Origin of the sequence: Streptomyces klenkii (genome assembly GCF_003626645.1) — a bacterium.
Taxonomy (GTDB): domain Bacteria; phylum Actinomycetota; class Actinomycetes; order Streptomycetales; family Streptomycetaceae; genus Streptomyces; species Streptomyces klenkii.
In genome coordinates, this window is record NZ_RBAM01000003.1 from 513622 (window position 1) to 569637 (window position 56016).

Annotated in this window: 54 protein-coding genes, 1 tRNA gene and 1 pseudogene (2 of these 56 cut by a window edge); 30 read left to right on the forward strand and 26 right to left on the reverse strand. The window is 72.6% G+C overall.

Annotated elements, in window-relative coordinates:
- The 5 genes in view from D7231_RS09020 to D7231_RS09040 are tightly spaced (at most 20 nt apart) and all read left to right on the forward strand, a layout consistent with a single transcriptional unit that may run on beyond the window.
- Nucleotides 1-40 carry the end of an SCO2321 family membrane protein gene (locus D7231_RS09020; RefSeq protein WP_120754412.1) on the forward strand. The gene continues 1235 nt to the left of window position 1, outside the view, so the window shows 40 of its 1275 coding nt (coding positions 1236-1275); the start codon falls outside the window, past its left edge; it ends in the stop codon at nucleotides 38-40.
- A 14-nt stretch (nucleotides 41-54) separates the two neighbouring features.
- Nucleotides 55-714: an SCO2322 family protein gene (locus tag D7231_RS09025; protein ID WP_120754413.1), complete on the forward strand. Its 660-nt coding sequence runs from the start codon at nucleotides 55-57 to the stop codon at nucleotides 712-714.
- Nucleotides 715-734: 20 nt separating this feature from the next.
- Entirely contained in the window at nucleotides 735-2174 is a 1440-nt protein-coding gene (locus D7231_RS09030) for a CbiQ family ECF transporter T component (RefSeq protein ID WP_422396686.1), read from the forward strand.
- Nucleotides 2171-3886: an ABC transporter ATP-binding protein gene (locus D7231_RS09035; RefSeq protein WP_120754414.1), complete on the forward strand. Its 1716-nt coding sequence runs from the start codon at nucleotides 2171-2173 to the stop codon at nucleotides 3884-3886. The genes D7231_RS09030 and D7231_RS09035 overlap by 4 nt, the downstream gene beginning before the upstream one ends.
- Nucleotides 3883-4701, forward strand: coding sequence for an ECF transporter S component (locus D7231_RS09040; RefSeq protein ID WP_120754415.1), 819 nt, complete (start codon nucleotides 3883-3885; stop codon nucleotides 4699-4701). The genes D7231_RS09035 and D7231_RS09040 overlap by 4 nt, the downstream gene beginning before the upstream one ends.
- On the opposite strand, the gene D7231_RS09045 is transcribed toward D7231_RS09040, so the two are convergent.
- The gene (locus D7231_RS09045; protein WP_338419829.1) at nucleotides 4698-5180 is read right to left on the reverse strand and encodes a GNAT family N-acetyltransferase; all 483 of its coding nucleotides are present in this window, start codon (nucleotides 5178-5180) and stop codon (nucleotides 4698-4700) included. The two genes, D7231_RS09040 and D7231_RS09045, sit on opposite strands and share 4 nt — an antisense overlap.
- Before the next feature lie 95 nt (nucleotides 5181-5275).
- Nucleotides 5276-5620: a hypothetical protein gene (locus D7231_RS09050; RefSeq protein WP_120754417.1), complete on the reverse strand. Its 345-nt coding sequence runs from the start codon at nucleotides 5618-5620 to the stop codon at nucleotides 5276-5278.
- A 134-nt stretch (nucleotides 5621-5754) separates the two neighbouring features.
- Between D7231_RS09050 and D7231_RS09055 the strand changes: the two genes are divergently transcribed.
- The 3 genes and pseudogenes from D7231_RS09055 (at nucleotide 5755) to D7231_RS09065 (ending at nucleotide 8037) form a co-directional block, all read left to right on the forward strand.
- On the forward strand, nucleotides 5755-7101 hold the full coding sequence (locus D7231_RS09055) for an NsdA family TPR-like regulatory protein (RefSeq protein WP_120754418.1): 1347 nt from the start codon (nucleotides 5755-5757) through the stop codon (nucleotides 7099-7101).
- Nucleotides 7083-7643 (forward strand): annotated as a pseudogene (locus D7231_RS09060) (GntR family transcriptional regulator); the annotation flags it as partial. The gene D7231_RS09055 and the pseudogene D7231_RS09060, both read left to right, overlap by 19 nt.
- Before the next feature lie 79 nt (nucleotides 7644-7722).
- Nucleotides 7723-8037: a putative quinol monooxygenase gene (locus D7231_RS09065; RefSeq protein ID WP_120754420.1), complete on the forward strand. Its 315-nt coding sequence runs from the start codon at nucleotides 7723-7725 to the stop codon at nucleotides 8035-8037.
- Between the two features lie 63 nt (nucleotides 8038-8100).
- Here D7231_RS09065 and D7231_RS09070 read toward each other — a convergent pair whose 3' ends face one another.
- Both D7231_RS09070 and D7231_RS09075 read right to left on the reverse strand, forming a co-directional pair.
- Nucleotides 8101-8541: a GNAT family N-acetyltransferase gene (locus D7231_RS09070; RefSeq protein ID WP_241999622.1), complete on the reverse strand. Its 441-nt coding sequence runs from the start codon at nucleotides 8539-8541 to the stop codon at nucleotides 8101-8103.
- A gap of 85 nt (nucleotides 8542-8626) precedes the next feature.
- A complete protein-coding gene (locus tag D7231_RS09075; RefSeq protein ID WP_120754421.1) occupies nucleotides 8627-9796 on the reverse strand; it encodes a steroid 3-ketoacyl-CoA thiolase in 1170 nt (389 codons plus the stop codon).
- A gap of 302 nt (nucleotides 9797-10098) precedes the next feature.
- Between D7231_RS09075 and D7231_RS09080 the strand changes: the two genes are divergently transcribed.
- The 4 genes from D7231_RS09080 to D7231_RS09095 all read left to right on the forward strand — a co-directional run bounded on the left by D7231_RS09080 (nucleotide 10099) and on the right by D7231_RS09095 (nucleotide 13498).
- Nucleotides 10099-11355 (forward strand): cytochrome P450, encoded by a 1257-nt coding sequence (locus D7231_RS09080; RefSeq protein ID WP_120754422.1) that lies wholly within the window; start codon nucleotides 10099-10101, stop codon nucleotides 11353-11355.
- 235 nt (nucleotides 11356-11590) lie between these two features.
- The gene (locus D7231_RS09085) at nucleotides 11591-12211 is read left to right on the forward strand and encodes a DUF6230 family protein (RefSeq protein ID WP_120754423.1); all 621 of its coding nucleotides are present in this window, start codon (nucleotides 11591-11593) and stop codon (nucleotides 12209-12211) included.
- 172 nt (nucleotides 12212-12383) lie between these two features.
- Nucleotides 12384-12809: a DUF6114 domain-containing protein gene (locus tag D7231_RS37420; protein WP_241999623.1), complete on the forward strand. Its 426-nt coding sequence runs from the start codon at nucleotides 12384-12386 to the stop codon at nucleotides 12807-12809.
- Nucleotides 12806-13498, forward strand: coding sequence for a hypothetical protein (locus D7231_RS09095; protein WP_120754424.1), 693 nt, complete (start codon nucleotides 12806-12808; stop codon nucleotides 13496-13498). The genes D7231_RS37420 and D7231_RS09095 overlap by 4 nt, the downstream gene beginning before the upstream one ends.
- Before the next feature lie 32 nt (nucleotides 13499-13530).
- On the opposite strand, the gene D7231_RS09100 is transcribed toward D7231_RS09095, so the two are convergent.
- A complete protein-coding gene (locus D7231_RS09100) occupies nucleotides 13531-15588 on the reverse strand; it encodes a bifunctional glycosyltransferase 87/phosphatase PAP2 family protein (RefSeq protein WP_422396687.1) in 2058 nt (685 codons plus the stop codon).
- A gap of 237 nt (nucleotides 15589-15825) precedes the next feature.
- Nucleotides 15826-17922: an MDR family MFS transporter gene (locus D7231_RS09105; protein WP_120754426.1), complete on the reverse strand. Its 2097-nt coding sequence runs from the start codon at nucleotides 17920-17922 to the stop codon at nucleotides 15826-15828.
- 376 nt (nucleotides 17923-18298) lie between these two features.
- Here D7231_RS09105 and D7231_RS09110 point away from each other — a divergent pair, with 376 nt between their 5' ends.
- The gene (locus tag D7231_RS09110) at nucleotides 18299-18976 is read left to right on the forward strand and encodes an HAD-IA family hydrolase (RefSeq protein WP_120754427.1); all 678 of its coding nucleotides are present in this window, start codon (nucleotides 18299-18301) and stop codon (nucleotides 18974-18976) included.
- A 273-nt stretch (nucleotides 18977-19249) separates the two neighbouring features.
- On the opposite strand, the gene D7231_RS09115 is transcribed toward D7231_RS09110, so the two are convergent.
- Nucleotides 19250-19831, reverse strand: coding sequence for a TMEM165/GDT1 family protein (locus tag D7231_RS09115; RefSeq protein ID WP_120754428.1), 582 nt, complete (start codon nucleotides 19829-19831; stop codon nucleotides 19250-19252).
- A 239-nt stretch (nucleotides 19832-20070) separates the two neighbouring features.
- Nucleotides 20071-20901, reverse strand: a complete 831-nt coding sequence (locus tag D7231_RS09120) for an ABC transporter permease (protein WP_120754620.1) — start codon at nucleotides 20899-20901, stop codon at nucleotides 20071-20073.
- A gap of 245 nt (nucleotides 20902-21146) precedes the next feature.
- On the opposite strand from D7231_RS09120, the gene D7231_RS09125 reads away from it, so the two are divergent.
- From D7231_RS09125 to D7231_RS09135, 3 genes are all read left to right on the forward strand, one after another.
- A complete protein-coding gene (locus D7231_RS09125) occupies nucleotides 21147-21815 on the forward strand; it encodes an HNH endonuclease family protein (protein ID WP_120754429.1) in 669 nt (222 codons plus the stop codon).
- Between the two features lie 208 nt (nucleotides 21816-22023).
- A complete protein-coding gene (locus tag D7231_RS09130) occupies nucleotides 22024-22506 on the forward strand; it encodes a DoxX family protein (RefSeq protein WP_120754430.1) in 483 nt (160 codons plus the stop codon).
- A 261-nt stretch (nucleotides 22507-22767) separates the two neighbouring features.
- Nucleotides 22768-23391: a DedA family protein gene (locus tag D7231_RS09135; protein WP_120754431.1), complete on the forward strand. Its 624-nt coding sequence runs from the start codon at nucleotides 22768-22770 to the stop codon at nucleotides 23389-23391.
- A 187-nt stretch (nucleotides 23392-23578) separates the two neighbouring features.
- Here D7231_RS09135 and D7231_RS09140 read toward each other — a convergent pair whose 3' ends face one another.
- Both D7231_RS09140 and snpA read right to left on the reverse strand, forming a co-directional pair.
- Nucleotides 23579-24106 carry a DUF1990 family protein gene (locus D7231_RS09140; RefSeq protein WP_120754432.1) on the reverse strand — a complete coding sequence of 176 codons (528 nt, stop codon included), beginning with the start codon at nucleotides 24104-24106 and terminating at the stop codon, nucleotides 23579-23581.
- Nucleotides 24107-24239: 133 nt separating this feature from the next.
- Complete coding sequence (snpA, locus tag D7231_RS09145; RefSeq protein ID WP_120754433.1) at nucleotides 24240-24911, reverse strand: snapalysin; 672 nt, start codon at nucleotides 24909-24911, stop codon at nucleotides 24240-24242.
- Between the two features lie 208 nt (nucleotides 24912-25119).
- On the opposite strand from snpA, the gene D7231_RS09150 reads away from it, so the two are divergent.
- Nucleotides 25120-26079 (forward strand): LysR family transcriptional regulator, encoded by a 960-nt coding sequence (locus D7231_RS09150; protein WP_241999624.1) that lies wholly within the window; start codon nucleotides 25120-25122, stop codon nucleotides 26077-26079.
- Between the two features lie 78 nt (nucleotides 26080-26157).
- Here D7231_RS09150 and D7231_RS09155 read toward each other — a convergent pair.
- A tRNA-Val gene (locus D7231_RS09155) sits at nucleotides 26158-26232 on the reverse strand.
- Nucleotides 26233-26423: 191 nt separating this feature from the next.
- Here D7231_RS09155 and D7231_RS09160 point away from each other — a divergent pair.
- The 3 genes from D7231_RS09160 to D7231_RS09170 all read left to right on the forward strand — a co-directional run bounded on the left by D7231_RS09160 (nucleotide 26424) and on the right by D7231_RS09170 (nucleotide 29211).
- Nucleotides 26424-27194, forward strand: a complete 771-nt coding sequence (locus D7231_RS09160; RefSeq protein WP_120754435.1) for a DUF4097 family beta strand repeat-containing protein — start codon at nucleotides 26424-26426, stop codon at nucleotides 27192-27194.
- A gap of 108 nt (nucleotides 27195-27302) precedes the next feature.
- Nucleotides 27303-28703, forward strand: coding sequence for a coiled-coil domain-containing protein (locus tag D7231_RS09165; RefSeq protein WP_422396688.1), 1401 nt, complete (start codon nucleotides 27303-27305; stop codon nucleotides 28701-28703).
- 292 nt (nucleotides 28704-28995) lie between these two features.
- Nucleotides 28996-29211 (forward strand): FmdB family zinc ribbon protein, encoded by a 216-nt coding sequence (locus tag D7231_RS09170; protein WP_120754437.1) that lies wholly within the window; start codon nucleotides 28996-28998, stop codon nucleotides 29209-29211.
- On the opposite strand, the gene D7231_RS09175 is transcribed toward D7231_RS09170, so the two are convergent.
- Genes D7231_RS09175 through D7231_RS09190 form a run of 4 tightly spaced genes read right to left on the reverse strand, consistent with a single transcriptional unit; the run spans nucleotide 29208 to nucleotide 34537 of the window.
- Nucleotides 29208-29873: an O-methyltransferase gene (locus D7231_RS09175; RefSeq protein WP_120754438.1), complete on the reverse strand. Its 666-nt coding sequence runs from the start codon at nucleotides 29871-29873 to the stop codon at nucleotides 29208-29210. The two genes, D7231_RS09170 and D7231_RS09175, sit on opposite strands and share 4 nt — an antisense overlap.
- Before the next feature lie 40 nt (nucleotides 29874-29913).
- Nucleotides 29914-30717: an HAD family hydrolase gene (locus D7231_RS09180; RefSeq protein WP_120754439.1), complete on the reverse strand. Its 804-nt coding sequence runs from the start codon at nucleotides 30715-30717 to the stop codon at nucleotides 29914-29916.
- Nucleotides 30714-33374 carry a phosphoribosyltransferase gene (locus tag D7231_RS09185; RefSeq protein WP_120754440.1) on the reverse strand — a complete coding sequence of 887 codons (2661 nt, stop codon included), beginning with the start codon at nucleotides 33372-33374 and terminating at the stop codon, nucleotides 30714-30716. The genes D7231_RS09180 and D7231_RS09185 overlap by 4 nt, the downstream gene beginning before the upstream one ends.
- Nucleotides 33371-34537, reverse strand: coding sequence for an HpcH/HpaI aldolase/citrate lyase family protein (locus D7231_RS09190; protein ID WP_120754441.1), 1167 nt, complete (start codon nucleotides 34535-34537; stop codon nucleotides 33371-33373). The genes D7231_RS09185 and D7231_RS09190 overlap by 4 nt, the downstream gene beginning before the upstream one ends.
- 241 nt (nucleotides 34538-34778) lie before the next feature.
- On the opposite strand from D7231_RS09190, the gene D7231_RS09195 reads away from it, so the two are divergent.
- A complete protein-coding gene (locus D7231_RS09195) occupies nucleotides 34779-35663 on the forward strand; it encodes a TerD family protein (RefSeq protein WP_120754442.1) in 885 nt (294 codons plus the stop codon).
- Between the two features lie 110 nt (nucleotides 35664-35773).
- On the opposite strand, the gene D7231_RS09200 is transcribed toward D7231_RS09195, so the two are convergent.
- From D7231_RS09200 to D7231_RS09225, 6 genes are all read right to left on the reverse strand, one after another.
- Entirely contained in the window at nucleotides 35774-36517 is a 744-nt protein-coding gene (locus tag D7231_RS09200; RefSeq protein WP_120754443.1) for a TerD family protein, read from the reverse strand.
- Between the two features lie 128 nt (nucleotides 36518-36645).
- The gene (locus tag D7231_RS09205) at nucleotides 36646-37797 is read right to left on the reverse strand and encodes a DUF475 domain-containing protein (RefSeq protein ID WP_120754444.1); all 1152 of its coding nucleotides are present in this window, start codon (nucleotides 37795-37797) and stop codon (nucleotides 36646-36648) included.
- A 49-nt stretch (nucleotides 37798-37846) separates the two neighbouring features.
- Entirely contained in the window at nucleotides 37847-38422 is a 576-nt protein-coding gene (locus D7231_RS09210; protein ID WP_120754445.1) for a TerD family protein, read from the reverse strand.
- 121 nt (nucleotides 38423-38543) lie between these two features.
- Nucleotides 38544-39119: a TerD family protein gene (locus D7231_RS09215; protein ID WP_030369882.1), complete on the reverse strand. Its 576-nt coding sequence runs from the start codon at nucleotides 39117-39119 to the stop codon at nucleotides 38544-38546.
- Between the two features lie 136 nt (nucleotides 39120-39255).
- On the reverse strand, nucleotides 39256-39714 hold the full coding sequence (locus D7231_RS09220; RefSeq protein ID WP_120754446.1) for a peroxiredoxin: 459 nt from the start codon (nucleotides 39712-39714) through the stop codon (nucleotides 39256-39258).
- 168 nt (nucleotides 39715-39882) lie between these two features.
- Entirely contained in the window at nucleotides 39883-40305 is a 423-nt protein-coding gene (locus tag D7231_RS09225) for a DUF3052 domain-containing protein (RefSeq protein WP_116211480.1), read from the reverse strand.
- Between the two features lie 480 nt (nucleotides 40306-40785).
- On the opposite strand from D7231_RS09225, the gene aceE reads away from it, so the two are divergent.
- A complete protein-coding gene (gene aceE / locus D7231_RS09230) occupies nucleotides 40786-43518 on the forward strand; it encodes a pyruvate dehydrogenase (acetyl-transferring), homodimeric type (protein WP_120754447.1) in 2733 nt (910 codons plus the stop codon).
- 76 nt (nucleotides 43519-43594) lie between these two features.
- On the opposite strand, the gene D7231_RS09235 is transcribed toward aceE, so the two are convergent.
- Nucleotides 43595-43978 carry a peptidase inhibitor family I36 protein gene (locus D7231_RS09235; RefSeq protein ID WP_422396689.1) on the reverse strand — a complete coding sequence of 128 codons (384 nt, stop codon included), beginning with the start codon at nucleotides 43976-43978 and terminating at the stop codon, nucleotides 43595-43597.
- Between the two features lie 114 nt (nucleotides 43979-44092).
- The gene (locus tag D7231_RS09240) at nucleotides 44093-45685 is read right to left on the reverse strand and encodes an MFS transporter (protein ID WP_120754448.1); all 1593 of its coding nucleotides are present in this window, start codon (nucleotides 45683-45685) and stop codon (nucleotides 44093-44095) included.
- A gap of 113 nt (nucleotides 45686-45798) precedes the next feature.
- Between D7231_RS09240 and D7231_RS09245 the strand changes: the two genes are divergently transcribed.
- The 5 genes from D7231_RS09245 to D7231_RS09265 all read left to right on the forward strand — a co-directional run bounded on the left by D7231_RS09245 (nucleotide 45799) and on the right by D7231_RS09265 (nucleotide 50955).
- Nucleotides 45799-46461 carry a TetR/AcrR family transcriptional regulator gene (locus D7231_RS09245; RefSeq protein WP_120754449.1) on the forward strand — a complete coding sequence of 221 codons (663 nt, stop codon included), beginning with the start codon at nucleotides 45799-45801 and terminating at the stop codon, nucleotides 46459-46461.
- Nucleotides 46462-46559: 98 nt separating this feature from the next.
- Nucleotides 46560-47780, forward strand: a complete 1221-nt coding sequence (locus D7231_RS09250) for an alpha/beta hydrolase (protein WP_120754450.1) — start codon at nucleotides 46560-46562, stop codon at nucleotides 47778-47780.
- A gap of 115 nt (nucleotides 47781-47895) precedes the next feature.
- On the forward strand, nucleotides 47896-48756 hold the full coding sequence (locus D7231_RS09255; protein ID WP_120754451.1) for a DUF4429 domain-containing protein: 861 nt from the start codon (nucleotides 47896-47898) through the stop codon (nucleotides 48754-48756).
- Nucleotides 48757-48877: 121 nt separating this feature from the next.
- Nucleotides 48878-50278, forward strand: a complete 1401-nt coding sequence (locus D7231_RS09260) for a sensor histidine kinase (RefSeq protein ID WP_120754452.1) — start codon at nucleotides 48878-48880, stop codon at nucleotides 50276-50278.
- Nucleotides 50275-50955, forward strand: coding sequence for a response regulator (locus D7231_RS09265; protein WP_120754453.1), 681 nt, complete (start codon nucleotides 50275-50277; stop codon nucleotides 50953-50955). Before D7231_RS09260 ends, D7231_RS09265 begins: the two co-directional genes overlap by 4 nt.
- A gap of 50 nt (nucleotides 50956-51005) precedes the next feature.
- On the opposite strand, the gene D7231_RS09270 is transcribed toward D7231_RS09265, so the two are convergent.
- Both D7231_RS09270 and D7231_RS09275 read right to left on the reverse strand, forming a co-directional pair.
- Entirely contained in the window at nucleotides 51006-52031 is a 1026-nt protein-coding gene (locus D7231_RS09270; RefSeq protein ID WP_120754454.1) for an aldo/keto reductase, read from the reverse strand.
- 7 nt (nucleotides 52032-52038) lie between these two features.
- Entirely contained in the window at nucleotides 52039-52521 is a 483-nt protein-coding gene (locus D7231_RS09275) for a MerR family transcriptional regulator (protein ID WP_194961734.1), read from the reverse strand.
- A 149-nt stretch (nucleotides 52522-52670) separates the two neighbouring features.
- Between D7231_RS09275 and D7231_RS09280 the strand changes: the two genes are divergently transcribed.
- A complete protein-coding gene (locus tag D7231_RS09280) occupies nucleotides 52671-53483 on the forward strand; it encodes a serine hydrolase domain-containing protein (protein ID WP_120754456.1) in 813 nt (270 codons plus the stop codon).
- 97 nt (nucleotides 53484-53580) lie between these two features.
- Here D7231_RS09280 and D7231_RS09285 read toward each other — a convergent pair whose 3' ends face one another.
- Nucleotides 53581-54270: a pirin family protein gene (locus D7231_RS09285; protein WP_120754457.1), complete on the reverse strand. Its 690-nt coding sequence runs from the start codon at nucleotides 54268-54270 to the stop codon at nucleotides 53581-53583.
- 57 nt (nucleotides 54271-54327) lie between these two features.
- On the opposite strand from D7231_RS09285, the gene D7231_RS09290 reads away from it, so the two are divergent.
- Together D7231_RS09290 and D7231_RS09295 are read left to right on the forward strand one after the other, a co-directional pair.
- On the forward strand, nucleotides 54328-55512 hold the full coding sequence (locus tag D7231_RS09290) for a PucR family transcriptional regulator (protein ID WP_120754458.1): 1185 nt from the start codon (nucleotides 54328-54330) through the stop codon (nucleotides 55510-55512).
- A gap of 89 nt (nucleotides 55513-55601) precedes the next feature.
- On the forward strand, nucleotides 55602-56016 hold the start of the coding sequence (locus D7231_RS09295) for an ACP S-malonyltransferase (protein WP_120754459.1). Its footprint extends 539 nt past the window's final position; 415 of the gene's 954 nt are visible here — the first part of the coding sequence; it begins with the start codon at nucleotides 55602-55604; its stop codon lies beyond the right edge, outside the window.

Consider the following 56016-nt stretch of genomic DNA (forward strand, 5'->3'; position numbering starts at 1 on the left):
CTTCCTGATCAGCGGCCGCAAGAAGAAGCAGCAGCTGTGACCCGAGCCGCTGGGATGCGCGGCGGCGCGGTCGTCACCGCGCTCGCCGCCGTACTCGTCGCTCTCCTCAGCGCCGCCCCGGCGCAGGCCGCCGGCTACCGGTACTGGTCGTTCTGGCAGAGCTCCGGCGGCCAGTGGGCGTACGCGACGCAGGGGCCGGGCACGGCGCGGCCCGGCGACGGGGACGTGATCGGGTTCCGGTTCGCGGTCAGCGCGGACTCCGCCGACGCCGCGAAGCCGCGTGCCGCGGCCGGCTTCGGCGAGGTCTGCGACCGCACGGCCGCCAAGGACGGGGCGAAGCGCGTCGCCGTCGTCCTCGACTTCGGCACGCCCGCGGACGCCCCCGACGGCGAGACGCCGCCCGCGGCCCTCTCGGCCTGCGCCCAGGTGGGCGAGGACGCGACCGCGGGCGAGGCGCTGGCCGCCGTCGCGAAGCCGCTGCGCTACGACTCCTCCGCCCTGCTGTGCGCCATCGCCGGCTACCCGCGGACTGGCTGCGGCGAGCAGGTGAGCGGGGCGAAGAAGGACGACGGGGCGAGCGCGCGGCCGAGCGCCACGGATAAGAGTGACGGGGGCGGTGGCGGCGTTCCGTCGGCCGGCCTGATCGGCGGCGTCGCCGCCGTGGTCGTCCTCGGCGCCGCGGCCTTCTGGCAGGCCCGCCGACGCCGCGGATGAGCAAAGGGATCACGCCGCGGATGAGCGACAGGAGCACGCCGCGGCGGGCCGGGGGCGGGACCGGGGCCGGGGCCGGGGCCGGGGCCGCTGAGAGCGCGGCCGCGCCCCTCACCGCGCGCGCCTCCGCGCTGCACGCGGGCGCCTGGTGGGTGTGGGCGCTGGGCCTGGCCACGGCCGCCTCGCGCACCACGAACGTCCTGCTGCTCGGCCTGCTGGTCGCCGTCGCCGGCTACGTCGTGGCCGCGCGGCGCACGGACGCGCCGTGGGCCCGCTCGTACGGGGCGTTCCTCAAGCTCGGCCTGGCCGTGATCGCCATCCGGCTCGTCTTCGCGGTGGTGCTGGGCTCCCCCATCCCGGGCACGCACACCCTCCTCACCCTGCCGGAAGTCCCGCTTCCGGACTGGGCGAAGGGGGTGCGGCTCGGTGGGCGGGTGACGGCCGAGGGGCTGGTCTTCGCCCTGGCCGACGGCATGAAGCTGGCCACGCTGCTGGTGTGCGTGGGCGCGGCGAACGCGCTCGCCAACCCGGCGCGGCTGCTGAAGTCCCTGCCGGGCGCGCTGTACGAGGCGGGCGTCGCGGTCGTCGTCGCCATGACGTTCGCGCCGAACCTCGTCGCCGACGTCCAGCGGCTGCGCGCGGCCCGCCGCCTGCGCGGCCGCCCCGACCGCGGCCTCACGGCCCTGCTCCAGGTGGGACTGCCGGTGCTGGAGGGCGCCCTGGAGCGTTCCGTGGCGCTGGCGGCCTCGATGGACGCGCGCGGCTACGGCCGTACGGCCCGGGTGCCGCGCGCGGTGCGCCGCGCGACGAGCGTGCTGACGCTGAGCGGCCTCATGGGCGTCTGCGCCGGCACGTACGGGCTGCTCGCCGACCAGGGCGCGGGATACGGGCTGCCCGTGCTGCTCGCCGGCCTGGCCGCGGCCCTGGCGGGCCTGTGGCTGGGCGGCCGCCGCTCCGTCCGCACGCGCTACCGGCCCGACCGGTGGGGCGTGCGCGCGTGGCTCGTCTCGGGCTCGGGCGTGGCCGTAGCGGCCCTGATGATCTGGGCGAACACGTACGCGCCGGGCGCGCTGCACCCGCCCGCGGTGCCGCTGACGGCACCGGAACTGCCGCTGTGGCCGGCGGCGTCGCTGCTGGTGGGCCTGCTGCCGGCGTTCATGGCGCCGAGCGCCTCCGGCGGGGGTCCGCGGGATACGGCCGAGCCGGAGGCCGCCGGGCACCGCCGGACCGGCCGGCGGGGGCCGAGCGGCACTGCGGCGGGGGAGGTTCCCCGGCCCCGGCCCCGCCCCTTCCCGGAACCGGGGGCGAGCCCCTGGACCCCCGGGGTCCGGGGCGCAGCCCCGGGAAACGGTGAAGGGGCGGGACCGGGGCCTCTTTCCCCGCCGCAGCGGCGGGGCACCCCCACCGGCCGGTCCGGCGGTGCCGAGTCCACCCCCACCCAGCATCCCGAGGAGCCCAAGTGATCCGCTTCGAGCAGGTGTCGGTCACCTACGACGACGCCGGGGCGCCCTCGCTCCGAGGAGTCGACCTCACCGTTCCCGAAGGCGAACTCTGCCTCCTCGTGGGCCCGTCCGGCGTCGGCAAGTCCACCCTCCTCGGCACCGTCAGCGGCCTCGTCCCGCACTTCACCGGCGGCACCCTGCACGGCCGCGTCACCGTGGCCGGCCGCGACACCCGTACCCACAAGCCGCGGGAACTCGCCGACGTCGTCGGCACCGTGGGCCAGGACCCGCTCGCCCACTTCGTCACCGACACCGTCGAGGACGAGCTCGCGTACGGCATGGAGTCCCTCGGCATCCCCCCGCACACCATGCGGCGCCGCGTCGAGGAGACCCTCGACCTGCTGGGCCTCGCCGCCCTCCGTGACCGCCCCATCGCCACGCTCTCCGGCGGGCAGCAGCAGCGCGTCGCGATCGGCTCGGTGCTGACCACGCACCCCGCGGTGCTGGTCCTCGACGAGCCGACGTCCGCCCTGGACCCGGGCGCGGCCGAGGAGGTGCTCGCCGTCCTCCAGCGCCTGGTCCACGACCTGGGCACGACGGTCCTGATGGCCGAGCACCGGCTGGAGCGGGTCGTGCAGTACGCGGACCGCGTCATCCTGCTGCCCGGCCCCGGGGAGGCCCCCGTCATGGGCGAGCCGGCCGAGGTCATGGCGGTCTCGCCGGTCCACCCGCCCGTGGTCGGCCTCGGCCGCCTGGCCGGCTGGGAGCCGGTCCCGCTGTCCGTACGGGATGCCCGCCGCCGCGCGGCACCGCTGCGGGAGCGGCTGGCGCCACTGTCTCCGCCCACCGCGCCCGGGGCGCCGGAGACGCCGGAGACACCGCAGCCGCCCGCGGCAGGCGCCCCGCGCCGCACCCGCACCGGCTTCCTGCGCAAGGCCCGCCGCACGAGCGACACCGGCCCGGCCCCCGCGGCGGCCGTGACCGGCCTCGCCGTCCGGCACGACCGGCTGATCGCGCTGCGCGACGTGAACCTGTCGGTGCGCCCGGGCGAGACGGTCGCCCTGATGGGCCGCAACGGCGCGGGCAAGTCGACCCTCCTGCGGACGCTCGTCGGCATGCACAAGCCCGCCGCGGGCTCCGTCCGCGTCGGCGGCACCGCCCCGCACAGCACGTCCCCGGCGGAGCTGCTGCGCCACGTCGGCCTCGTGCCGCAGGAGCCGCGCGACCTGCTGTACGCGGACACGGTCGCCGCCGAGTGCACGGCGGCCGACGGCGACGCGGGCGCCGCGCCGGGCACCTGCCGCGCGCTGGTCTCCGGGCTCCTGCCGGGCGTTGCCGGCACGACGCACCCGCGCGACCTGTCGGAGGGCCAGCGCCTCGCGCTCGCCCTCGCGGTGGTGCTGACGGCGCGCCCGCCGCTGATCCTCCTCGACGAGCCGACCCGCGGCCTCGACTACGCGGCCAAGCACCGCCTGGTGGAGATCCTGCGCGGCCTCGCCGCCGAGGGCCACGCGATCGTCCTGGCGACGCACGACGTGGAACTCGCCGCGGAGCTGGCCCACCGGGTCGTCGTCATCGCCGACGGCGAGATCGTCGCGGACGGCCCGACGGCGGAGGTCGTCGTCTCGTCCCCGGCCTTCGCCCCCCAGGTGGCGAAGGTCCTCGCGCCGCAGCCGTGGCTGACGGTGGGGCAGGTACGGGAGGCGCTGGTGGTTCCGGAGGTGGCGCCGTGACCGGAACCCGTGACCGCCAAGTGCGCGCGATCCGTCTGGGCCGCCGCTCGATCGCGGCCCTGCTCCTGGTCTCCGCCGTCGGCGTGATGGCCTTCGGCTGGCCCCTGCTCGCCGCCTCCACCTCCGGGCTCGCGCACTCCGCGGACGCGCCGTGGCTGTTCGCGGCGCTGCTGCCGCTGCTGCTGGCGGTCGTGGTGGCGGCCATCGCCGACTCGGGCCTGGACGCCAAAGCCATCGCGATGCTCGGCGTCCTGGCGGCGGCGGGCGCGGCCCTGCGGCCGCTGGGCGCGGGGACGGCCGGCATCGAGCCGATGTTCTTCCTGATGGTCCTGTCGGGCCGGGTCCTCGGACCGGGCTTCGGCTTCGTGCTCGGCTCGGTGTCGATGTTCGCGTCGGCGCTGCTGACGGGCGGGGTCGGCCCCTGGATGCCGTTCCAGATGCTGGCGATGGGATGGGTGTCGATGGGCGCGGGCCTGCTGCCGGGCCCGGACCGGCTGCGGGGCGCCCGCGAGGTGCTGATGCTCGCGGGCTACGGGGCGGTGGCCTCCCTGCTCTACGGGACGGTGATGAACCTCCAGGGCTGGCCGTACATCGGCGCGCTCGCCACGGGCATCTCCTTCGTCCCCGGCGACCCGCTGTCCGACAACCTCGCCCGCTTCGTCGCGTACTGCCTGGCCACGTCCCTGGGCTGGGACATCCCGCGCGCGGTCGTGACGGTCACCGCGACGCTCGCCCTCGGCCCGGCGGTCCTGAAGGCGCTGCGGCGCGCCACGCGCAGGGCGGCGTTCGACGCGCCGGTGACGTTCGGAAGCTAGCCGGAGAGCTCCTTGCCCATCCACACCTCGGCGTAAGGATTGTCCTCGACGGTGTTGTAGCGCGGAACCGGAACGAACCCGTGCCGGGCGTACAGCGCTTGCGCCTCCACGAGGTCCTTACGGGTGTCCAGCACGATCCGCCCGGCGCCCCACTCCCGCGCGACGGCCTCGGCCGCGGCCAGCAGCGCGGGTGCGGCACCGCGTCCCCGCGCGGCGGGCCGCACGAACATCCGCTTCAGCTCGGCGGTCCCCCGTCCCCGGTCGAACCACCGCAGCCCCAGACACCCCACCGCGTCCCCGCCTTGCCGGGCGACCAGCAGCACGCCCCGGGGCGGATCGAGGTCGTCGTGCGCCTCCTCGGCGACGTACCCCTCCACCTCTTCCGGCGTGGTGGTACGCCCTCCGTGCATCAGGAACCAGCGATCAGCGACCTCGGTCATGTACTCCCGCATCAAGGCCACCGCCTCGGGAGAACGCACGGGCGAAGGGCCCACGACCCAGGCAGAGTGGAAGGAGGAAGCAGCGCCGGTCATAACGGCATGCTCGCACGGCCGGTTTCCCGGACGCGTCCGAATTATCGGGTCGCGTGGTCCAACCGCCAGTGATTCCGAAACCGGTTCAGGGCCCAGCCGGTCGTCACCGTTCGCTCCCCGGTCGCCGCACACGCCGCCCGCCAGGCCGCCTCCAGCTCGGCACACCGCGCACAGCCGCTCGGCGCGGGCGCGCGGTCGCTGTTGGCCAGGAGCCGGACCGCCTCCCGCTCCTGCCCCACGGCCAACCGCAGCGCCGCCGCGGGCACCTCCCACTCGGTCCCGCCACCGGGCGCCCGCACCTGCACGTGGGCACCCCGGTGCCCGATCACCTGGGCAACCCTGTCCTCCCGGGTGTCCACCACGTACGCGCCCACTCGATACGTCACGGCGTCGTTCCTCCTGCGAAATGCTGTCTGACCTGCCCGTACGGCTACGTAACCGGCCAGCTGAGCGGCGCGGTACCGTGGGCGGAGAACCGGCACTTGAATCCCTTTAAAGTCCGCAAGAGCGTGTGGAGTTGATGGGTGTGGGAGAGCGGGAGAACGCGGGCCTGGCGAGGCTCCTGGGTGAGAGTCGCTGGACCTACCGTCAGTTCGCCATGGCGGTCAACCGGCTGGGGACCGAGACCGGGACACCCGTGAGGTACGACGAGTCGTCCGTCCACCACTGGCTGACCGGAACGCTGCCGAGGAAGACCGTACGGCCCCTCGTCCTGGAAGCCCTGGCCCGCAAGCTGGCCCGCCCCGTAACACACGCCGAAGCGGGGTTCCCCGCGCCCGAACGGAAGGCCGCCGCGCCCGCGGGCACCGTGGAAGGGCTGGTCGACCTCGGGCGGCTGGACATGGACCCGTCCCGGCGGGGCGTCCTGGGCGCCGGGCTGTTCTCCGTGGCGCTGACGATTCCGGGCTGGCAGGACGTCGTCGGCCGCGCGGAGGCCGTCCGGAAGGGCAAGGCCGCGCGCATCGGCCGACCTGAGGTCGACATGGTCATCGCCATGACGGAGCGGATCTCCGACCTCGACGACCAGTTCGGCGGGCGTCACGCGCGCCCCATGGCCGCAGCCTTCATGGTGAACACCGTGGCCGCCTACCTACAGGCGGATGCCGCGGCCGACGTCCGGCAGGGAATGCTGTCGGCCGCAGCGGATCTGTCCTACCTCACGGGCTGGATGGCGGTGGACGAGGGATTTCACGGCCTCGCACAGAGCTACTACACGCACGCGCTGGAACTGGCCGGTGCGGCCACCGACTACCTCACGTACTGCACGACCCTTCGCGGGATGAGCGTCCAGGCCGTCGACCTCGGTCACGCAGCACCGGCGGTGCGCCTAGCGGATGCAGCGGCCGCCGCCTCACCGCAGGCCGGGCCCCGCATGCGAGCCTTCCTCGCCGGGCAGCAGGCCCACTCGGCCGCGCTGGCGGGAGACCGGCACAACGCGCTGCTCTACATCAAGGAAGCCGAGGTCGCGATGGAGAAGGCCGAGGCCCGCGAGAAGGCCTTCGGCTCCTACGGCCCCTCTTCACTGCTGTACCACGTCAGTCAGGTGAAATACGGCCTCGGCGACGTACGAGGATCCATCACGACGATGGAGGACTCGCAGAAGCTGCGGCGCAGCGATCACCGTCGAAGCCGCGTCCGCTTCCGGTCCATGACGGCGGAGCGGCAACTGGAGATCGGCCACTTGGAGGCTGCGTGCACCACGTGGCACAGCGTCCTGGACGACTATCCGCTCGTGCACTCGGCGGCCTGTGACGACCGCGTCCGGAGAATGCGCGCCCTCATCCGCCCCCACCTCAAGAACGCCAAGGCCCGCGAGCTCTACGACCGCGCCATGACCATGGCCTTCGCCGGGAAGCCGTCAGCATGACGGGGCAGTCGTTGCAGCCGATCCGGCGGCGGAGCATCCAGCGGCTGACGGAAGGCACCTGGGCCACCGGCCGATCCATCTGGTCGGCGGACACCGAGGGCCGCGACGTCACGGTGGACCGCATCGAGGTCACGGAACAGCCGGCACCGGCGCACGTGGCTGCGGCCCTTGGGCTGGTTCCGGAGGACGCTGTCTGCGTGCGGAGCCGGCGCTTCGTCCTCGACGGGCGGCCGGTCCTGCTCTCCACGTCGTACCTCCCCGCCGGCCTTGTGGCCGGATCCCTGATCCGGCAGAAGGACACCGGCCCGGGAGGCATCTACGCACGCCTGGCGGAGCTCGGGGCCGAGCCCGTGCGCTTCCGCGAGGAGATCCGCTGCCGCATGCCGTCGGGGGACGAGGCGAGCCGACTCGGCCTGACGCCCGGCACTCCCGTCATCCTGATCTGCCGCACGGCGTTCGCCGCCGGCGGCCGGGCCGTCGAACTCAACGAGATGACGCTGGACTCGGCGTCGTACGTGCTGGAGTACGAGTTCGACAACTAGCCCGGCCACCCGCTCGGGACCATAAGGCGCCCGCTCGCTGGGTAGTCCGTACGGATACCCCACCCAGGAGGAGGCGGCCATGACCCCAGGGTTCGGCCTGGTCGTACGTTTCACGCTGCGCGGCGCGGATGCCGCGGAGGCCTTCGACGCGCTGGCGTCCCGGACGCTGGAGGGAATCCGGCAGCACGAGAAGGGCACGGTCATCTACGTGAACCACCGCGTGCCCGGCGAGCCGCTCGTACGGCTCTTCTACGAGCTGTACGAGGACCGCGCCGCGTTCGACGCCCACGAGCAGCAGCCCCACACCAAGCACTTCCTCGAAGCCCGCGAGGAGTTCGTGGCCGAGACCGAGGTGACCTTCCTGGAGCGTCTCGACGGGAAGCCGTCAGCATGACAAGGCGCTGATCGGGCCCGGGTGACGGACCGGCGCCGTGAGGCCGCTCGCCGGGGACGGCCGTCACCCCAGTGCGAACCGTAGTTCCGGGCGTTCCCAGGTGATTGCCGGGAGCGCTGCCGGGACCGTTCCGGTGCGGATCGCGCCCACGCTTCGGTAGAAGCCTTCCGACGGGGGGTGGGAGACGACGCGTACGGACGCGAGGCCCGCCGCCCGGGCGCGTTCCTGCATGTGGGTGGCCAGGCGGCGGCCCACGCCCAGGCCCTGGGCGTCGTCCGCGACGAACATCAGGTCCAGTTCGGCGGGCGGGCCGAGGAGCAGGGCGTAGAAGCCGAGCAGCCGCTCGTCCGTCCCCTCCGCCACGTACACCTCGTTCGCCGCCACGTACTCCGCGGTGACCTCGTAGTCCGCGACCATCGCCGCATAGCCGCCCTGGTACGCGCCCGAACCGCGCACCAGTTCCGTGAGGTGCGCGGCGTCCGCCGCCGTCGCCCGTCTGATCACAGCTCCCCCGATCGATCGGTAATAGATCCTGCACCCTTGAGGGTATTACCGATCGGTCACCGGAGAGAATGCGGAATGGCGGACCTCACAGCCGCTGGATGATCGTCCCCGTCGCCTGCGCCCCGCCCGCGCACATCGTGATCAGTGCGAACTCCTTGTCCGCCCGTTCCAGTTCGTGCAGGGCGGTCGTGATCAGCCGGGCGCCCGTCGCGCCGACCGGGTGGCCCAGGGCGATCGCGCCGCCGTTGACGTTGACCTTCTGGAGGTCCTGTTCGAAGACCTGGGTCCAGGACAGGACGACCGACGCGAAGGCCTCGTTGATCTCCACCAGGTCGATGTCGCGCAGCGACATGCCGGCCTTGCCGAGGACGGCCCGCGTCGCGTCGATCGTCCCGTCGAGGTGGAAGTGCGGGTCGGCCCCGACGAGCGCCTGCGCGACGACGCGGGCCCGGGGCCGCAGCTTGAGGGCGCGGGCCATCCGCTTGGACGCCCACATCAGGGCGCAGGCGCCGTCCGAGATCTGGGAGGAGTTGCCGGCGGTGTGGACGGCGCTCGGCATCACGGGCTTGAGCCGGCCGAGGGCTTCGGCGCTCGTGTCGCGTAACCCCTCGTCGCGGTCGACGAGCCGCCACATGCCCTGCCCGGCGTACTGCTCCTCCTCCGTCGTGGGCACCTGGACGGCGAACGTCTCGCGCTTGAAGCGCTCCTCGGCCCAGGCGCGGGCGGCCCGCTGCTGGGAGAGGAGGCCGAGCTCGTCGACCCGCTCGCGGGTCAGGCCGCGCTTGCGGGCGATCCGCTCGGCGGCCTCGAACTGGTTGGGCAGGTCGACGCTCCACTCGTCGGGGAACGGCTTGCCCGGCCCGTGCTTGGAGCCGCTGCCGAGCGGCACCCGGGACATCGCCTCCACGCCGCACGCGATGCCGACGTCGACGACACCGCACGCGATCATGTTGGCGACGAGGTGGTTGGCCTGCTCCGAGGAGCCGCACTGGCAGTCGACGGTGGTGGCGGCGGTCTCGTAGGGCAGGCCCATGGCCAGCCAGGCGGTGCGCGCGGGGTTCATGGACTGCTCGCCGGCGTGGGTGACCGTGCCGCTGACGATCTGCTCCACGCAGTCCGGCTGGATCCCGGTGCGGGCGAGGACCTCGCGGTAGGTCTCGCCCAGCAGGTAGGCGGGGTGGAGGTTGGCGAGCGTGCCTCCGCGCTTGCCGATGGGGGTCCGTACGGCTTCGACGATGACGGGTTCCGCGGCCATGGGTTCGTCCTCTCGTGGCATCCGCTGGGCGTCCCGGCGCCCCCGGCAAACAAGAACACGTTCTTGTTCCGCTCTTCCGTTCGCAGTCTTATGAGCGCTACCCCCGGTACGCAAGGGTCGCGCACGTGCCGGGCGCGCGACAGATGGCCTCGCGCCCTCCCTTGCCGCCCGCCGCGCCCCTCATTACCGTCGAGGCGTGTATATCTGATGGCCCGTCAGGATGACCCGCACCCGCCAGGCAGAGGTGGACGCGCTCCGCCGTCCGCGGCGTCTCCTCGCTGCCGACGCCTCATGGAGGACCGATGTCCTGCCCCGCGCTCCCCGAAGACTTCCCCGGAGACTTCGACAAAGGCTTCGACCCCACCTCCCCCGACGTCAACCACCGCCGCGTCCCCCTCCCGGAGTTCGCCGCGCTGCGCCGCACCGCGCCCGTGTGGTGGGTCGCCCAGCCCCACGGCGTCGCGGGCTTCGACGACGACGGCTACTGGGCCGTCACCCGGCACGCGGACGTCAAGGAGGTCTCCACCCGGCCCGACCTCTACTCCGCCTCCGCCAACACCTCGATCATCCGCTTCAACGAGCACATATCCCGCGATCAGATCGACGCCCAGCGGCTCATCATGCTCAACATGGACCCGCCCGAGCACACCCGCGTCCGCCAGATCGTGCAGCGCGGCTTCACTCCGCGCGCGATACGGGCCCTGGAGGCGGCCCTGCGCGAGCGCGCCACCGCGATCGTCGCGGCGGCGCGGGAGCGCGGCAGCGGCGACTTCGTCACCGACATCGCCTGCGAGCTGCCCCTCCAGGCGATCGCCGAGCTCATCGGCGTTCCGCAGGAGGACCGGGCCAGGATCTTCGACTGGTCCAACAAGATGATCGCCTACGACGACCCCGAGCTGGCCATCACCGAGGAGGTCGGCGCGCACGCCGCGGCGGAGCTCATCTCGTACGCGATGAACCTGGCCGCCGCGCGCAAGGAGTGCCCGGCCAAGGACATCGTCAGCCGGCTGGTCGCCGCCGAGGACGAGGGCAACCTGGCCTCCGACGAGTTCGGCTTCTTCGTGCTGCTGCTGGCCGTCGCCGGCAACGAGACCACGCGCAACGCCATCAGCCACGGCATGCACGCCTTCCTCACCCACCCCGAGCAGTGGGAGCTCTACAAGCGCGAGCGCCCCGCGACCGCCGCGGAGGAGATCGTCCGCTGGGCGACGCCCGTCGTCTCCTTCCAGCGCACGGCCACGCGCGACACCGAGCTCGGCGGCGCCCGCATCCGCGCGGGCCAGCGCGTGGGGCTCTTCTACGCCTCCGCCAACCACGACCCGGACGTCTTCGGCGACCCCGGGGCCTTCGACATCACCCGCGACCCCAACCCGCACCTCGGCTTCGGCGGCGGCGGGCCGCACTTCTGCCTCGGCCGCTCGCTGGCCGCGCTGGAGATCGACCTCATCTTCCACGCGTTGGCCGACGCCGTCCCGGACATCCGGCTCGCCGGGGAGCCGCGGCGGCTGAGGTCGGCATGGCTGAACGGCATCAAGGAGATGCGGGTGCGGTACGCGTAGCCGCCCGGCGGGCCGGCGTCCGCTGATCCATTTATGACTGACCGTCAATTTCCTTTGCCCGTACGGGAATAGTCCGTACCGGGACCTTGTCGGCCGCCGGTCCCGGACTTACTCTCGGGTACACCTTCCGGGCAGGCCCGTCACGCCGTACGCCCGTGACATCACCGGCCCCGTGCCGCACGGAGGCCGCCCGTCCGGCAGCGCTCATCCGAGGCTCTCCGAGGGGACGATCAGCATGAACGACGCGCAAGGCAGACCGGTCACGGGACGGGTCAGGTGGCGCAGGTTCGCCGTCCTGGCCGTGCCCGGCTTCGCGGCGACGGCGGCGCTGGCCGTGGCACTGGCCGAAGGAGCCCTCGCGGCCTCGTTCGCCGTGTCGGGGCAGGAGTTCAAGGTCTCGGCCGACAGCCTGGAGGGCGAGGGCTTCGCGCAGTACGGCAGCGTGGACACCAACGCGCGCGGCGACCTGCTGCCCGTCGCGATCACCTCGATCAAGGAGGCCGAGCTGAAGAAGCTCTGCCAGTCCGTGGTCACCCACCTGCCCATCATCGGGGACATCTCGCTCAACCTGACGGCGGGCGGCAGCGGCACCCCGGTCAAGGCCGGCAACCTCTTCATCGACGCCACCCAGCTCGGCGGCGACGCCGAGTTCAAGAACATCGAGATCGGCCGCGACGCCTCCACCCTCGACAAGGGCCCGGACGGCGCGCAGGGCCTCCAGGACTTGTTCGCCATGCAGGCCGACCACGTCAGCATGAAGAAGGTCCGGCAGGTCGCGTGGGCGACCAATGCAGGAACGTTCAGGCTGGCCGGGCTGCGGATGAACATCTTCAAGGGCAAGCAGGAGTGCTTCTGACGTGGCGGACGGCACCGGCATGGGCGCGGGCACAGGTGCGGATAGAGGTACAGGCGCAGGAATAGGAACAGGCACCGAGCCCGCCGCCGTCCGTCCCCGCTCCCGGCGTCACCCGTGGGCCGCGTGGCGCCGGTGGCGCAAGGGGCGGCCCTTCTGGGGCGGCCTCGCCACCGTGCTCGCCGGAGCGGAGATCTCCGCCATCCCCCTCGCACCGCTGAAGATCATGCTCCACCAGGGGATCGCGGGCATCCCCTCGGTCCTGATGGGCCTGGTCATGATCCTGATGGGGCTGAGCGCGTGGTTCGCGCCGCAGTACCGGTCCCTCGCCGGGGTGGTGACCGTCATGATCGCGGCCGCGGCGCTGGTGATGTCGAACCTCGGCGGGTTCCTCTTCGGCACCGTCCTCGGCGTGGTCGGCGGGGGGATGGTCTTCGCGTGGCAGCCGGTGGCACCTGCCCCGGCACCTGTGCCGGCACCGGAATCGGAATCGGAATCGTCACCGCAATCGGAAACGGAAACCGGGCGCGCGACGCCCCCCGGACCTCACGACGCTCCCCCCGCGCACCACCCACACCTCCCACCCAAGGAGACCCGATGACCCCTCGCAGACTCCGCCCCCGTGCCGTTCTCGCCTGCGGCGCCGGGCTGGCTGTCACCGCCGCCCTGACCCTGACCGGTGCTGCGGGCGCCCAGGCGGGCCCGGCGGCCGCGGCGGGCTCCACCACCGTCACCCCGGCCGGCCACTCCTTCGCGGCCACGCTCAACGGGAAGGCCGGCTTCAAGGCCGGCTCCGTAACGGCCACGTGTACGGCCTCCAGCTCCCGGCCGTCGGACGGCTCCGACGGCAACCGGATCCCGGAAGCGCCCGGCAACCAGAACCCCTCGGGGCCGGTCACCAGCGGCATCAACGCGCCCACGTACTCCGGCTGCACCGCCAGCCTTCCCGGGGTGACCACCACGGTCACCACGTCCGGCGCGTGGCAGGTGTCCATGCAGAACGGGTCGCCGATCACCGCGACCCTCACCATCCCGACCGGCGGCTTCGTCCTGAAGTCCAGCGGCCTGGCCAACTGCACCATCACCGCGGCCCCGACCGCGGCCGCGGACATCGTCGCGACCTACACCAACGGCTCCCCGTCCAAGCTCACCGTCAGCAACGCCGGTGTCCCGGTGAAGGTCGAGGGCGGCTTCGGCTGTCCGACGAGCACGACGACGTCCGTCTTCAACGCCGTCTACGACATCACGGACACCACCGACCCGGCCTCCCAGATCACGGTGAGCGAGTGAGCGAGTAAGCACTGAGCGGCCGGGGCCGCAAGTCAGCCCTTCGCCGCATGCGAAGGCGCCGCCCCCGTCCCCCCCGCCGCCGGCAGCGGATCGCTCTCGCCGCGCGCCGCCGGCACCTTCCCGAACACCGGCCGGCCGGGACCGCTCAGCACGTACTGGATCGCGAATCCGGCCAGCACGACCAGGGCACCGCCGACCGCGTCGAGCACGTAGTGGTTGGCGGTGCCGACGATCACCGAGAGCGTCAGCAGCGGATAGAGCATGCCGAGGCACTTCATCCACGGCTTCGGCGCGACGACGGCGAACACGATGCCGCACCACAGCGACCAGCCGATGTGCAGCGACGGCATGGCCGCGTACTGGTTGGCGAGCTCCGTGAGCGCACCGAACTCGGGGTTGTTCAGGTCCTGCGGGCCGTTGACCGTATCGATGAAGCCGAGGCCCGGCATCAGCCGCGGCGGCGCCAGCGGATAGGCCCAGAAGCCGGCGAGCGCGATCAGGGTGGCCAGGGACAGCGCGGTGCGGGCCCAGCGGTACGTGCCGGGCCGGCGCACGTAGAGGTAGACCAGCAGGGCGACCGGCACCAGGAAGTGGAAAGTGCCGTAGTAGTAGTTCATGGCGCCGGTGAGCCGGCCGCTGCCCGCCACGAAGTGGTTGAAGCCGCGCTCGACGTCGAGGTGCAGGAATTCCTCGGCGCCGAGGATCTGCCGGCCGTGCGCCTCCGCCGGGAAGCGCTCGTCGGGGGCCCGGGAGCGGATGAACATGTAGAACCAGTAGCCGACGCGGAGCAGCATCAGCTCCAGCAGGACGTTCGGCCGGGTCAGCGGCCGCCGCCAGAAGCGGAACAGCGGCACCCAGGAGAACCGGCCCCGCTGCGGCTCGCTCACCGGCGTCGGCACCGGCCGCGCCCAGCCCTCCGCGGCGCGGGACAGGAAGGGCACCGCGCAGGCCGCGAGGAGCGCGGTGAGCAGCGGGGCGTTGTCGCCGAGGGGGCTCAGGAACGGGTTGTTGTCCGGCATCAGCACGGTGCTGGTGAGCGTCATGACGAGCACGACGAGTACGGGCCACACCAGGCGGTCGGCGCGGCGCTTGCCCACGCGGCCGACGACGGCGAGCAGGATCCACAGCTGCTGGTGCTGCCAGGCCGCCGGGGAGACGGCGACCGCGGTGCAGCCCGCGACGGCCGTCGCGAGGAGCGTCTGCCCGTCGAGGGCGTAGCGGGCGGCCCGGCGCAGGCCGAGCACGGTGACCGCGGCGGCCAGCGCGCCGTACAGCGCCAGCTCGGCCGGGCCGTGCAGGCCGGTGCGGAGCAGCAGGCCGTGCAGGGACTGGTTGGCGAGGCCGTCCGGGGCGTGGCCGAGGCCGGCGCCTGCGACGTGGTGGATCCAGTACGTCCACGAGTCGTCCGGCATGAGGGCCCACGTCAGCCCCGAGCAGGCCGCGAAGGTGACGCCGGTGGCGGCGGCCGCGCGGCGGCGGCCCGTCAGCCACTGGAGGACGGCGAACAGCAGCACCGCGGGCTGAAGGGCCGCGGCGACGCCGGTGAGCAGGCCGCTCGCCCGGCCGGAGCCCTGCGCGAGGCGGGGCGGGCAGCAGCCGAGGAGCACCAGCAGGACGGGGAGGATGCTCGTCTGCCCGAGCGTGAACGTGTTCCGCACGGGCAGCGACAGGACGGCGAGAATCACCGCTACGGGTGCGGCGAGCAGCGCCGTGCGGCGCGGGACGGGGCCGGGCAGGGAGCGGGCGGCGACGAGCGCCAGGGCGACCACCAGGAGGAGCGTGCCGAACGTCCAGAAGATGCCGAGGCCTTGCTCGGCGGCCTTCGTCAGCGGCTTGAGCACGAGCCCCTCGAAAGGGGTGCCGGTGAACTCGTCCGTGTCGTAGAGCGAGCCTCTTACGTGCAGGACGCCGTGGTCACCGATCCACCGGCCGAGGTCGCTGAACCGCCGCTCGGGGGGCAGCCGCAGCACCGCGGCGGCCTGACGGACGGCCAGCAGCGCGGCGAGCAGCCACAGCACGCCCAGGGTCGGACCGGTCCTCGACGCCTCCCGCGGCGGGCGTCCCAGTCCGCCCCTCTGCGCATTCGCCACGCCCCGCACCGCTCCTCCGGTCGCCCAGATCGGTCACCCTCGTAGGGCTCTTTGAGACCTTACTGATTCCTGAAGAAGAGACGCAGGTCACTCTCTGGCCACCTGGCCGCGTCGCGGGACTGTCCGAAAGACGACGGTCCGGCGTTCCCCGGGCAGCGGAGCCCCGCGGTCGGCATGCCCTCCCCCTTGGATGCGCCGCAAGCCCCGCGCCGCCGGACAGGAGACCGGGCCGAGCCGTTACGGCTCCTTCCCCCCGTCCCGCCACCTCTCGTGGTCGCGCCGCGGCAAGGCGTCCCCGTTGTGGGGCTGTTCCTCGTCCGAGCCGCAGAGTTCGGTGTTGAGCTCGCGGACGAGGGCGTCGAGGTCCGTGGGGCGGTCGGGGGTCCACCAGTCGCCGAGGAGGTCGGCGAGGGAGGCCTCGCGGGCCTGGAAGAGGAGTCCGGCGACGCGGCGGCCCTCGTCGGTGGGGACGAGGGGGAGGCCCTCGCGGCGGGCCAGGCCGCGGACCTCCAGCTGGATGGCGGCCTCGGTGACGGTGCGCAGGGGGATGTCGACGCGCTCGGCGAGGATGGACGGTTCGACGGAGCCGTAGCGGTTCATGCGGAGCAGCATCCAGCTGGCCGCGGGCCGCAGGTCGAGCCCGGCCCGCTCGGTGATCACCTCGTAGATCTTCTTGCGGCCCTCGCGGCTGCCGAGGAGGGAGAGCGCACGGGCGACCTCGTCGCGGGAGGAGCGTTCGACGGGGTTGCTGGAGATGACCTCGCTGGTGTCGGGCGCGGTGACGCTGCCGCGCAGGGGCTCCTCCCTGAGGAACCAGGCGAGGACGAAGGCGGCGAGGGCGGCGGGCACCGCGTAGATGAAGACGTCGGTGATCGAGTCGGAGTAGGCGGCGAGGACGCGCGCCCGTTCCCCCGGCGGCAGGGCGGAGACGGCGCGCGGGTCGGCCGAGAGCCGGTCCGCGCTGACGCCGGGGGGCAGCTTCGCGCCGGCGAGGGCGTCGGCGATGCGCGGCCCGAGCATGTTGGCGAAGATCGTGCCGAAGATGGAGACGCCGAAGGAGGCGCCGATGGAGCGGAAGAAGGTGGCTCCGGAGGTGGCGACGCCGAGGTCGCGGTAGGCGACGGCGTTCTGCACGATCAGGACGAGGACCTGCATGACGAGGCCGAGCCCGAAGCCGAAGACGAAGAAGTACACGCTCATCTCGGCGGTGCTGATGGCCGGGTCGAGCCGGTGCAGCAGGAGCAGGCCGACGGTCATGATGCCCGTGCCGGCGATGGGGAAGACCTTGTAGTGGCCGGTGCGGCTGACGATCTGGCCGGAGCCGGTCGAGGCGATGAGCAGCCCGGCCACCATCGGCAGCATGTGCACGCCGGACAGCGTCGGCGAGACGCCCTGGACGACCTGGAGGAACGTCGGCAGGTACGTCATCGACCCGAACATCGCGAAGCCGACGACGAAGCCGATCACCGAGCAGAGCGAGAAGGCGTGGATGCGGAAGAGGCCGAGCGGCAGCACGGGCTCGGCGGCACGCCGCTCCACCGCCACGAACGGCACGAGCAGCAGCACGCCCAGCGCCCCGAGGCCGATGATCTGCCAGGACGACCAGGGGTACGTGACGCCGCCGAGCGAGGTCATCAGCACCAGGCAGGTGGCGACGGAGGCGATGAGGAACGTGCCGAGGTAGTCGATGCGGTGCGGGGTGCGGCGCGCGGGGATGTGCAGGACGGCGGCGATGGTGAAGAGGGCGACGACGCCGATGGGGAGGTTGATGTAGAAGACCCAGCGCCAGCTGAGGTGGTCCACGAACAGGCCGCCGAGCAGCGGCCCGAGCACGCTCGTACCGCCGAAGACGGCGCCGAAGAGGCCCTGGTAGCGGCCGCGGTCCCGGGGCGGGACGATGTCGCCGACGATCGCCATCGACAGCACCATGAGCCCGCCGCCGCCCAGGCCCTGGAGGGCGCGGAAGGCGATGAGCTCGCCCATGTTCTGGGCGATGCCGCACAGCACGGAGCCGATCAGGAAGATGACGATGGCCGTCTGGAAGAGCTTCTTGCGCCCGTACTGGTCGCCGAGCTTGCCCCAGAGGGGGGTCGCGGCGGTGGAGGCGAGCAGGTACGCGGTGACGACCCAGGAGAGGTGTTCGAGGCCGCCGAGGTCGCTGACGATGGTGGGCAGCGCGGTGGAGACGATCGTCTGGTCCAGGGCGGCCAGCAGCATGCCGAGCAGCAGCGCGCCGATCGCGACGAGGATCGTGCGCCGGGGCTGCCCCTCGCCGGGTACGGCCGCGGGCTCCGGCGCTGCGGCCACGGAGGGGCCAGGGGTGTCGTCCGCCATGGGCGCTCCCGGGGCTCCAGGGATCTCGCGGGATTCGCGGGCTCTCGCGTGCGCGGCGTCTCGCGTGCGCGTTCGCGGGGTCCCGCGGGCCCCGTCGGGTCTCCTGGACGACGGGGGCCTTTCCATCGTGGTCCCGATCCGCTCGTCCGGCCCGCCGGAATAGGCCATTCGCAGCCTCGCGGGGCCTCCTCCGGACAGCGGGCCCCGGGGCCGCGGGAGCCATGGGTCCGGGGCCGTGGGCCGCTGTCCGGAGGGAGCCCGTTGGCGTAAAAGGCCCGACTTTTTGTATCGTGGGGAAACAAAGTGGTTCCGCCCGTATTCCCTGACCGGCGGGCGGGACCGCTTGTCTCCCTCCCGCGCGCTCTGGAGTCCGCCGATGCAGGCCAACGCCCCCGCCGCCACGACCACGCTGACCGCCCGCGCCCTGCTCCTGGACATGGACGGGACCATCGTCAACTCCGACGCCGTCGTCGAGCGCTGCTGGCGCGGCTGGGCCGCCGAGCAGGGGCTCGACGGCGACGCGGTGATGAAGGTCGTCCACGGCCGCCAGGGCTACGCCACGATGGCCGTGCTGCTCCCGGACCGCCCGATGGAGCAGAACCACGCCGACAACCGCCGGATGCTCGCGGCCGAGACCGCCGACGTCGACGGCGTCGTGCCGGTCGCCGGCGCCCCCGCCTTCATGGCGGCCCTCGCCGCCCTCCCCCACGCCCTGGTCACCTCCGCGGACCGCGCCCTGGCCGAGGCCCGCATGGGCGCGGCGGGCCTGCCCATGCCGGAGGTCCGCGTGACCGCGGAGTCCGTCGGCGCGAGCAAGCCGGACCCGGAGGGCTTCCTCAAGGGCGCCGCCGCGCTCGGCTTCGGCCCCGCCGACTGCATCGTCTTCGAGGACTCGGAGGCGGGCATCGCCGCCGGCCGGGCGGCGGGCATGCGCGTCGTGGGCGTCGGCCCGCGCGCGGCCGCCCACGGGCCGGACGTGGCGGTGGCGGACCTGACGCGGATACGGGTCGAGCCGTCGGAGGACGGCGGCATCGTCCTGCGCGTGGAAGCCTGACGCGGCAGCGCCCTGCGCATCGGAAGCCGGCGCGGCAGCGTCCCGCGCTTCGAAGCCCGATGCGCCACCGCCCCGCACGCCGGAAGCTGACGGCGGCCGGCCCGCCCTCCCCCTGCCGCGGCAGGCACCCTCCGCCCGGGCTCACGGGGATCGCAAGCCTGCCCGCCCGGCATCGTCGCAGCAGCGCCGCACGGCGCCGGGCGGACACGCCGGGCGCCGGGAACACGCCGGGCACTAGGAGCGGCGAGGCAGCGGGCACGCGCGCGACCGGCGTCAGCCCGCGACGGCCTCGTACAGGCTGAAGCCCGCCATGCCCAGCATCACCACGGCCGCCACCTTCGTGACGAGACTCAGCGGGACGTACTTCATCAGCGTGCGCCCGCCCACGATGCCCAGGCCCGCGACGGCCCACAGGGCCAGCACCGCGCCGAGGCCCACCGAGAGCGGGTCGTCGTAGCGGGCGGCGAGGTTGGCGGTCATGATCTGCGTGAGGTCGCCGAACTCGGCGACGAGGATCAGCATGAAGCCCGCCCCGGAGACCTTCCAGAAGGACTGGTCGGCGGGCTTCTTCACTTCCTCGTCGTCCTCGTCCTTCTTGAAGAGGAGCATGGCCGCGCCCGCCAGGAAGAGCAGGCCGACGACGCACTGGACGAGGCGGTGCGGCAGGAGCGACAGGACGCTCCCGGCGGCGATGGCGAGCGCGACGTGCACGGCGAAGGCCGCGGCGACACCGGCGAAGACGTAGCTCGCGCGGTAGCGGGTGCCGAGCATGAGGCCGGCCAGGGCGGTCTTGTCGGGCAGTTCGGCGAGGAAGACGACGCCGAAGGCCAGGGCGGCGACGGTGAAGCTGAACACGTGGGCAATCCCTCAGTCGGTCGGGTGCTGCCGCACCGAGGGGACCTGGACGTTCCGCACGTTTCAGGGGTCGCTTCGGCACGGCAGCGTCATGGACACTGCGGCCGAAGGTCTCGCTGGCCGGCCCGTACGGGACGGGCGGCCTCCGGGCGCCGGCCGAGGCGAGCTCGGCAGTATGTCGACGGTCCGGCGAAGAGCTACTCCCCTTCTGCTCCCCCCAGGGTACGCGACGCCCGCCGCTACCCCCCTCCGCCGCCGTCCGCCCGCCGCTTCCTTCTCCCGCCGCCGTCCGTCGGCCGCTTCCCTCCCCCGTCGCCGTCCGCTCGGTGCAGCCGCCCCCGCGCCACCAGCTCCAGCACCACCGCGACCGCCACCACCTGCACCGCCATCAGCGCGACCAGCACGAACAGCTGCACCGCGGCGGCCGGCAGCGGCGACGCCCCGCCCAGCAGCATGCCGACGAACGCTCCCGGAAGTGTGACGAGCCCCACCGTGCGGGTCTGGTCGAGCCCCGGCAGGAGGGCGTCGGACGCGGCCGGGCGGGCGATCTCCAGCCGGGCGTCGCGGTCGGGCAGGCCGAGCGCCAGGCCCGCCTCCACCTCCCCGTGGCGCGTGTGGAGCTCGTCCAGGGCGCGCCGGCCCGCCAGGACCGTCGCGGTCAGGCCGCCGCCGATGAGGATGCCCGCGACGGGGACGAGCGCGATGCCGTCGACCGGTACGAGGCCGGTGAGCAGCAACAGCACGAGGACCGGCAGCACGCCCGCGCCGATGGGCAGGGCCGCCCACCACCACGTGCGGTTGCCGGTGATCCGGCGCCCGGCGGTCCGTACGGCCACGGCGTACATCAGGGCGACGAAGCACAGCAGCAGCGGCAGGGCCCGCACCACCCAGCCGATCAGCGCAGAGACCGCGGCGAGTTGGACGGCGGCGCGCACCCCGGCGACCGCGACGGGGCGCGCCCAGCCGCGGCCGCGCGCGTCGGCGAGGCGGGCGGCCGCGGCGATCGCCACGGCGGCGGCGAGGAGGACGGCGAGCACCACGGCGAGGGTGGTGCCGACGGGCAGCAGCACTGCGGCGGCGAGCACGCGGCCCACCCTAGAGGTGCCGAACGGCCGGTTACCGGCGGTCGCATGGCGGCGTGTCAGGAAATGGGCGGCACGCTGCGCCGATCGGGGCGAACGTCACGCGAATTGACCCTTGCCTTGTCATGACCGCGTCGTCACCCTGTTACCTGGCGACCACCCCCCGGACACCGGACGCCACGATCCTGGCCGTTCCCGACGGCCGAAGACCCCCCACTCAACAGGGAGTTCACATGCCCGCCATGCGCACCCGCCCGACCGCGCGCAGCCTCTACGCGCGTCGCACCGCCGCGGCGAGCGGCCTCGCGGCCCTCGTCGGCTCGCTCGTCCTGGGCGGCGGCACGGCCCACGCCGCCCCGCCCACCCCGCCGGACGCCGCCACCGTGCGCGGCTACCTCGCGGAGCTGAAGGTCGCCCCCGAGGGCTCCATGGACGGCTACAGCCGTGCGAAATTCCCCCACTGGAGCAACCAGCAGGGGGAGTGCAACACCCGCGAGGTCGTCCTCAAGCGCGACGGCGAGAACGTCCAGCAGGACGCCAAGTGCGCCGCGGTCTCGGGCACCTGGGTCTCCCCGTACGACGGCGCGACCTGGCACGACGCCCAGGACATCGACATCGACCACATAGTGCCGCTGGCCCAGGCCTGGCGCTCGGGCGCCAACACCTGGACCACCGCGCAGCGCCAGGCCTTCGCCAACGACCTCACCCGGCCGCAGCTGATCGCCGTGACCGACCGCGTGAACCAGGCGAAGGGCGACAAGGACCCGGCGCAGTGGATGCCGCCGCTGAACTCCTACGCGTGCACGTACGCGCGCATGTGGGTCACGGTCAAGCACTACTACAAGCTGACCACCGACTCCGCGGAGAAGGAGAAGCTGACGGCCGTCCTGAACGGCTGCTGACGCGGCAGAGCTGAGCAGCAGGGCTGAACAGCGGGAACAGAGCGACTGGGGCGGGCCGGATCACACATCCGGCCCGCCCCGCCGCATTCCCGTATTGCGGGCGTGTGACAAAGTCGGCCCATCGGTTCTTGAACTTGCAAGTATCGATAAGGGGTACCTAACCTGGGGGCACTTCATCGTTCCTGTCCCCGATACGAGGAGCCCCGTCATGCCCCCCACGCCCACCACCACCGCCTCCCCCGCGGCCCCCACGAGAGCCGGCGCCGCCCAGGCCCCCTCCCTCACGGAGCGCCTGGACGCGGTCCGCCCGTACGCCCTGTCCGCCTTCCGGATCGTGGTCGGCCTGCTCTTCGCCTGCCACGGCGCCGCCTCCCTCTTCGGCGTGCTCGGCGGCGCGGCCGGCAGCAACGGCGGCACCATCGCCGCCGGCACCTGGCCCGGCTGGTACGCGGCCGTCATCCAGCTCGTCGCCGGCGTGCTCGTGCTGCTCGGCGCGGGCACCCGCAGCGCGGCCTTCATCGCCTCCGGCTCCATGGCGTACGCGTACTTCGACGTGCACCAGAGCATGGCGCTGTGGCCGATCCAGAACGGCGGCGAGTCGTCCGCGATGTTCGCGTGGGCCTTCCTGCTGCTCGTCTTCACGGGCCCGGGCGCGCTCTCCCTCGACCGGCTCTTCTCCCGCCGCAAGTGATCCGCGCCGGGCGGTCCGCGGCCGTCGCCGGTGGTCTCCGCCTGCCGCGGGTCGTCTCCGCCCGCCGCGGGTGATCCACTCCCGCCTCGCGCGATCCCCTTCCCACAGGTGATCCGATTCCGCCACGGGTGATCTGCGCCATTTTCACCACCCCCACGCACACGTCACACGCGCCCCAGGCGTACGCTGTGCGGTTGTGAAGGCCGCCCCTGCCGCTCCCCTGCGACGTCGCGGCGGGGGACCGTACCGGGAGATCAGGACGTGCTGGAGCAGTTGGGGGCGTTGGCCGACACCCCATGGATCTACGTGATCGTCAGCATCTCCGTACTCCTGGACGTCTTCCTCCCCGTGCTTCCCAGCGGGGTCCTGGTGATCACCGCGGCGACCGCCGCCGCGGGCACCGCGGCCGACGCGGTCGGTGACGCCGCCCGCGGCCACGCCGGCTTCCCGCAGATGTTCGCGCTGGTCATGTGCGCCGCGACCGCGTCCGTCCTCGGCGACATGGTCGCCTACCGGCTCGCCTGGCGCGGCGGCGACCGCTTCGACCGGGCCATCGCCCGCTCGCGGCGGCTGACCGCCGCCCAGGAGAAGCTCGGCACGGCGCTGCTGCGCGGCGGCGGCCCCCTGGTGGTCGTCGCCCGCTTCGCGCCCGCCGGCCGCTCCGTGGTCAGCCTCGGCGCGGGCGTGATGCACCGCCGGGTGGCCGAATTCCTCCCCTGGTCCGCCCTGGCCGGTCTGACCTGGGCCGCGTACAGCGTGAGCCTGGGCTACTTCGGCGGCCAGTGGCTCGGCGCCGGCTGGATCGGCACGGCCGTCTCCTTCTTCGCCCTGTTCGCGGCGGGGGCGGGGGCGGCGTACGTGGTCAAGCGGCCGCGAGAGGCGTAGCGCGGGGCCGGCTCGCGCCGGGTGCGATGCCCGGACGTTCCGCCGACCGGGGCGGCCTCCTGGACGCCACCCACCCGCATCTTCCGTAGCGGCCGTTACCGCAACGACCGTACGTCCGGTCGGTGACCGATGAGCGGAGAGCACCGCACCCGCACGACCATTGGTACGGACCAACACCCCGTTCCCGCTACAGCGCCCGGCGGGCGACCTCCGCGCGCAGGACGCGCGCACAGTACCGCGCGTACCTCCGCTGGAAGGCCGGCACCAGCGGCCCCGCGGCTCTGGTGTACCAGCGCGCCGGGCGGCTGAACGCCGTCACGGCCAGGCGCACGTCCTCCGCCCCGTCGAGGGTGACGACGAAGGACTCCTCCCCGCACTCCGGATGGCCCGGCAGCGTGCCGTAGGCGAAGCCCGCGCGGCGCTCCTCCCGTACGGTCCAGACGACCGCGCACGTCCCGGAGGCGCGCAGCGGGCCGAGGCCGAGGGAGACGTCGACGGTGACGCCCGGCGCGGCCGGGAGGGTCCCCGCGGGGACGCGGATGCCGGCGGCGCGGTGCATGCGCCAGGAGAGGACCGCCTCGGCCGCGGCGTCGAAGACGGGCCGGCCGCGGCCGAGGTACCCGACCTCGTAGAGATGGTGGTAGCCGGCCGGCAGCGGGCGCCGCGCGGTGGCGCCGGCCTCCGGATAGGTGAGGCCAGGGGGCACGTGTGTCATCGGTTCCAGTATGCGGCGCGGCGCGCGCGGAGACGGGTGGAGACGGGCGGCGGCCCGGCTCCACGAGGGAACCGGGCCGCCGGACGAGCAGGACCCTGCTCAGTGAGCCCGAGGACTCACCGAACCCCAGGGCTCATCGAACCGTGGTGAACACTCCCTTGTCGTCCTTCTTGAAGGCCGACAGGCCGTTGGCCCACAGCTGGTTGACCCGGCTGCTCTCGGCGCTGTTGGGGCGGGTGTTCTGACACGACGTGCCGGGGCCGCCACCGGACATCAGCTCGCTGCACGGACCGGAGTAGTGGTCCGGCAGGCCGAGCACGTGCCCGGTCTCGTGCGCGGTGACGCGGGTGGAGTTGTACTGCTGGTTCTGGCTGTAGTCGAGGAAGATGTAGCCGCGCCCGTGGCCGTCGGTGCTCGCGTAGGAGCCGCGGGAGTCGTTGCCCTCGTAGTAGCTGAAGTCGGCGTTGCTGCCCGCACGCAGCTGGACGTTGCGCACGGAGCTGTTCCAGATCTGCGCGCTGGCGGCTATCTGGGAGGCGAAGCTGGGCGCTCTGCTGGCGTCGTAGGTGACCGTGACGGCCCGCAGACCCGGCGACTTCGCGGCCTTGGCCTGCGCCGACTTCATCACGGCGTCGAAGAAGGCCTTGTTGCCCGCTTCTTCGGCCGCCGAGCCGGCGTACGAGGACTGCACGGTCTGCGATCCCGTGGCGGCCGGAGCGGAGGCGGCGGAGGCGGGAACCGCCGTCATGGCCGCCGTGAGCCCGAGGCCGATCGCCGCGGACAGCACCATCGTGGAGCGTTTCATGTGGGGGACTCCATTCGTGCCGAGGACGTCCGCGCCGGGCGGTGGGTGTGCCGGGCGGATGTCCATCGGGTGAACTGCTGGTCCCCGAGAGTCTGTGACGAGTTATCAGCGGTACGGATGATGCCAACTGGCCATAACACCAGCCAATCACCTACCCTGCCCCGCCATGTGCCTGGTGTTGCCTGCGGGGCACAGTTATGCTCCCCCCGTGGAGCTCGAGGTCAGGCACCTCCGCGCGCTTTGCGCCATAGCGGATGCGGGAAGTGTGCGGAAGGCCGCGCTGCAACTGGGCATGACCCAGCCCTCGCTCACCACGCAGCTCCGCCGCATCGAAGGCGCCGTCGGGGGCCTGCTGTTCACCCGCGGCCAGACGGGCAGCCGCCCCACGCCGCTGGGGCACTCCGTGCTCTCCCGGGCCCGGCCCATCATCGCCGAGATGAGCGCGCTGATGGCGGCCGCCCGCGACGCCGCCGCGGGCGCGGGCGGGGCCCGGCTGCGCGTCGGCAGCCTCGGCGGGCGCGTGGTCACGGGCTGGCTGCGGCGGCTCCACGCCCGGCTGCCCGACACGGACGTCGCCATCCACATAGAGGTCTCCGCGGGAACGTTGCTGCAACTGCTGGCGACCAACCAGCTCGACGTCGCCTTCGTCCACGAGACCGAGGGCTTCCCCCTCCTCGTACCGCCGGGCGTCGGACAGCGGGTCCTCATGACCCGGGAGCCGCGGTTCGTCGCCCTGTCCGTCACGCACCCGGCGGCCGCGCACCCCGTGGTGGGCATCGCCGAACTCGCCGACGACGCCTGGATCGTGGACCCGGCCGCCGACCACGAGTGGTCGGCCCTCCAGCGGGCCTTCACCACGGCCGGCATCGACCCGCGCCTGGTCCACGTGCGCGACACCACCACGGCCGCGGACCTCGTCGCCTCCGGCGAGGCGGTACGGGCCTGCCAGCCCACCGCGGAGGCCGGCCCGGGAACGGTGCTCCGCCCCCTCTACGGCGACCCCCTGACCGTCGAACTCTCCCTGGCCACCCGCCCGGGCGCGCTCACGACCCAGGAACTCGACTCCCTCTTCCACGACTTGGCCGACGCCTACCGCTCCCTGGCCTACGCCAACCCGACGTACCGGTCCTGGCTCCACAGAAACGGCGGAATGCCACCCCACGCGTGACACCCCCGGCCCTCCGGGCTCCCGCCCGGCAGCACAAGAGCCCCGTACCGATCTTGGTACGGGGCTCCTGGCCTGACATGGTGGGCACAGACGGATTCGAACCGCCGACATCTGCTTTGTAAGAGCAGCGCTCTACCGCTGAGCTATGCGCCCTGGCACGAGGTGACAGCCTACATCGACCTGCCCGGGTCCCCGCAAACGCGGGGCCGGGCCGCTCGTGCGGGGGTTATCCCCACCTCCGATCCGGTAGCGGGCTTCATCGCCCTCCACCTTGATCCACTTCTACGCTGATGCGGTCCGCAGCGCCTCGCCGCACCTCGCCGATCTGCCTCACCGGAGTCCTGATGAAGCCCCGCACCCGTTCCGCCGCAGCCCGCGTCTCGATCGTCACGGCCGGGGTGCTCGCCGCCGGAGCCGTGCTGACCGGGTGCGGGAGCGCCGACGCGGACGACGCGAAGCCGGAGCACAAGGCGTTCGCGCTGGCCGGGAAGGAGCTGACCGTCGAGTCCGACAACTCGGCGCTGGAGCTGGTGCCCGCCGACGTCAAGGACGTGCAGGTCACGCGCTGGTTCTCCGGGTGGACCCTGGGCGGGACGGCGAAGGTGACCTGGAAGCTGGACGGCTCCGTGCTCAAGCTCAAGGAGCACTGCACCGGGCTGAGCGTCGACTGCGAGGCCCGGCACAAGATCGAGGTGCCGCGCGGCGTGAAGGTGACCGTCAAGAACGACAACGGCGAGGTCAAGGCCCGCGGCTTCGACACCGACCTCGGCATCCGCTCCGGCAACGGCGCCGTCCGCGTCGAGGACAGCAGCGGCTCCCTCGGCCTGCACAGCTCCAACGGCACCGTGACCACCGCCGGCGTCACCTCCCGCCAAGTGAAGGCCGACACGGACAACGGGGCCGTACGGCTCGCCTTCGGCCGGGTGCCGGACCGGGTCGAGGCCGGCAGCGACAACGGCAGCATCACCGTCGACCTGCCCCGCGCCACGTACAAGGCCGAGGGCCGCAGCAACAACGGCAAGGTGCGCGTGGACGTGCCGCGCGACGACAGCAGCGCGCACGTCGTCTCCGCCCACAGCAACAACGGCGAGGTGAAGATCCGCCTCGCGGGCTGACGTGTGAGCCGGCGGTGAGCTGACGGGTGAACTAACCGTCCCGTGTGTTCGTCCTTACCGGGTGGGAGAATGGCATCCGGCCAGGGGCGATCCATCGGGAGAGGGCAAGTGACGGCGACCTTCGCACAGTCCGCACGACCGGCGCGCCGCCGTTTCCGGGCTGCGGGGGCCCGCGGCACGGCCTCCGCCGCCCGGGACGTCCTCGCCCTCGCCCTCCTGCCGCTCCCCCTGCTCGCCGCGGCCGTCGCCGCCGCGCCCGCCGCCTTCGCCGGCGGCGGCACCCGCCGCTGGGGATGGGGCCGCGACGAGGGCCGGCGGGCGGACGCCCAGGCCGCGAAGGACGCCGCCGCGGCCGCCTTCTACGAGCTCGACACCGCCCAGCGCGAGCTGCGGATCTCCATCGAGACGATCACCGCGGTCGACTCCTCGCCCGCCGCCCGCAAGGCCGCCGACGACTTCGCGGCCTTCGGCCGGCGCATCGACGAGGTCTCCCACGCCTACATCTCCGCCGTCGACTCCCACGACCTCGACCGCGAGGACCTCGACGCCGGCGCCGCCGCCCGCGCCCGCACGGACCTCACCAAGGCCAAGGACGAGCTGCTGCGCGCCAAGGCCGACCTGGAGCGGTTCGGGCAGGGCCTCGGCCCCCTCCTGCACACCGCCGAAGAGCAGCTGTCCCGGCTCGCGCCCGCCGTCGAGCGCGCCCGCCAGGGCCTCCTCGCCGCCACGGTCGCGCTCGACGCCGTACGGGACGCGGGCCTGCGCGCCGACGACCTCGCCGCGCGGCTCGCGGCGCTCTCCCCCGAGCTCACCAAGCTCAACCAGGGCGCCGGGCAGCACGGCGTCCCGGACACGCTCCGGCGCGCGGAGCGGCTCCTCCAGGAGGCCGGGGCCGTACGGGCCGAGGCCGAGGCGCTCCCGGCCAAGGTCGCCGAGATCGACAAGCGGCTGGTGTCCCTGCGGACGCGGGCACAGGCCCTGACCACCCGCGCGGGCGGCGTCGCGCCCGTCCTGAGCGAGCTGCGCCGCCGCTACAGCGCCGCCTGCTGGCAGGACCTCCAGCAGGTGCCGGACGAAGCGTCGCGGGCCGTCGCGCAGGCGGAGGAGAAGCTCGCCGAGGCGCGGCGGGCGCGGGACGAGCAGCGGTGGCCGGACGCGCTGGCCCTGCTGTCGACGGTGCGTGCCGTGCTGAGCACGACGGACGAGTCCGTCTCCGCCGCGGGGGACCGGCTGCGGCGGCTGGACGAGGTCTCCTTCGACCACGAGCGGGAGGTCGAGCGGACGCGCTTCGCGATCCGGGACGCGCAGCGGCTCGCCATGGCCGGGCGCAGCACGCCCGACCCGCGGCACGCGGGGCCGCTGGACGCGGCGGTGGAGCGGCTGGACCGGGCGGTGGCGGGGCTGGAGGGGCGGCATCCGGACTGGTGGCACTTCCTCACGGAGACGGAGGCGGTGCGGGGTGCTGTGGCCCGGGTGGTTCAGGAGATCCGGGGGGAGCGGGGCCGGTAGCGGGTGCGGTTCGGGTGCGGGCCGGTTCGGGTGCGGGCCGGTGCGGTGGGGGTGCCGGTGGCGGGGGCTCCGGGGTGGGGGTCCGGGGCCGTATATTTACGGCGCCCTTCCCCTCTGCGTGTTCTTGCCCCGCACTTGGCGCCACAAATACACGTCAGCGCCCCGGACCCCCACCCCTGCGCCCCCGCCACCTCCCGCCGGAACGTCCCGCTGGGCCGGCGCGGGTGGGCATGCCCGCAAGCGGAAGCCGCACCCCCCGGTACGCACCAGGCGCCGCCGTTATGCTGCCCGCATGCCTCGTTACGAGTACCGCTGCCGTTCCTGTGGGGACACCTTCGAGCTGTCGCGGCCCATGGCCGAGTCGTCCGCGCCCGCGGCCTGTCCCGCGGGGCACGAGGACACGGTGAAGCTGCTGTCCGCCGTCGCCGTCACGGGCGGCTCCTCCGCCGCCCCGGCGCCGCAGGGCGGGGGCGGCGGAGGCTGCTGCGGGGGCGGCTGCTGCGCCTAGCGGTCCGCTCGGCGCGCCAGCGTCAGGCCGTCCGCCACCGTCAGCATCACCGACTCCATGCGCTTGTCCGCCGCCACGTGCGTGTTGAACTCCCGCACGTGGGCGCCCATGGGGTGGTTCTCCGGGTCGAGGACCGAGCCCATCATCAGGGTGTTGTCGGCGACGATCAGCCCGCCCGGGCGCAGCCGCGGGACGAGCTCCTCCCAGTAGTTGATGTAGTTGTCCTTGTCGGCGTCGAGGAACGCCAGGTCGATGTGGGGCTCGGCGGGCATGGCCCGCAGGGAGTCCAGGGCGGGCGCGATCCGCAGGTCGATCCGGCCGTCGATGCCGGCCCGCTCCCACGCCTGCCGCGCGTAGGCCGTCCACTCCTCGGAGACGTCCAGGGCGATGAGTCTGCCGCCCTCGGGCAGCGCCTGCGCCATGGCGAGCGCGGACAGGCCGGTGAACGTGCCGACCTCCACGACGTGCCGGGCGCCCGTCAGCCGTACGAGGAACGCCATGAGCGGCACCTGTTCCTCGGCGATCTGCTTGACGGCGTGTGCGGGGAGGGCCCGCTGGGTGGTCTCGACCAGGCCGCGCTGCACGGGGTCGAGCGGAGGGTTGTGAGCGAGCACGTACGCGTACAACTCGGGTGTGAGTGCGGTGCCTTTGAACTCTGTCACGGAGGTCCTCCTCGACTCGTGCGCAAGGGTGCGGCCGAGCCTACGCCGCCGCGTCCGCGAAAGCCCGCAGGATCTCCTCGCCCGCGGCCACGCCCCGTGTCTCCAGGGCGGTGACGTGCGGGGCGGACCAGCCGGTGTCGGCGAGCTCGCCGTGGCCGGGCCGCCAGCCGCGCCCGGCGGCCAGCAGGAGGTCGGCGTCGAGGAGCGAGTCGCCGGCGGCGAGCACCTCGGAGGCGCCGGCGCGGCGGGCGACCTCCTCGGCCGCGGCGCTCTTGGTGAGCGGGCGCGGCACGGCGTAGAGCTTGCGCCCTTGCAGGGACACGCTCCAGCCGCGGGCGCCGGCCCACTCGGCGAGCTCCGCGACCCACCCGTCGGGCAGCTTCGCCCGCTCCACGACGAGGTAGGCGAAGAGGTCCTCGGCGGTGCGCTCCTTCAGCAGCCACGCCGGGTCGGAGGCCCGTACGAGGTGCTCGCGCACCTCGGCGAGCGGCGCGCACCCGGCGGCGATCCGCCGCTCCACGCCGGCCCGCCAGGAACGGTCGGACTCGCCGTGCACGAGGAGCTCGCCGCCGTTGGCGCAGATCGCGTACGCGGGCGGGGGGCCGGGCAGCCGTATCCGCCCGTACTGCTCGCGCGTCCGGGTGGTCGTCGGCACGACGGGCACGGCGGCGGCCAGCGCGGCGAACGTGGCGGCGGCCGTCTCGGTCATGTACGAGAGCGGCTTGCGGTCGTAGACCTCGACGCACAGCAGCCGGGGTGCCTGGGCGTCGGGCCCGGCGAGCCCGAGAGCCGCGGCGGAGTAGATGAGCGTGCGGTCGAGGTCACTGGCGACGAGGAGGGTCACTTCGCGACCGCCTTGCCGTCGGCGCCGGTCGCGCCGCGCGTGTAGCGGGGGTGGATGAGGCCGACGCAGCTGTACGGCAGGCCGTCCACGTCCTCGACGGGCACCCCGCGCTGCTCGGCCAGCAGGCGTACGTGGTCCAGGTCCGCCCCGGCCCCGCGCTGGGCGAGGATCTTCCAGGGGACGCGGCGCAGCAGCACGCGGGTGGTCTCGCCCACGCCCGGCTTGACGAGGTTGACGTCGTGGATGCCGTACTCCTCGCTGATCCGCTCGACGGCGTCCCAGCCGGCCCACGTGGGCGTGCGGTCGGCGCCGGCGAGCTCCTTGGCGTCGCGCCGCACGTCCGCCGCCACCTCGTCGAAGCGGGCGGTGACGGCGTCGATGAAGGCGCGGGACACGTCGGCACCGGCCAGCTCGCGGTAGAACTTCGCGCCGTGGAAGTCGTGCGGCCCGACCAGGTCGGCCCGCAGCACGGTCCGGGAGACGAGCCCGGAGACGGTGGAGTTGAGACAGGCGGACGGGATGAGGAAGTCGTCCCGGGTGCCGTAGGTCTCCACGCAGTGCCCGGGGTCGGCGAGCACGGCGATGCGCGGGTCGAAGCCGGGGAAGTCCTCCAGCGCCGCGGCCAGTTCGCGGGTGATGGCGCCCTTGCCGGTCCAGCCGTCCACGAAGACGACGTCCGCCGGATCGTGGTGCGCGGCGAGCCAGCGCAGGGCGACGGGGTCGATGCCGCGGCCGCGGACGATGGAGACGGCGTAGTGCGGCAGGTCCAGCCCGTGCGCGTAGCGGGCCCAGCGGCGCATCAGCACGCCCACGGGCGTCCCGGCCCGGGCCAGCGAGACGAGGACGGGCCGGGGGGACCGCTCGGCGAGCACGGTCTCGGTGACGGTGCCGACGGCCCGGGCCATCCGGTCCGCGGAGGCGCCGAGGGCGGCCTCGTAGAGGGCCTGGTACCGCTCGCTGGGCTGGTACTCGACGGGCAGCGACTCGGCGTAGTGCGCGCCGCCGCTCTGGATCGCCTCCTCCCGCTCCTCGGTGGGCGCCTCCAGCTCGACGCCCGCCAGGTCCTGGAGGAGCCAGCCGACGTCGTCGGCGTCGTAGGAGGAGAAGGCGGGACCGCGGAGGGGTTCGGGCATCGGGCTCTCAGGTGCGTAGGAGGGAATCACGGCGAGCACGACGTGCTCCGCGTGCGGGGCGACCGCGTCGAGCAGGCCGCCGGGGGCGTGCAGCTCGGCGGTGTCGCCGTGGGAATCGACGACCACGACGATCGTGTCGAAGCCGGCGCCGGCGACGTTGTACGCGTAGCGGGGGCCGGGGCCGTCCGCGGGGTTGTCGTGGGCGGGGAAGGTGATCCGCGATCGGATCGCGTAGCCCGGGTCGTCCACGGGAAGGACGGGTGACCGGGTGGTCGTCGAGAAACGGACCTCCGCCGCGTCGCCGAGGGCGGTCTCCAGTACCTGCGCGATGCGCAGGGGGGCGTACATCAGCTCCTCGGTACCGAGGACGAGGATCCGCCGCGGGGTGCGATCACCGTTGTCACCTGCGGGTGCGGTTGTGCCCACCCTCCCCCAGCTACCGCTGGGGGTACCCCCAGCCCCAGCGGCACGATTGCCCACAACCGGAGTGAGATGGGCTGCCATCGCAGGCAGAGCGGCTTCCAGCCGCGCCCGGTGCCCGGGCGTGAAGCCGTGCCGGCCACCGTCAGGCAGACGGGCCGGCCACTGGAGGTCCACACGGGAGGCCCGCACGTCGGTCTCGCGGGAGGGGGCGGGGGCGCAGGGGTGGGGGTCCGGGGCGCTGACGTGTATTTGTGGGCCCAATACCGGGGCACCCTCGACATTCGCGGCAACGGGCCCGTAAATATACGGCCCCGGACCCCCACCCCGGAGCCCCCGCCCCCGGACCCCGGACGCACCGGCACCCGGCAGCGGAGCCGCAACACGCCGCTCCCACTCCGCGACCAGCTCCTGCCCCCGCTCCAGCACCCCCTCCGGCAGCCGCACCGCCCCCGAAGCCAGCGCCACGAGATCCACCCGCGCCCCCAGCTCCTCCGCGAACCGCTCCAAGCGAGCCCGGTCCTCCGCCGACCGCATGTCCACGAGCGCCACCACCACGTACCGCGACCGCGGAAACCGTGCATGCAGAGCAGCAATCGTGTTCAGAACTGTCCGCCCCGTAGAGAACTCGTCGTCCACCAGCACCAGCGGCCCGTCCCCGGCGAAGAACCCCGGGTCCTCCGGCAGCAGCAGGTGCGACGTCGCGTGGCTGTGCTCCTCCTCGAAGCCCCCGACCGCCGCGACCCCGGCCACGGCCCGCCGCGTCGAGTGCAGGTACGGCGCGAGCCCCAGCCCGTCGGCAACGGCGTGACCCAGCCCCGTAGCGGTCTCGGCGTACCCGAGAACGACGGCCCGAGCCGCCTCCGCGTCACCGAGCAGCTCCCGCACCCGCCGTCCGAGCCCGGCCCCGGCCTCGTACACGACCGCCGGAGACGCCGGCACGTGCTTGCCCAGCACGTTCGAGACGAGCAGATGCGCCCGCTTGGGATTCCGCCGCAGCGCGAGGCCGAGCAGCTCCGAAAGCCGCCCGTCACCGTCCAGCGAAACACCAAGCTGGTCCGCCACCCACTGCCCGGTCCACACCCCGCTCACACGCCCGCTCACACGCCCGCCCGAACACTCGCCGCCAGCAGCTCCACAAAGCTCACGTCCTCCCGCGCGACGCCGAACACCTCGGCGCGCAGCATGATCCGCTGGGCCCAGGCCCGGTGCGGCTTCACTTCGTTCATCTTGTTCGTGTAGGCGGACCGCAGCACTCCGCCGCCGTCCCGCTCCGGCCGCAGGATGTCCTGCGCGTCGCTGAACTCCTCGTGGCTGACCACGGACAGGGCGTGGACGGGGGCGACGTGCGAGGGATGGATGCACGTCTTGCCCTGGAGCCCGTTCGCCCGGTCGAGCTGGATCTCGCGCAGGAGCCCGTCCATGTCGTGCTCGATGAGCGCGGTGCGCAGCTCCTCCGCGGGCCCGGCGAACGGCGTGCGCCGCAGCTGCGGCTTGAACATCCGCTCGTGCTGCCGGAAGTACTCCCACACGGGCCCGGTGACGGTGAACCCGCTCCCGTCGGCCCGCCCGAGCACGTTCACCACGTCGGCGATGACGGAAGCGACGAGCTGCACGTCGTACGCGGTCATGTCGGGCGCTCTGCGCAGCCCGTACGCGGAGCAGAAGTCGGTGACGCCGAGCCGCAGCGCGAGCACCCGCTCGCGGTACTTGTCGACTGTGCGGGAGATCCCGGCGAGGGTTTCGCGCCGCGTCTCCAGGTGCAGCAGCTCGGGCGATTCGAGGACGGGCATGGCGAACAGCCGCTGCCCGCACTCCGCTTCGGCCTCGGTGAGCGCCTCCAGGAACGGCACGCCCCGGTCCTCGGTGAACTTGGGCAGGACGAATCCGGAGAGCAGCCGGACGGCCGGCCCGAGCCGCCGCACGAGATCGGTGATCTGCGCGGGCCGCCGGACGCGGATGAAGAGCAGCGGCACGCACCCGCTGCCGCCGTCCAGCTCGGCGAACTGCCGGACGAGATTCTCCTCGGCGGCGACGACGTCGTGATCGCCTATGGAGTCCTCCAGGCAGAGGACCATGGAGACCACGCCCCGCTCGGCCTGTTTGACGACGTCCGCCGCGAGGGACGGCCGGGTGGCGGGGGCGTAGAGCGTGGCGCCGAGGGCGACGGAGAGCGTACGGGCCTTGGAACCGGCGTCGAAGGCGACCGGCTCCTGGTGGAACAGCCCATTCCGCACCGAGGGTGCAAGGTGTTCGAAATGCCTCATGACTCTCCCCGTCGCCACACCCGCGCTCAGGCTCGTCCAGGCGCAAGGGTGGCCGATTATCGTACGTCCAGCGACGGGTCAAGAGTTCCCCAAGTGCATGAAAATCTAGGTCCCCGTATGAGTCTCCGAGGTGTCGGAGCGGGGAGCCCGCGGGTACGCGATGTGCCGGTTTCGTGATCGTCGGCATCGTCGCCGACCCCTGCGTTGTCCCCCGGAGCCGTGGGAGGGCAGGATTGCGGGCATGACGCACGCCATGCAGAAGGGGTCGAACATCCCGCTGGACGCCCGCGCCGTGCGGGCCGTACTGCGCTGGACCCCCGGCCCGGGCGTCCCGGACGTGGATGCCTCCGCCCTCCTCGTGGGCGAGAACGGCCGCGTCCGCTCGGACGAGGACTTCGTCTTCTACAACCAGCCGCGGCACCCCTCCGGCGCGGTCCGCCACCTGCCGAAGAAGCGGCTGGTCGAGGGCCTGACCGATGCCATCGAGACCGACCTGGGCGGCCTGGAGCCGTCCGTGCACCGCGTCGTGCTGGCCGCGTCCGCGGACGGGGGCGACTTCGGCCGGGTGCAGGACCTGTGCGTGCTGCTCTACGACGCCGCGGCGGTCCCCGCGGGGCAGGGCGGCGAGCCGCTCGCACTGTTCGAGGTCCAGCCGGAGACCGGCTCGGAGACCGCGATGATCTGCGGCGAGCTCTACCGCCGCGGGGAGGGCTGGAAGTTCCGGGCCCTGGGGCAGGGCTACGCCTCGGGGCTGGTGGGACTGGCCACGGAGTTCGGCATCTCGGTGGAGGAGTCCGAGGGCACCGGAGACACCGATGAGGCGCCAGCCCAGGCCCCAGCCCAAGCGTCGGAGCCGGCACCCGAACCCACCCCGGCACCGCAGCCCCAGCCGCAACCCCAGCCCCAGCCCCAGCCCCAGCCCCAGCCGGGATACGGGTACCCCCCGCCGCCTCCCGCGCCGCCCACGGTGCCACCGGCAGCGCCCCAGCCCCAGCCCGCGTACGGATACCCGCACCAGCCCGCGCCCACGGGCGCGCCCGCCTACGGGTATCCGCAGTACCGGCCGGGGCCGGACCCGTCGTTCCGGCTGCCGCCGCAGGGGCCGCAGTTCCTGCCGGCCCGATAGCCGCGGCGCACCGCCGACCGCAGGACCGGCCCGGGGCTCAGCCCCGGACCCCGGCCCTCAGACGCCGGACGGCTGAATACTGACGGCGTGCCGCCCCCGCGAGGGACCTGTCACACCTTCGTCTTGTACCCCCTCCCCCACTGCAACCCCCACCCGTACAGCCGGTCCAGCTCCGCCTGGAACCCGTACACGTACCGCATCTCGCGCCGCAGGACGATCTCGCCCTTGATGTTCTCCAGCATCACCACCGCGCACGACCGCGCCTCCGGCGCGCGCTCCGCGAGCGCGATCTCGATCCGGGGGCCGTTGCCGGGGTAGAGCGTCACCAGGGCGTGCGTACGGTCGAACGCCGGGGTGCCGTCATAGATGTAGACGAAGATCAGCAGCCGTTTGAAGTCGGCGCGGTGGTCCATGTTGATGTAGATCGTCTCGCCCGATCCGGACCCGAAGCGGTCGTCACCGCTCAGCTGGACGTACGGCGGGGAGTTGATGCTGCCCAGTATGTTGCCGAGGGGCTGCACCACGCCTTTGGAGCCGTCCTGGAGCTCGTACAGACAGGCGAGGTCGAGGTCCACGTTGACCATGGCGGGGCCCTGCGCCTGCACCATCTCGGGCCGGAATTTCCGCATCGGGTGCCGCAGCCCCTGGCTGAGCCCGGCCCTGTCGCCGAAGTCCGAGGTGCGCATCCGCCAGGAGAGGTTGACGCGCAGGTTTCCGGTGACCGCCCCCTGTTTGGTGAGGGAGAACGAGGGATGGCGCTTGGTGAGCTCGACGGCGCCGTTGACCCCGCCGAAGTCGAGCTGCTGCGCGGCCGCGCGCCCCCAATTGCTGAAGAACCTGTCCCAGACCGCCATGACCGACGAACCCCCCACCTTTTTCCGGCACACTTTTCCGCTCGATTTCCGCGCTCAACTGCCGCGGGGCGGCCGTGAGGTGAGCCTCACGACCGCCCCGCTGAGAGCGTTCCTCAAATGTGCCAGGGTCACACCCCGGAAGTGACCTGCGCCTTGCTGCCGGAGCCGTCCCCGTCGCCCGCCTCGCGGCGGTTGCGCATCACGGAGGACATGAACGAGAGCCCGATGAGGACCACGCCGATGAGGCCCGTGACGACCTCGGGGATCTCGTACTTGATGCTGATCAGCAGGATGACGGCGAGGGCGCCGATGGCGTAGTGCGCGCCGTGCTCCAGATAGACGTAGTCGTCCAGGGTCCCCTTGCGGACGAGGAAGACCGTCAGGGAACGGATGTACATGGCGCCGATGCCCAGACCGAGGGCCATCACGAAGATGTCGTTGGTGATGGCGAAGGCGCCGATGACTCCGTCGAAGGAGAAGGACGCGTCGATGACCTCCAGGTAGAGGAACATGAAGAACGCGGCCTTGCCGGCGAGGCCGACGACCGAGCCGGTGCCCTTGGCCGCGGCGGCGGGCGCAGCGTCCTCCTCGGCCCCTTCCTCGTCCTCGTCCGCCTCTTCGAGGCGGTTCTCGAAGAAATCGGAAACGCCGCCGACGATCAGATACGTGATCAGACCGCCGATACCGGCGAGCAGGACCGTGGAGGCCTTGTCGATCGTGCCCTCACCGTCGTGCACCGGAACGGCGGTGGCGAAGGTGGTGGCGGCGATGACGAGAACGACCAGGGAGACGACGACGGAGAGGGTGTCCAGCTTGCCGAGCTTGGCGAGCGGCTTCTCCAGCCAGGCGAGCCACTTGATGTCCCGGTCCTCGAAGATGAAGTCCAGGAAGATCATCAGGAGGAACATGCCGCCGAAGGCGGCGATGGCCGGGTGGGCGCTGGTGACGAGGGCTTCGTAGCGGTCGTGATCCTGAATCGCGACCCTGACCGCCTCGATCGGACCCAGCTTCGCCGTGATGGCAACGATGACGACCGGGAAGACGAGCCTCATGCCGAAGACGGCGATGAGGATGCCCAGGGTCAGGAACATCTTCTGCCAGAACGGGTTCATCTTCCGGAGGATTCCGGCGTTGATGACCGCGTTGTCGAACGAGAGCGAGATCTCGAGGACGGACAGTATCGCGACGATCGCGAGCCCCTGCCACCCCCAGAGCACACCGGCCAAGGCCAGTCCGGCCGCCGTGATGGCGAACGACCAACCAAAGGTTTTCAGGAGCACTGGCTACCCAATCCTTCGTTATGGGGTTTCCCCCGCGCCGTGCGCGGCTTTACGAAACGTTGACCCCGAAGTCTAGGGCGATGCCGCGCAGACCTGATGCGTACCCCTGCCCCACGGCCCGGAACTTCCACTCGCCTCCGTAGCGGTAGACCTCGCCGAAGATCATCGCGGTTTCGCTGGAGGCGTCCTCGCTGAGGTCGTAGCGGGCGAGCTCGGATCCGTCGGCCTGGTTGACGACGCGGATGTAGGCGTTGCTGACCTGGCCGAAGCTCTGGCCGCGGACGTCGGCGTCGTGGATGCTCACCGGGAAGACGATCTTGTCGCAGGCGGCGGGGACCTTGGTCAGGTCGACCAGGATCGTCTCGTCGTCGCCCTCGCCCTCACCGGTGAGGTTATCGCCGGTGTGTTCGACGGAGCCCTCGGGGCTCTTGAGGTTGTTGTAGAAGACGAAGTACTCGTCGCCGAGCACGCGGCCCGTGGCGCACAGCAGGGCGCTGGCGTCCAGGTCGAAGGGGGCTCCGGTGGTGGAGCGCGCGTCCCAGCCGAGACCGACGGTCACATTGGTGAGGTTGGGTGCGGCCTTGGAGAGGGAGACATTGCCTCCCTTGGCGAGCGTGACGCCCATGATCTTGTTTCCTCCCCGAGTCGAGATCCGGCGCCCCGGACTTCCCGCGGGGCGCCGGTGCGCGTCCGGCGCCGCACTCCCGGGAGGGGGTGCGGCGCCGGACGCGGGCGGTCTGTCCTGGTCAGACGTTGACGCCGAAGTCCTGGGCGATGCCGCGCAGGCCCGAGGCGTAGCCCTGGCCGATGGCGCGGAACTTCCACTCGGCGCCGTGGCGGTAGAGCTCGCCGAAGACCATGGCGGTCTCGGTCGAGGCGTCCTCGCTGAGGTCGTAGCGGGCCAGCTCGGTGTTGTCGGCCTGGTTCACGACGCGGATGTAGGCGTTGCGCACCTGGCCGAAGCTCTGCTGGCGCGACTCGGCCTCGTAGATCGAGACCGGGAACACGATCTTGGCGACGTCGGCGGGCACACCGGCCAGGTTGACCTTGATGACCTCGTCGTCGCCCTCGCCCTCACCGGTGAGGTTGTCACCCTGGTGCTCGACGGAGCCGTCGGGGCTCTTGAGGTTGTTGAAGAAGACGAAGTTCTGGTCGTTGGCGACCTTGCCCTGGTCGTTCGTCAGCAGCGCGCTGGCGTCCAGGTCGAAGTCCGTACCGGTGGTGGTACGGGCGTCCCAGCCGAGACCGACGATGACCGCGGTCAGGTTCGGGGCCGCCTTGGTCAGCGAGACGTTGCCGCCCTTGCTGAGACTGACTCCCACGAGTCCTCCATAGGTTCGAGGGGGGCGCGGAGGCCTCGCCTCTCACCTGCGCCCCCGGTTGTGCGATGGCAACCGGTCAACGTCTGGATCCTAGTGACCGGTTCCCGCCGATGGCATGGTTCTCGGCGCGGCCGGCTCAGAGCGCGGCGAGCGCCTTGGTGTACTCGTCCAGGTCGCGCGCGTCGGGCAGGCCGTTGACGACCGTCCAGCGCACGACGCCTTCCTTGTCGATGATGAAGGTGCCGCGCACGGCGCAGCCCTTCTCCTCGTCGAAGACGCCGTATTCGCGGCTGACGTTGCCGTGCGGCCAGAAGTCGGAGAGCAGCGGGTAGGTCAGGCCCTCCTGCTCGGCGAAGACGCGCAGGGAGAACGGGGCGTCGTTGGAGACGGCCAGGAGCTGCACGTCGTCGTTGACGAACTTCGGCAGCTCGTCGCGCAGGGCGCACAGCTCGCCGGTGCAGACGCCGGTGAAGGCGAAGGGGTAGAAGAGCAGGACGACGTTCTTCTCGCCACGGAAGTCGGAGAGCCGGACGGTCTCGCCGTGCTGGTTCTTCAGCTCGAAGTCCGGAGCCTTGGTGCCGACCTCGATCGCCATGTTCGAAATCCTTCTCTCGGCGGGGCCGGCCCCGGGAGCCGTGCCCGGCCCCGGCCACCGGCGGGTAGGCGGCCAGTGTGTCACTGCGGGGTCCGGGGGACGCACGGAGCCCCCCGGGCAGCGTGCTGCCGGGGGGCTCGGTGCGGGTGTCGGGCGCCTGCCCGGGGGCTAGCGCTTGGGGGCGACCATGCGGGTGCCGGTCCAGTCCTTGGCCACGCTGATGCTCTTGGTCTGGCTCAGGCCCGCGGTCTGCGACGCCTCGTTGATGTCGCTCGGCTCGATGTAGCCGTCGCGGCCGGTCTTCGGGGTCATCAGCCAGATGTCCCCGCCGTCCTCGAGCATGCCGATGGCGTCCACGAGCGCGTCCGTCAGGTCGCCGTCCTCGTCACGGAACCACAGGACGACGGCGTCGGCCACGTCGTCGTAGTCCTCGTCGACGAGGTCCTGGCCGGTGATCTCCTCAATGGCCTCGCGGAGCTCCTGATCGACATCGTCGTCGTAGCCGATCTCCTGGACCACCTGTCCGGGCTGGAAACCCAGCCTGGCGGCAGGGTTGGTCCGCTCCTCCGCGTGGTCCGCGGTCGCGCTCACGGATTGCCTCCTGTCATCTTTCGAGAAAGTGTCTTGTGTTCCTCGCATACGCGAGGCATTGGCGGTAGTCCACACGTGACGGACGGATCGCGCAAGTACCCGGCCATCCGGACCGCCGGAACGTTGACGGACGCGGCCCTCCTGTGGCAACTCCAACCCTGAGGCGGGAGGGGAAAGTGATTCACAACACAGAACTTCACCCCTTTTGCGAAGTTACTCCATGTGATTCCCCGGAGCGACCCCGAACAGCCGTACACGGGGAACCCCCATTGGGGGCGTAAGGTTGCGATTTGGCCGCCCCGGGCGACCAACAAACGCTGCTTCGTCTCACCAGTGGTGGTTACCGCCCAGTAGAGATGACGTTTCCGCCGCCGCGGTCCACGATGGGAGCCGGCGCCAGATAAGCAGCCCCATATTTGACCGCGTGCGCAGCAACATCGCGTGCAGAGCACGACCACGACCGAACAGCGAAGGAACAGCGTGGCTTCCGGATCCGATCGCAACCCGATCATCATTGGCGGCCTTCCCAGCCAGGTCCCGGACTTCGACCCCGAAGAGACCCAGGAGTGGCTCGACTCGCTCGACGCAGCCGTCGATGAGCGAGGCCGGGAACGTGCCCGCTACCTCATGCTTCGCCTGATCGAGCGGGCTCGCGAGAAGCGCGTCGCCGTGCCCGAGATGCGCAGCACGGACTACGTCAACACCATCGCGACCAAGGACGAGCCGTTCTTCCCCGGCAACGAGGAGATCGAGCGCAAGGTCCTGAACGCGACCCGCTGGAACGCAGCGGTGATGGTCTCCCGGGCGCAGCGCCCGGGCATCGGCGTCGGCGGCCACATCGCCACCTTCGCCTCCTCCGCCTCGCTGTACGACGTGGGCTTCAACCACTTCTTCCGCGGCAAGGACGAGGGCGACGGCGGCGACCAGATCTTCTTCCAGGGCCACGCCTCCCCGGGCATCTACGCCCGCGCGTTCCTGCTGGACCGGCTCTCCGAGCGGCACCTGGACTCGTTCCGCCAGGAGAAGTCCAAGGCCCCCTACGGCCTGTCCAGCTACCCGCACCCGCGGCTGATGCCGGACTTCTGGGAGTTCCCGACCGTCTCGATGGGCCTCGGCCCCCTCGGCGCGATCTACCAGGCCCGCATGAACCGCTACATGGAGGCGCGCGGCATCGCCGACACCTCCAAGTCACACGTCTGGGCGTTCCTGGGCGACGGCGAGATGGACGAGCCGGAGTCGCTCGGCCAGCTGTCCATCGCCGCCCGTGAGGGCCTGGACAACCTGACCTTCGTCGTCAACTGCAACCTCCAGCGCCTCGACGGCCCGGTGCGCGGCAACGGCAAGGTCATGCAGGAGCTGGAGTCGCAGTTCCGCGGCGCCGGCTGGAACGTGATCAAGCTGGTGTGGGACCGCTCCTGGGACCCGCTGCTGGCGCAGGACCGGGACGGCGTCCTGGTCAACAAGCTCAACAGCACCCCGGACGGCCAGTTCCAGACGTACGCCACCGAGACCGGTGCGTACATCCGTGACCACTTCTTCGGCGACGACCACCGTCTCCGCAAGATGGTCGAGGGCATGACCGACGACCAGATCCTGCACCTGGGCCGCGGCGGTCACGACCACAAGAAGATCTTCGCGGCGTACGCGGCGGCCAAGGCGCACAAGGGCCAGCCGACCGTGATCCTGGCGCAGACCGTCAAGGGCTGGACCCTGGGTCCGAACTTCGAGGGCCGCAACGCGACCCACCAGATGAAGAAGCTCACGGTCGAGGACCTCAAGCGCTTCCGTGACCGTCTCCACATCCCGATCGCCGACAAGGAGCTGGAGTCCGGCCTGCCGCCGTACTACCACCCGGGTCGCGACTCGGAGGAGATCCAGTACATGCACGACCGCCGCAGCTCGCTCGGTGGTTACGTGCCGACGCGTGTCGACCGGTCGAAGCCGCTGGCCCTGCCGGACGACAAGGCCTACGCGACCGCCAAGAAGGGCTCGGGCCAGCAGTCGATCGCCACCACCATGGCGTTCGTCCGCATCCTGAAGGACCTCATGCGGGACAAGGAGATCGGCAAGCGCTTCGTGCTGATCGCCCCCGACGAGTACCGCACCTTCGGCATGGACGCGTTCTTCCCGTCGGCCAAGATCTACAACCCGCTCGGCCAGCAGTACGAGTCCGTGGACCGCGAGCTGCTGCTCGCGTACAAGGAGTCGCCGACCGGCCAGATGCTGCACGACGGCATCTCCGAGGCGGGCTGCACGGCCTCGCTGATCGCGGCGGGCTCCGCCTACGCGACGCACGGCGAGCCGCTGATCCCGGTCTACGTCTTCTACTCGATGTTCGGCTTCCAGCGCACGGGCGACCAGTTCTGGCAGATGGCCGACCAGCTCTCGCGCGGCTTCGTGCTCGGCGCCACTGCGGGCCGCACCACGCTGACCGGTGAGGGCCTCCAGCACGCCGACGGCCACTCGCAGCTGCTGGCGTCCACCAACCCGGGCGTCGTCTCCTACGACCCCGCGTTCGGCTTCGAGATGGCGCACATCGTCAAGGACGGTCTGCGGAGGATGTACGGCGAGAACGCCGAGAACGTCTTCTACTACCTGACCGTCTACAACGAGCCGATCCAGCACCCGGCCGAGCCGGCGGACGTGGACGCCGAGGGCATCCTCAAGGGTCTGTACCGCTTCTCGCAGGGTGAGAAGGGCGCGATCCCGGCCCAGATCCTCGCCTCGGGCGTGGCGGTGCCGTGGGCGATCGAGGCCCAGAAGATCCTCGCCGAGGAGTGGGACGTCAAGGCGGACGTCTGGTCGGCCACCTCCTGGAACGAGCTCCGCAAGGACGCCGTCGAGGCCGAGGAGCACAACCTCCTGCACCCGGAGGAGGAGCTCCGCGTTCCGTACGTGACGCAGAAGCTCCAGGGCGCCGAGGGTCCGTTCGTGGCCGTCTCGGACTGGATGCGTGCCGTGCCGGACCAGATCTCGCGCTGGGTGCCGGGTGCGTACCAGTCGCTGGGTGCGGACGGCTTCGGCTTCGCCGACACGCGTGGCGCGGCCCGTCGCTTCTTCCACATCGACGCCCAGTCGATCGTCCTGGCCGTGCTCACCGAGCTCGCCAAGCAGGGGAAGGTCGACCGCTCCGTGCTGAAGCAGGCGGTGGACCGCTACCAGCTGCTGGACGTCACGGCTGCCGACCCGGGCGCCGCGGGCGGCGACGCGTAGTCGCTCCGCCTCATCCCTCCTGCCGCCGCCCCCGGCCAGCCCTGCTGGCCGGGGGCGGCGGCAGTTTGCGAAGGAGCTAGTGCTCCCACACCTTGTACGCCCGTACGACATACGGGCTCTCCGGGACCCACGTCCCCGACGGGTAAGTGGTGAACTCACCCGTCTCCGCGCACGTAGCGCTCTGATACGTAGTAACAGGGCGCCCCGTGCGGTTGGCGAGGGACGCCGCGCTGCCGCCCGCCGGTAAGGTCACGCAATCCTCGATGCCGATGTCCGCGAGCTCGCTCGTGCTGCGCGTCCCGTGGAAGTCGGTCTTCGTCCACAGGCACAGCTGCCCGGCGGCGCAGGGGCCGAGCCGCTCCTTGCCCGCGGCGGCCGCCGCACCGGCCGTGGGCGCGCAGAGCAGGGCCAGCCCGGCGGACGCGGCCACGGCGGCGGCGACGGTGCGGATCGTACGCATGAACATCACTCCCTGTGTCGGCGTTGTCGCACACCGCATCCTGACGGGAGTGACGGGCGCTGCCAAGAGGGCCCCGCGGTGCGGGGCCCTGATAGGGGAAGGCGTGCGTCCGGGTCAGATGTGGGCCGCGCCGGCCGCTGCCTCGGGGTTCGATCCGCGCTTGGTGAACAGCGCCACCAAGGCGGCGCAGGCCGCGACGACGCCCGCGACGGTGAAGGACAGGCTCATCCCTGACACGAAAGTGTCATGCGCAATGTCCGTGATTTTGCCCGCCAGCTCCGGCGGCGCCCCGGGCGGCACCGGGGCCACACCGACCGCGACGGCGTCCGCCGCCCCGGCCGCCTGCTGCGGCGTGCCGGCGGGCAGCCCCGCCTCCGCCCACTTGCCGGGCAGGGTGTCGTCGACGCGGGCGGCCATGACGGCACCGAGGACGGCCGTCCCGAGCGAGCCGCCCACCTGCATGGCGGCCTGTTGCAGGCCGCCCGCGACGCCCGCGTGCTCCAGCGGGGCGTTGCCGACGATGACTTCGGTGGCGCCGACCATGACCGGGGCGAGACCGAGGCCGAAGAGGGCGAACCACACCGACATCACGCCCGTGCCGGAGCCGGGTTCGAGGCGGGCCATGCCGAAGCAGGCGGCGGTGGTCAGCAGCATGCCCACGACCAGCGGGATCCGCGGCCCCACACGGGTGATGAGCGCGCCCGCGGCGGGCGAGCCGACGATCATCATGCCGGTGAGCGGCAGCAGGTGCAGGCCCGAGTCGACGGGGCTCATGCCGTGCACGTTCTGCAAGTAGAAGGTGACGAAAAACAGGCCGCCGATGAAGGCGAACGCCATCAGCAGCATCAGGACGGTGCCGGCGGTCAGCGGCACGGAGCGGAAGAGCCGCAGCGGCAGCAGCGGTTCGCGCGCCCTGACCTCCCAGAAGGCGAAGAGGAGGAGGGCGAGGACCGCGCCCGCGAGGAACAGCAGGGTCTTCGCGTCGCCCCAGCCCCAGTCGCGGGCCTTGATCAGCGCCCAGACGAGGCAGAACATCCCCGCCGAGAGCAGGCCGATGCCGGGGAGGTCGAAGGAGCGCGGGGCGTGGGCGGCCCGGTGGTCCCTGAGGATGACGAGGCCGAGGACGAGCGCGACGACGCCGACGGGCACGTTGATGAAGAACACCGACTGCCAGTTGACGTGTTCGACGAGGACGCCGCCGAGGATGGGGCCGCCGGCGGTGGAGGCGCCGATCACCATGCCCCAGATGCCGACGGCCATGTTGAGCTTCCCGGCCGGGAAGGTGGCGCGCAGCAGGCCGAGCGCGGCCGGCATCAGCAGCGCGCCGCACAGGCCCTGGAGGACCCGGAAGACGACGACGGCCGACACGCTGCCGGAGAGCGCGATGGCTCCGGAGGCGACGGCGAAGCCGGTGGTACCTATGAGGAAGGTCAGCCGGTGACCGAACCGGTCACCCAGCTTGCCCGCGGTGATGAGCGCGACCGCGAGGGCGAGGAGGTAGCTGTTGGTTATCCACTGGACATCGGCGAGCGAGGCGTGGAGGTCATCCCGGATCACGGGATTCGCGACGGCGACGATCGTGCCGTCGAGCGCGACCATCATCACGCCTATCGCCACGGTAACGAGGGTCAGCCAGGGGTGGCCGCGGAGCCCCTTGCGGGCACCGAGCTCCGGCTGCGCCTCGGCGACAGCGGTCTGAGACGTCATGCCAAGAATTATGTCAGTCCCTGACAATTGACTGCACGCGACATCCGCGGGTGTCTGTCATAACGTCGGATCGCTATCCTGAGCAGCACAAACGTGGCGGAGGAGAGAAGTTCATGCAGTCGATCGAGGGCGCGGCGGCCCGTCCGGCGGCCCCGTCCGGACTGCGCGAGCGCAAGAAGCGGCGCACGCGGGACACCCTGATCCGGTCCGCCCTGGAGCTGTTCTCCCGCAAGGGCTACGAGCGCACCACCGTCGACGAGATCGCCGAGGCCGCGGAGGTCTCCCAGCGCACCTTCTTCCGCTACTTCGCGAACAAGGAGGAGGTCGCGCTGGCGATACAGAGCGCCGTCGACGCCCTCTTCCTCGCCGCGCTGCGCTCGCGGCCCGCCGCCGAGGCCCCGCTGCCCGCCCTGCGCGAGGCCGTCCTCGACACGTGGGACGGCGCGCGCGCCGTCATCGAGGCGGTCGTGCCGCTGGAGCTGCACATGCGCACGTACGGGCTGATCGAGTCGACGCCCCAGCTGCTGGCGGCGCGGCTGCGGTCGCTGTCGGAGGTGGAGGAGGGGCTGGCCCTGGAGATCGCGCGGCGCGAGGGGCTGGATCCGCACGCCGACCCCCGGCCGCACGTCCTGGTGGCCGCGTTCGGCGGGGTGATGCGCGTCACCACCCGGGCCTGGGGGGAGCGCGGGGAGGGCGGCCTGGACGATCTCCGGGAGCTCACCGTGGCCTATCTGGACCAGCTGGGCCCGGCATTGGCGGAAAACTGGCGCACTTGATCGAGAAAACCATGCTTGTGCCCAATTCCCCCCACTCAAACGTGAGATAGCTCACGGACTCCGCAGTCACCGCCGGGTTTCTCCTAGGGTGTTTCGCGGTGACTTCCTTCCCTGAGCTCGGCTCCCCCTCCTCCGTACCGTGGACGACCACGGCCACCGTGTGGCGCGCACTGCTCGCCCTGGCCGTGGTCTTCGTGATGCTCGGCACGACCGGCTGGACGGCCGTCAGAAGCCACAAGGCGGCCGGGGACGCCCGTACGGTCTCCCTCAGCGCCTGGCTGCACGGCTCCCTAGCGGGCCGGCCGCTGCCGGCCCCCGGGGCGGGCTCCGACACCGTGGCCCGCTTCTTCGCCTCGCTCAGCGGCGCCCAGCGCACCCAGCTCGCCGACGAGTACCCCCTCGTCGTCGGCAACCTCAACGGCGCCCCGCCCACGCTGCGCTACCGCGCCAACCGCGCCGCCCTCGACCAGGCCCGCGCGGTCGAGAAGCGCCGCAGCCACGCGAGCGGCCTCAGCCCCGTGGGCCGCCGGGAAGCGCTGCGCCGCATGCACCGCTTCGAGTCCCTGCGGCAGGACGGGCGGCAGATCCTCGCCTTCGACCCCACCGGCGACGGCCGGGTCGCCGAGGTCATCGGCGACCTCGACCGGGCCCAGCGGGTCTCCGTCGTCGTCCCCGGTGTCGACACCAACCTGCTCACCTTCGAGAAGTCCCAGCGCGCCTACAGCGCCCCCGTCGGCATGGCCCGCTCCCTCTACGACGCCGAGCGCAAGGCCGCCCCCGGCACCCGTACGGCCGTCATCGCCTGGGCCGACTACACCTCGCCCGCCGGCGTCGGCATGGACGCCGCCACCGGCAAGCTCGCCGCCGAGGGCGCGCTGCGGCTGCGCGCCGCGGTCCGCGCCCTGCCCGGCGACTCGCGGGTCGCCCTCGTCTGCCACAGCTACGGCTCGGTGGTGTGCGGCGTCGCCGCGCGCGAGCTGTCCCCGCGCGTGACCGACGTCGCCGTCGCCGGCAGCCCCGGGATGCGCGCCGAGCACGTCTCCGAGCTGCGGACCAGCGCCCGGATATGGGCCATGCGCGACCCGGACGACTGGATCCAGGGCGTGCCCCACCTGGAGGTCGGCGGCCTCGGCCACGGCGCCGACCCCGTCTCGCAGGGCTTCGGCGCGCGCGTGCTGTCCGCCCGCGGCGCGGAGGGCCACGCCGGCTACTTCGAGCCCGGCACGACGAGCCTCGCCAACTTCGCGGGCATCGGCGTCGGCGCGCCGTCGACGGTGGCGTGTGCGGAAGCGGACGCGTCTTGCGCCGAAGGCGCGTAGCGCTGCGTTCCGGCCGCGGCGCCCCCGCGAGCCAAGGCGTACGCACCGGCAACGCGCGTAGCTCCCCGGTCCCCGTAGGGGGACGCGCGGGCGGGCGGCGCATACGATGACGGGCATGGGTGATGTGCTGACGGGTTTCCACACCGTCTGGGAGTTCGACACCGACTCCGTGCTCATCCGCTTCGAACGGGGGATCCGCACGCCGAAGCTGCTCCAGGCGCTCGGCGAGCGACGCATCCCCTACGAGGCGCTCGCGGCCGTCGAACTGGCCCCGGGGAAGCGCGGGACGGTGGTGCTGCGCGCGGTGCCGAGACCGGGCGCCGATCCGCTGATGGACGTCGCCGACGGCCAGCTCAAGGAGAGCACCGATCCGTACCGGCTGGTGCTGCCCGAGCAGCGCGACGCCCTCGCCGAGTACTACGCCGACGAGATACGGGCCGCCCTCGGCCCGGACGCGGCCGACCCCGCCCAGCGCCCGCTCGTCGCGGCGCCCGCTCCCCCGCCGTCCTTCAAGGCCTACGACGGCAAGGCCTCCTTCGACGGCCGCTCCGTGGCCTTCCGCTGGTTCTGGACGGGTGCCTCCTCCGCCAAGTGGAAGGCCGGCGACCAGCGGTTCGCCGTCGAGGAGCTCTCCGGCGTCGAGTGGCGCTCCCCCGAGATCGCCGGCGGCTATCTGCGGCTCGTGCCGCGCGGCGGCGAGGACCGGCCGCCCGGCCAGGCCGACCAGGACCCGGCGGCCGTCGTCTTCGGCATGGGCTACGGCCTGCTGCACGAGTCGCTGCCCTTCGGCGCGGCCGTCCTCGAAGCCGTCCGCGCCGCGGCACCCAGCGCGCCGGCCGCGCGCGTGCCGGCCGCCCGCCCGGACCCGGGCGGCATCGCCGACCGCATCCGCCACCTGGGCGCGCTGCACGACGCGGGGCTCCTGACCGACGACGAGTTCAGCGCGAAGAAGGCCCAGCTCCTGGCCGAGCTGTGACCCGACGCCCGCCACCGGCCGGCCCCTTGCTCCCCGCTCCGGGTGATACCCCGGTATGACCCGCAAGCCCCCACCCCGGTGTGACGCCTGCGCGCGGGCCGCGGCCTAGGGTGAAGGAGTCATGCCCCAGTCACCCCCCGCTCCCCTCGCCCGGGCCCGCGCGCTCCTGATCGACGTGTGCACGCCCGCCGGACCGCCCGTACCGCTGTGCGGCCGGTCGCGCCGCCGCTGGGTGCGCAAGCTGCCCTACGTGGTCGCCGCGCTGTTCACCGCCCTGCTGCTGCCGCTGACCGCCAACCTGCTGACGAACGAGTACGGCCTCGACTTCGGCCTCGGGCTGTCCCTCGCCGTCGCCCAGACCGCGCCGCTGCTCCTCGCCGTCCGCAGGCCCCTGCTCGCGTGGGCGATCTCCTTCGCGGCGAGCACCGGCGCGGCGGTGGCCATCCTGTCCGTACCCGCGAACCGCGACTGGTCCTGGCCGTGGCCGCCCCCGACCCTCATCGGCATGCTGCTGCTCCTGCTCGCCGTCGCCATGCGGGAGCGCCGCCCGACCCTGATCGCCGTCTGGCTGGCCACCGGCATCGCGGGCGCGGTCCTGCGGGACCTCTCGCCCGAGCGCAGCTCCACCAACGTCTGGGTGACGCTGTTCGTGGTCGGCGGCATGCTGATGCTGCTCGCCGGGGCGCTGCGCGAGCGCGGGGACGCGCGGCGCGCGCTCGCCGAGCAGGAGACGATCAGCGAGGCGGAGCGGGCCCGGCGCACCCTGCTGGAGGAGCGCACGCGCATCGCCCGCGAGTTGCACGACGTCGTCGCCCACCACATGTCGGTGATCACCGTGCAGGCGGACAGCGCCCCGTACCGGCTCACGGGCCTGCCGGAGGAGGCGCGTGAGGAGTTCGCCTCGATCGCCGCGGCGGCGCGGGAGTCGCTGACCGAGATGCGGCGGCTGCTGGGGGTGCTGCGCAGCGAGGACGCCTCCGGCGCGGGCGGCGGCACCGAGCGGGCGCCGCAGCCGGGCGTGACCCGGATCCCGCAGCTGGTCGAGGCGACCGTGCGCGCCGGGCTGCCGGTGGAGCTGGCCATGCCGGCGGACCCGCTGCCGGACGGGCTGCCGCAGACCGTGGACCTGTCCGCGTACCGCATCGTGCAGGAAGCCCTGGCCAATGTCGTCCGGCACGCGCCGGGCGCGGCCACGCGCGTGTCGGTGTCCGCCGACGACGCCGGCACGAGCCTGATGGTGCTGGTCGTCAACGGCGCGGCGGCGGCCCCGGACGCGCGGCCGGTGGAGACCGGCGGCACGGGGCACGGCCTGGTCGGCATGCGGGAGCGGGTCCGCCTGGTCGGCGGCACGCTCGACACGGGCCCGCTGCCCGGCGGCGGCTTCCGGGTCGCGGCGCGGCTCCCGTTCACGGCAGGGCCGGAAGCAGGGCCGGGAACAGGGCCGGAAGCAGGGCCCGAAGCAGGACAAGGACCGCAAGCAGGATCAGGATCAGGACCGGAAGAGGACCCCGTCTCCCCATGACCATCAAGGTGATCATCGTCGACGACCAGGCCATGGTGCGGGCGGGCTTCGCCGCGCTGCTGGCCGCCCAGCCCGACATCGACGTCGTCGGCGACGCGCCGGACGGGAAGCAGGGCGTGGACGTCAGCCGCCGCACCCACCCGGACGTCGTGCTGATGGACGTCCGGATGCCGGAGATGGACGGGCTGGAGGCGGCGCGCCGGATCCTGAACCCGCCGCCCGGTGTGACGCACCGTCCGAAGGTCCTGATGCTGACGACCTTCGACGTCGACGACTACGTCTACGAGGCGCTGCGCGCGGGCGCGTCCGGCTTCCTGCTGAAGGACGCGCCGCCCGCGGACCTGATCTCGGCCGTGCGGGTGGTGGCCGCCGGGGAGGCCCTGCTGGCCCCGTCCGTGACGCGCCGTCTGATCGCGGACTTCGCCCAGCAGCGCCCGGCGCCGCGCAAGGGCGGCGCCGCGCTGCGGCTGAACGGGCTCACCCCGCGCGAGACGGAGGTCCTGGAGCTCATCGCCCGCGGGCTGTCCAACCAGGAGATCGCGGCCGCGCTGGTGCTGGCCGAGCAGACCGTCAAGACGCACATCGGCCGGGTCCTGGCCAAGCTGGACCTGCGCGACCGCGCCCAGGCGGTCATCTTCGCCTACGAGTCGGGCTTGGTGGCTCCCGGCGGGAAGTGACGGCGCGTCACCCGCAACTCGTCACCCCGTAACCCGTATCTCGTATCTCGTTACTCGCGACCCGCCGACGTGAGGGACATGTCGGGGTACCGGGCGCCCGCGACCTTGTCCGCGATCGGCTCCAGGGCGGCGAGCTCGTCCGCCGTCAGGGTGATGCGGGTGGCGGCCGTGTTCTCCTCCAGGCGGGAGCGGCGGCGCGTGCCCGGGATCGGAACGACCGTCAGGCCGTGCACCTGCGCCTGCTGCTGCACCCAGGCCAGGGCCACCTGGCCCAGGGTGATGCCGCGCTGCTGCGCGATCCGCCGCACCGGCTCCAGCAGCGCCGCGTTCGCCGCCGCGTTGTCGCCCGTGAAGCGGGGCTGGGTGCGGCGCCAGTCGTCGCTCGACAGCTCGTTGTCCGCGTTGACGAACGCGCCGGTCAGGAAGCCGCGCCCGAGCGGGGAGTAGGGCACGAGGGCGACGCCCAGCTCCCGCGCCGCCGGCACCACCTGCGCCTCGATGTCGCGGCTGAACAGCGACCACTCCGACTGGAGTGCGGCGATCGGGTGCACGGCCTGCGCTGCACGCAGCTCGCCGCCGGTGACCTCGCTGAGGCCCAGGTGCTTGACCTTGCCCTCGGCCACGAGCTCGGCCATGGCGCCGACCGTCTCCTCGATGGGGACGTTCACGTCGCGGCGGTGCATGTAGTAGAGGTCGATCTCGTCGACGCCGAGCCGGCTCAGGCTGTCCTCGACGGCCTGCCGGATGTACGGGCGGTCGTTGCGGACCGTCCGGCCCTCCGGGTGCTCCGGGTCGGCCGCGATGGCGAACTTGGTGGCCAGGACCACCTGGTCGCGGTGGGCCCGGACGAAGGGCGCGATGAACTTCTCGTTCTCGCCGTCGGCGTAGATGTCGGCCGTGTCATAGAGGGTGACGCCCAGTTCGAGCGCCCGCTCCAGCGTCGCCCGGGCCTCGCCCTCGTCGGTCGTCGGCCCGTAGGCGAAGCTCATGCCCATGCAGCCGAGGCCCTGCACGCCCACCTCGGGCCCGCCGGTGCCGAGCGCCGCGGTCGCGATCTCGTCGTTGCTGTCGGTCATCGGTGCGTCAGGCCCCTTCTGCGGCCTCGGCCCGTCGCCGGGCGTCGGAGTAGATGTCAATCTTGTAATCCAGCACTTCCAGGGTGCTCCGCAGCTCCGCGATGCGCTTGCGGACGTCCTCGCGGTGCGCGGCCAGCAGCTCTTCCCGCTCCGCCATCGTGTGCGCGCCCTCGCGGACGAGCCGCGCGTAGCGGACCATGTCCGCCACCGGCATGCCGGTCAGCCGCAGCCGTCCCACCAGGTCCAGCCAGTCCAGGTCCCGGTCGGTGTAGCGGCGCTGGCCGGTGTGCGAGCGGTCCACGTGCGGCATCAGCCCGATCCGCTCGTACCAGCGCAGCGTGTGGACCGACAGCCCCGTGCAGCCCGCCACTTCGCTGATCGTGTAGCGGTCGCGCCCCACCGGGCGTCCGTGCCGCTGCTGTTCGAGCACGGCGCACACACTGGCCGGCGGTGTCGTGGTCCCTACGGGCGCACTGTCCAAGACGGTCATGGAGCCTTCCCCCTGTTCGCGGGCGTTCGCAGTCGTTGCCCTTGCGATGACCACAACGCTAGAGAGCTGGAGCGCACTCCAGGCAAGCGAAGACTTGGGGGAATCTTGGCCGGGCCGGGCGGGCGGCGGCCCCGGGATAGGCTCGGATCATGGAGAGCCTGCGGATGATCGAGAACTGGCCGGTGGACACCGCTGCGGCGGCGGTCGTACGGGCCGACGGCACGACGGTGGGCGCGCACGGGCCGGCCGGGCATCGTTTCCCGCTGGCCTCCGTCACCAAACCGCTCGCCGCCTACGCCGCGCTCGTCGCCGTCGAGGAGGGCGCGGTCGAGCTGGACGAGCCGGCCGGGCCCGCGGGTTCGACGGTCCGCCACCTCCTCGCCCACACCTCCGGGCTGGCCTTCGACGAGCACCGGGCGATGGCCGAGCCGGGCACGCGGCGGCTCTACTCCAACGCCGGCTTCGAGGTCCTCGGCGACCACATCGCCAAGGCCACGGACATTCCCTTCGCGGAATACCTGCGCGAGGCGGTCCTGGAGCCGCTCGGCATGACGGCGACGGACCTTCCGGGCTCGCCCGCCAAGGACGGCGTCTCGACCGTCTCGGACCTGGCGCGGTTCGCCGCGGAGCTCCAGGCGCCGCGGCTGCTCTCGCCGGAGACCGTGGCCGAGGCGACGTCGGTGGCCTTCCCCGGCCTCACCGGGATCCTGCCCGGCTACGGGCACCAGCGACCCAACGACTGGGGCCTCGGCTTCGAGATCCGCGACGGCAAGTCCCCCCACTGGACGGGCGCGTCGTCCTCGCCCCGTACGTACGGCCACTTCGGGCAGTCGGGGACGTTCCTGTGGGTCGACCCGGCGGCGGGCGCGGCGTGCGTCGCCCTGACGGACCGGGCGTTCGGACCGTGGGCGATCGAGGTGTGGCCGGCGCTCACGGACGCGGTGCTGGCGGAGCTGGCGTAACCGCTGCCGCGCGGTGTCTTCGAATGCCGGACGGGCTGAGAAAATTCAGCCCGTCCGGCGTTTGAGGACCAGGGTCCGGGGCGGAGCCCCGGGAGCCTCAGCCGAAGTGCGGCTCCGCGTGCATCTCCCAGGCCAGCAGCTCCGCGTCGGAGCCGACCGCCTCGGCTTCGGCCTCGGAGGCATCCATCAGCCGGGCCGCGTCCCCGGCCTCCAGCAGGAGCTCCCCGTCCAGCCGGACGGACCCCCGGACCACGTGCACGTACACCCACGGCGCCCCCGGCAGGGAACCCCGTTCCCCGGCCGGCAGCCGCCGCACGTGCAGCACCGCCTCCACCCCCGGCAAGCCGTAGGACACGTCGTCGCCGACGCCGCGCACGACCTCGTACGACGGCTCGCCCCCGTACTCCGAGGGGGTCAGCCACATCTGCACGAAGCGCAGCGGCACCGCGCCCTCGTTGCGCTCCGAGTGCCGGACCCCGGCGCCCGCGCTGAGCCGCTGCACGTCGCCGGGGCGTACGACCTCGACGTGCCCCGCGGAGTCCTCGTGGGTGAGCTCGCCCTCGATCACCCAGGTGACGAGCTCGACGTCGCGGTGCGGGTGCTCCGCGAATCCCGCGCCGGGCGCGAGCCGCTCCTCGTTGCAGGCCGCCAGCGGCCCGAACCGCACGTTGTCGGGGTCGTAGAAGCCGGAGAAGGAGAAGGCGTGCCGGGTCTCGATCCCGGCGTCCGGGTCCCCGCCGCGGAAGCGTTCACCGGCTCGCTGGACGGACCGCTGTACGTGCGTCATCGGGCTACGGTAGCCCGGCGACCCCGCACCGGACCCGAATAAGGCAGGCTTGTCCCCGTGCCTGAACCCGCCGCTAACACCCCGCATCCGCACAGCGCCACCCTCCGCCGCCTGGAGAAGTCCTCCGGCACCCTGGCCGCCGCCGCCATCGCCCGGATGGACGCCCAGCTGCCGTGGTACCGGGCGATGCCCCCGGAGAACCGCTCGTGGATCGGCCTGGTCGCCCAGGCCGGCATCGCGGCCTTCACCGAGTGGTTCCGGCATCCGGAGACGCCGCAGGCCATCAGCACGGACGTGTTCGGGACGGCCCCGCGCGAGCTGACGCGGGCGATCACCCTGCGCCAGACGGTGGAGATGGTCCGCACGACCATCGAGGTCATGGAGTCGGCGATCGACGAGGTGGCGGCGCCCGGCGACGAGGGCGTGCTGCGGGAGGCCCTGCTGGTCTACGCCCGCGAGATCGCGTTCGCGACCGCGCAGGTCTACGCGCAGGCCGCCGAGGCGCGCGGCGCGTGGGACGCCCGGCTGGAGTCGCTGGTGGTCAACGCGGTGCTGTCGGGCGAGGCGGACGAGGGGGCCCTGTCGCGGGCCGCGGCCCTGGGCTGGAGCGCCCCGGCGAACGTCAGCGTGGTGCTGGGCACCGCCCCGAACGGGGACAGCGAGCTGACGGTGGAGGCGATCCGGCGGGCGGCGCGGCACGCGAAGGTGCAGGTGCTCACCGGTGTTCTCGGCGACCGGCTGGTGGTGATCGCGGGCGGCTCCGACCAGCCGTTGCAGACGGCCAAGGCGCTGATCGGGCCGTTCGCGGCGGGCCCGGTGGTGGCCGGCCCGGTGGTGCCGGACCTGCTGTCGGCGACGCGCTCGGCGCAGGCGGCCGCGGCCGGCCTGAAGGCCTGCGCGGCCTGGCCGGACGCCCCCCGCCCGGTCCTTGCGGATGATCTTCTGCCGGAGCGGGCGATGGCGGGTGACACCACGGCCCGTGATCAGCTGGTGGAGGAGATCTACAGACCGCTACAGGAAGCGGGCTCGGCCCTGCTGGAGACGCTGAGTGTCTACCTGGAGCAGGCGAGTAGCTTGGAAGGGGCGGCACGGATGCTGTTCGTTCACCCCAACACCGTGAGATACCGCCTCCGACGTGTGACGGACGTCACCGGCTGGTCACCCTCCGATGTCCGGTCGGCGTTCACGCTGCGAATCGCGCTCATCCTGGGGCGTCTGGCCGACACGGAGACGGCCCTTTAGCCTTTTGTCGAACGTCAACAATTCCCCTGACGGTTCTTGGTCCCCATCCCCACGGGTGGCCGGAGCCGTCCACGAGAGAGAGTGTGAGGGTGCTCGTACTCGTCGCTCCCGGCCAGGGCGCTCAGACGCCCGGCTTCCTGACCCCCTGGCTCGACCTCCCCGGTGTCGAAGACCGGCTCCGTGAGTGGTCGGCCGCCATCGGCCTGGACCTCGTCCACTACGGCACGAACGCCGACGCGGACGAGATCCGCGACACCGCCGTCGCCCAGCCGCTGCTCGTGGCGTCGGCGCTGGTCTCCGCCCGGCAGCTGTTCCCGGCGGCCGAGGACTTCACCCGTCTGGTGGGCGCGGCCGCGGGCCACAGTGTGGGCGAGCTCGCAGCCGCCGCGCTGACCGGTGTGCTGCCGGAGCTGTCGGCGATGGAGCTGGTCCGCAAGCGCGGCCTGGCCATGGCCGAGGCCGCGGCGATCACCGAGACCGGCATGGCCGCCCTCCTCGGCGGCG

What these genes read in the sequence shown, in the direction of transcription:
- D7231_RS09025 (WP_120754413.1), top strand. Translation starts at nt 55, where the DNA reads ATGCGCGGCGGCGCGGTCGTCACCGCGCTCGCCGCCGTACTCGTCGCT.
- D7231_RS09030 (WP_422396686.1), top strand. Translation starts at nt 735, where the DNA reads ATGAGCGACAGGAGCACGCCGCGGCGGGCCGGGGGCGGGACCGGGGCC.
- D7231_RS09055 (WP_120754418.1), top strand. Translation starts at nt 5,755, where the DNA reads ATGGGTGTGGGAGAGCGGGAGAACGCGGGCCTGGCGAGGCTCCTGGGT.
- D7231_RS09065 (WP_120754420.1), top strand. Translation starts at nt 7,723, where the DNA reads ATGACCCCAGGGTTCGGCCTGGTCGTACGTTTCACGCTGCGCGGCGCG.
- D7231_RS09075 (WP_120754421.1), bottom strand. Translation starts at nt 9,796, where the DNA reads ATGGCCGCGGAACCCGTCATCGTCGAAGCCGTACGGACCCCCATCGGC.
- D7231_RS09080 (WP_120754422.1), top strand. Translation starts at nt 10,099, where the DNA reads ATGTCCTGCCCCGCGCTCCCCGAAGACTTCCCCGGAGACTTCGACAAA.
- D7231_RS09085 (WP_120754423.1), top strand. Translation starts at nt 11,591, where the DNA reads ATGAACGACGCGCAAGGCAGACCGGTCACGGGACGGGTCAGGTGGCGC.
- D7231_RS09095 (WP_120754424.1), top strand. Translation starts at nt 12,806, where the DNA reads ATGACCCCTCGCAGACTCCGCCCCCGTGCCGTTCTCGCCTGCGGCGCC.
- D7231_RS09105 (WP_120754426.1), bottom strand. Translation starts at nt 17,922, where the DNA reads ATGGCGGACGACACCCCTGGCCCCTCCGTGGCCGCAGCGCCGGAGCCC.
- D7231_RS09110 (WP_120754427.1), top strand. Translation starts at nt 18,299, where the DNA reads ATGCAGGCCAACGCCCCCGCCGCCACGACCACGCTGACCGCCCGCGCC.
- D7231_RS09125 (WP_120754429.1), top strand. Translation starts at nt 21,147, where the DNA reads ATGCCCGCCATGCGCACCCGCCCGACCGCGCGCAGCCTCTACGCGCGT.
- D7231_RS09130 (WP_120754430.1), top strand. Translation starts at nt 22,024, where the DNA reads ATGCCCCCCACGCCCACCACCACCGCCTCCCCCGCGGCCCCCACGAGA.
- D7231_RS09140 (WP_120754432.1), bottom strand. Translation starts at nt 24,106, where the DNA reads ATGACACACGTGCCCCCTGGCCTCACCTATCCGGAGGCCGGCGCCACC.
- snpA (WP_120754433.1), bottom strand. Translation starts at nt 24,911, where the DNA reads ATGAAACGCTCCACGATGGTGCTGTCCGCGGCGATCGGCCTCGGGCTC.
- D7231_RS09160 (WP_120754435.1), top strand. Translation starts at nt 26,424, where the DNA reads ATGAAGCCCCGCACCCGTTCCGCCGCAGCCCGCGTCTCGATCGTCACG.
- D7231_RS09170 (WP_120754437.1), top strand. Translation starts at nt 28,996, where the DNA reads ATGCCTCGTTACGAGTACCGCTGCCGTTCCTGTGGGGACACCTTCGAG.
- D7231_RS09190 (WP_120754441.1), bottom strand. Translation starts at nt 34,537, where the DNA reads ATGAGGCATTTCGAACACCTTGCACCCTCGGTGCGGAATGGGCTGTTC.
- D7231_RS09195 (WP_120754442.1), top strand. Translation starts at nt 34,779, where the DNA reads ATGACGCACGCCATGCAGAAGGGGTCGAACATCCCGCTGGACGCCCGC.
- D7231_RS09200 (WP_120754443.1), bottom strand. Translation starts at nt 36,517, where the DNA reads ATGGCGGTCTGGGACAGGTTCTTCAGCAATTGGGGGCGCGCGGCCGCG.
- D7231_RS09210 (WP_120754445.1), bottom strand. Translation starts at nt 38,422, where the DNA reads ATGGGCGTCACGCTCGCCAAGGGAGGCAATGTCTCCCTCTCCAAGGCC.
- D7231_RS09220 (WP_120754446.1), bottom strand. Translation starts at nt 39,714, where the DNA reads ATGGCGATCGAGGTCGGCACCAAGGCTCCGGACTTCGAGCTGAAGAAC.
- D7231_RS09235 (WP_422396689.1), bottom strand. Translation starts at nt 43,978, where the DNA reads ATGCGTACGATCCGCACCGTCGCCGCCGCCGTGGCCGCGTCCGCCGGG.
- D7231_RS09240 (WP_120754448.1), bottom strand. Translation starts at nt 45,685, where the DNA reads ATGACGTCTCAGACCGCTGTCGCCGAGGCGCAGCCGGAGCTCGGTGCC.
- D7231_RS09245 (WP_120754449.1), top strand. Translation starts at nt 45,799, where the DNA reads ATGCAGTCGATCGAGGGCGCGGCGGCCCGTCCGGCGGCCCCGTCCGGA.
- D7231_RS09255 (WP_120754451.1), top strand. Translation starts at nt 47,896, where the DNA reads ATGGGTGATGTGCTGACGGGTTTCCACACCGTCTGGGAGTTCGACACC.
- D7231_RS09260 (WP_120754452.1), top strand. Translation starts at nt 48,878, where the DNA reads ATGCCCCAGTCACCCCCCGCTCCCCTCGCCCGGGCCCGCGCGCTCCTG.
- D7231_RS09265 (WP_120754453.1), top strand. Translation starts at nt 50,275, where the DNA reads ATGACCATCAAGGTGATCATCGTCGACGACCAGGCCATGGTGCGGGCG.
- D7231_RS09270 (WP_120754454.1), bottom strand. Translation starts at nt 52,031, where the DNA reads ATGACCGACAGCAACGACGAGATCGCGACCGCGGCGCTCGGCACCGGC.
- D7231_RS09275 (WP_194961734.1), bottom strand. Translation starts at nt 52,521, where the DNA reads ATGACCGTCTTGGACAGTGCGCCCGTAGGGACCACGACACCGCCGGCC.
- D7231_RS09280 (WP_120754456.1), top strand. Translation starts at nt 52,671, where the DNA reads ATGGAGAGCCTGCGGATGATCGAGAACTGGCCGGTGGACACCGCTGCG.
- D7231_RS09285 (WP_120754457.1), bottom strand. Translation starts at nt 54,270, where the DNA reads ATGACGCACGTACAGCGGTCCGTCCAGCGAGCCGGTGAACGCTTCCGC.